This window comes from Gimesia fumaroli, assembly GCF_007754425.1.
Classification (GTDB): domain Bacteria; phylum Planctomycetota; class Planctomycetia; order Planctomycetales; family Planctomycetaceae; genus Gimesia; species Gimesia fumaroli.
Genome location: NZ_CP037452.1, coordinates 2,455,164 through 2,512,834, shown reverse-complemented (window position 1 = coordinate 2,512,834; position 57,671 = coordinate 2,455,164). Strand labels below are relative to the sequence as shown.

Genomic DNA, 57,671 nt, shown 5'->3' with positions numbered 1-57,671 from the left:
CGAGTGAGTCCTCCGTTAAACGCTGGTGCGATAAAGGGATTATCCCCACGCAATACACGGCCGGGGGACATCGACGCATCGCGCTCTCTGAGCTCATTGAGTTCCTCAGATCAAGTAAATATGAACTCGTACGCCCTGAAGTCCTGGGGCTCCCGGCGACAACCGGCCAGACGATTCGCGTTATCGACCGGGCGGCTAACCAGATCACGGAAGCCCTCCTGCTGGGTGATGAAGAACAATGCCGTCAAATTGTATTGGACCTGTATCTGGCCGAGCACAGCATCAGTTCAATTTGCGACCTGGTCTTTGCGAAGGCGTTTGCCACGATTGGCAATCGGTGGCAGTGTGGCGATGCCGAGGTTTACCAGGAACGCCGCGGGTGCGAACTGGCCTTGCGCGTCCTGCATGAATTACGCACCCTGATCCCCTCTCCTCCTGCTGAGGCACCACTGGCAATCGGTGGAGCTGCTGAAGGAGATCAATACACTATGGCTACAACGATGGTCGAACTGGTGCTGCGTGATATCAAATGGAACGCCGTCTCACTGGGGGCGAACCTGCCTTTCACAACATTGGCCGCGGCGATTAAACAACACCGCCCCAAATTATTCTGGCTCAGCGTCAGTTATGTCCCCGATGAAACAGAATTCATTCGAGCTTATTCTGAACTCTATGACGAATTCGGATTGGACGTCGCCTTCGTTGTCGGCGGACGCGCGCTGCACGAATCGATTCGGCAAGAGATCCAGTATGCTGCCTTCTGCGATAACATCCGGCATCTGGAAGCATTCGCACAAACACTACTGAGTGCCACAGGAAAACAATCGGCGACTTAGTTGATCACTTCCGCTTCACATAGACATAATACGCGCCGCAGATCTCCTGACCTTGTTCATTTAGCATATTGGTCTTCAATTTCACTGGACCACTTTCTAATGGAACATTGGCAAATGTTATCGCCTGGCCACTCGCACCCGGATGGCCGACTGCTTCAAATGTACCGATCTGAATTTTGGCTTTCGCAATCGGCAGTGCAACGCCTTTTCTGAACTGCCCATCGGTGACTTTGAGTGCCGGCGTCCCTTCATTCAACTTCAAGCCACTTTCGCGCGGCCAACGACGCAGTTCCAGTTCATACGTCCCCGGCTGATCCACATTCAGATACCAGGTTCCGTTCTTCCTTACACCGCGGCGGACCTGTCCCTGCTGATCGACAAAAACATCCAGCCATTCACAGGCAGTCAACATCGCCGGGTTTTCCGATGCATGACCAATCACCACCCGTTGCGGAACAGAGGCAGCCTCTTTCACTCCGTCCCACCACTGATTCAAATGACTCTGCATTTTTTTGACGATATCGGGATGTGCTTCCGCCACGTTTTTCTGCTGCAAAGGATCCTGCTTGAGATTATACAGTTCCCGATTTTCGAGCCAGCGCCAATGCTTCCAGAGTACCGCGGCCCCCTCTTTCCGTGGGACTGACAGATACATGTTCTTTTTGTTACCAGGAATCGGCATGCGACTGTAATTCACCACCAGCATCCGCTCAGGCAGTGCTTCCACCTGACCACGAATTCGGGGCACCAGACTAATGCCGTCCAGATCGAGATTTGACTGCGGTAAACGACAGAGTTCTGTCAGTGTCGGCAATAAATCCTGCACGTGGGTTAAATCATCGAGATCACGGGCTGGGCCAAGTTTTCCTTCTGGCCAGCGAATAAAACAGGGCACGCGATGTCCGCCTTCCCAGAGCGTGACCTTCCTGCCCCGCATTCCCGCATTGAAATAATCGGGGCCCATCGTACTTCCGTTATCAGTCAGGAATATGACGATCGTATTTTGTTCCAGCCCCGACTCTTTGAGGAACTGGTCGAGCTTGCCGATGTTTTCATCAATGTTAGCACACATCGCCAGATAACTGATCAGCGATTTGCGACGAGCCGGCTTCAAGTGCTGCACCACGTTCTCATTTTTTCGCATCGCCTCTTCTATGGGTCCACGATACTGATTCGGCACAAAGTGCGGGCCATGCGGTGCGTTCAAAGGGAGATAGGCAAAGAAAGGCTTTCCCTGTTTCTGTGACTGAATCCACTTTTTGGTTTCGCGAAAAAAGACATCGGTGCAATAGCCCTGACATTTTTCCCGCTGTCCGTTGTGCGTGTAGGTATCCTCGAAATAATCGTTGTTCCAAAAATCGGGAACCGCATTGATGTGCGAAGAAGGAAACCAGAGCGTCTCTTCGAAACCACGGTCTTCGGGCCGAAATGGATAATTATCGCCCAGATGCCATTTCCCGAAAATCCCGGTGCGATAGCCGCCCGACTGAAACAGATCTGCCATCGTCTTTAATTCAGGCCTTAGCAAGGTTCGACCACTGCTGACGTTCATCGCGCCATTGCGAAACGAATCCAGGCCCGTCATCAATTGTCCCCGCGTCGGCGTACACATGGGCGCGACATGAAAGTCGGTCAGTCGAATGCTTTGCGCTGCCAGTTGATCCAGGTTCGGCGTTTTCAGAATCGGATTACCGTGCCGAGACAATTCGCCGTAACCCTGGTCATCACTCATGATTAAGATCACGTTAGGCTGTTCGACGGCATAAACCAGATTGATCCATGAAAACAGAATAAAAGCACTGAGCGCGAATCTCATCAGACGATTCCTTCTGAATGTGTAGTCCAGACTTAGTTGCCTGGCTGTGAGAATATTTTTTTTAGATGTCGTTCAAATCTGAGATAACCCATTGTACAATTGCTAACCACTGGCCTCAATCACCATATTCTTAAGGATGGTCTCTTACAACGAAAGAACTCCCCCATGTCCCTACACCATATTCCGAAAGGTTATCACACGGTCACTCCTTATTTGCTGGTCGAAGGAGCCGCTGAAATGATTGAATTTCTGAAGACCGTATTTGATGCGACACCTGAAATCATCTCATATCATGGAGATATCATCGGCCATGCCTGCTTGAAAATCGGAGATTCGATGATCGAACTGGCGGATGCCTGTGAAGAATGGGGCAAGACGACCTCTTTCATTCACCTTTACGTCTCCGACGTAGATGCGACTTATCAGAAAGCAATTGCAGCAGGGGGAGTCAGCGTCACCGAGCCAGCTGATCAGTTTTATGGAGAAGGCAGCTGTTCCGTCAAAGATCCCTTCGGGATTCAATGGCTCATCGCAGCACAGATCGAAGAACTCTCAAATAAAGAACTGCTGCGTCGGGCTGAAGAATTCAAGCAACAACAAAAACAACAGCAGCAATAAGCGTTTTCCCAGCCTGATTACGATTCCGCATCAGTCGTCGGAATGTATTTGTTATACAGTTCCGCGTAGTCTTCACGGACGGGGCTGAATACATCCAGGACCACGGCCGGTCCGTCGACGGCGATCGCCTGATGGGGTGTGTTGGGAGGAATAATAAACATCGCGCCCGCTTCTACTACTCGCACCTCATCCCCCATGGTCAGTTCCAGCTTGCCTTTGAGCAGCATGCCCCCCTGCTCGTGCGGATGATAGTGCATGGGAACGATGGCTCCTTCGTCCATTTCCAGATAAGATAACATCAGATTCTCGCCGTAAGGCGTGCGCATTTTACAGCCAGGTAGAACTTCCAATGGTTCGACCGCATGAATATCGATGAATGGCATAACCAGCGTCCCTTTCGCATGACGGATTGTATCTATCACTGAACTGAGAGCCTGAGGTTCTCAGACCGAACCTCAAACTCTCTTTACAGAATACAAAGGGTTGCAGCATTATTCCATTTTAAAGACGTATTGATTTCCCCCCTCTTTGACATCCGCGCGCAAGTCACTGGTTTCAATAGCACGATATTTCTGAGGGATATTTTCATATTGGGGAGTCGGCTTAGACGCAGGCGGGGCTCCGGCAACCTCTTCGACAAATGGAGGCGCAACAGTGACAGTATAAGTTCCGATCTCAATTCCGTCGGGAATGGTAAATAGACCGTTACCGTCAAGGTCTGCGGGAGCCGCGATGCCAGTCTGCTCTGAATAAAACGTCACGACACCTTCGGTAACCGGTTTCTGCTGAAACAGCACCTCGCCGGTCACGTCTCCTCTAGGAATCCCTCGAGGGTTGTTGCCTCCACATCCTGCAATAACAAGTAAATTGAACATCACACACAGCGCACAAAGGGGGCTCCACTTTTTATCAAATAACTTCACGTCTCACATTCCTATCAAGGTTAACTGGCGAAAAAATAATTGCCGTGTAAATCAGGTGTTAAAACTCCCCGAGAACAACACCGTCATCTTTGGAGCCAAGTGCCCGGAACGTGCCGTTATCTAGATTTTCACTGAGGAACCGCACTGCACCATCCCCCAAAAGGACGTGAATCCCCCCCGTATGATAAGAATTCAAAACCGTATTATAGCTGTAAGTGGTTGTCGTGCCGTTCGGCTTGGAATTCAGGTTGATCGCATAACGAATGGTTGAGACGCCTGCGACAAATAGACTGGCAGAAGTAATCTGAGCGGGGCGCTGCGTATTATTGTAAAAGCCACTCCAGCCCCCCTGATAATTGGATCGTAAATCTTCCGTACCGATCGCTCCAGACTGCTCACTGATGACGATGGTATTGGAAGTACCATCGGTGATATCACGCATCTTTGTGTGACCGTTAAAGAACAATACGCCGTTCTCACACGCCGAACCACGGCCACCAAAATCGGGAGAACAGACATTCGTACGGCCCGCAGGATCGGGGTAAGAGCCCATGACACCCACATAGTCATGGGTCTGACCAAGTTGCGCATTATTCAGAGTCGGAGAGGTCGCATTATTCGTTGAAGACAGTGCACTGGAGGGACATTTGAAAACCGGGATGGTCAAGCCAGCCAGAATACCAAAATTGGTCCCGTATGTTCCTAGCGCAATCGAATCATTACGTTTTCCTGCAAAACCATCTAAATTCGTCGGTTGCACCTTCGTGACCTGGTTATAAAGCGCAGTCTGATCCAGATTGGGAAGCAGGCTGAAGCGCCAGTTTCCTTTGTGATACGGCGACTGGGCACCGATGGGAAAGCATGAATACACATCATGATAATTGTGCATCGCGATTCCCAATTGTTTCATATTATTCTTGCAGGTCGACCTGCGCGCCGCTTCTCGTGCCTGCTGAACGGCTGGTAATAACAGGGCAATCAGAATCGCGATAATTGCAATGACAACTAATAACTCAATCAAAGTAAAACCAGAACGATGCTTCTTCACAATCACATACTCCCTCTACCGCACTCGTAATTAATATGAATACTGAGAAATAAAACATATCGACATGAACAAAAGGTACCACAATGTCCCATCCCTCTGAATTCGCGCACCGAGCCTGTGCACTTTGATTTTTGCAGAGGGATCAAGACATTACAATATATTTACTTACCTTTATTAAAATTTGATCAGTCAAAATATTCCCCTTCCATTTTGATCTACTGTATGAATTTCTGATCGACTGAATGAAAACACCTCATCTTAAAGCATTGAAATAACTAGATTTCTCACATTTTTCTGATGCACGATTCTGAAAAGCTGCGTTTCGGCGGTTCAGGTTTGCCCAATTTAGCGACTGCATACGTTACCCCAATCTCCCCTCTGTTGAACCTGTCTCTCGAAAAAGTTGTCCTGTAACCATTGCCGATCAAACCAGATACAATCTACAAATTTGCGAGTGATTCCCGGATTCTTGATTCAGAAAATATTCTAACGGAGCGCTATCGATGTATGTGCCTGCTTCTTTTGCCGAAACAGACCTTAACGTACTGCATCAATTTCTAGAGCAACATAGTTTTGCGACACTGGTCACTCAACAGAATCATGGGCCACTCGCCAGTCACCTGCCGCTCCTGCTGGATCGCAATACGGGAAAACAGGGGCAACTTCTGGGACATTTTGCCAAGGTCAATCCTCAAAACAAAACAACACAACAAGAGCAGGTACTGGCCATTTTTCATGGTCCCCACGCCTACATCTCTCCCACCTGGTATGAAGCGGCCAACACGGTACCTACCTGGAATTATCAGGCCGTGCATGTTTATGGCCGATATTCTGCGATTGATGATCCTGATGAATTAAAAGCCGTCATCGAAAAAACAGTGACATTCTATGAAGCGTCTGAGAAAACTCCGTGGTCGATGCAGAATGCAGACCCGGATTTCATCGATCAACTCCTGCAAGGCATCGTCGGCTTTAAAGTTGAGATTGAACGTATCGAAGGCAAATTCAAACTGAGCCAGAACCATCCCGTGGAGCGGCGGGAAAAAGTCATCAAGGCCTTAAAAGAGCAACGCCACGATGACTCGCAAGCCATCGCGGCGCTGATGCAATCTCAGTTACCCCGCTGACGGGGAACTCTGTCTTTTTGATTAACGGGCATACTCGACCGTACGTGATTCCCGCATCACGGTGACGCGAATCTCACCCGGATAGGTCAACGTATCTTCAATGGCTTTGGCGATATCCTTGCACATCTTTGCTGCTTCGCGGTCGTTCACCTGGTCGGCATCCACAATCACGCGGACTTCGCGGCCTGCCTGAATCGCATAGGTATGATCCACTCCCGGAAAACCACATACGAGTGTTTCCAGCTCTTCCAGACGACGCACGTATTTTTCCAAAGTATCGCGACGAGCCCCGGGACGCGATGCCGAACAGGCGTCGGCAGCAGCGACCAGCACGGTATAGATATAGTCGGGCCGGATATCATCATGATGTCCGGCGGCGGCATGCACGACTTCCTGCGACTCGCCATAACGTTTTAATAACTGCGCCCCGACAGCAGGGTGACCGCCTTCCATTTCATGGTCGGCCGCTTTTCCAATGTCATGAAACAAGCCACAGCGACGGGCAATCGTTCCATCCAGGCCCAGTTGCTCTGCCATAATCCCGGTCAAAGCAGACACCTCAATCGAATGCCGTAATACATTTTGACTGTAGCTGGTTCGGAAATGCAATCGCCCCAGCAAGTCGACAATTTTTGGATTCACACCAGAAATATTCACTTCCTGGCAGGCACTCTGCCCCATAGTCTGAATGTATTCTTCCAGTTCTTTCTGAGTTTCCTCGACGACTTCTTCAATGCGTGCCGGGTGAATTCGCCCATCGTTGACCAGTTTCTGTAGCGACATTTTTCCGATCTGTCGCCGGACATTGTCAAAGGCAGAGACCACAACCACTCCGGGCGTATCATCGACGATCACATCCACGCCGGTCGCTTTTTCAAACGCACGAATATTGCGCCCCTCGCGACCGATAATCCGGCCTTTCATCTCTTCTTCAGGTAAATCGACAGTGGAAACGGTGGTTTCTGCAACATGTCCTGAAGCAAACCGCTGCACTGCCATGCCGATGGTCTCGCGGGCAATTTTGTCACAACTTTGTTTCAGTTCATTCTGATGCTTCAGAATGAGTGCACCCGTCTCATTTTTGAGGTCTTTATCCAGACGGTCCAGCAGCATTTGCGATGCGGTTTCCCGATCGAGACCACTGATTTTAAATAACTCTTCCTGCTGTTTTTTCAGAGCCCGTTCCAACTCCTGCTCTCGGGCTTCGACCGCTTTGGAACGGGATGCCAGCTTGGACTGGGTTGTCTGTATCATCGCTTCTTTTTTGAGGAAGTCTGCCTGTTGATCCTCTAACGCGTTCTCTCGCTTGCTAAGCTTCTTTTCAACGGCCCACAGCTCTTCACGCTGCTTATTGACTTCTTCCTCAAGCGATTCCCGACGCTTCAATAATTCTTCTTTGGCTTCCAATTTCTGGCTTTTGAGCAGATTTTCCGAATCGAGTTCCGCCTGTTTCAAAATCTGAGCATAAGACTGGTAAGCAGATCCGCGGCGAATGCGGTCTATGAAATAACCAATGACGGCCCCGACAATGAAGGCCAGAGCAGACCCAATAGCGACTTGAGTAAACATATTCCAGGTGCTTCCTATGCGCCTATGGTGAAAAGCCCCCTTCCTGTCAAATACCATTTGGCGTTGGTAATACAACAGAGACAAAATCGCACCTCCCTGCCCTCACCTGTTTCAGGATCAGACCAGCTAAGTACGAATCATGTTGTCAGGAATTTCTTTAGAATGACAGGAGCGTCAGAGAGTTCCCAAATCGAATATGTCCGAAAGAAGAAATGAAATCTATTGACATACTTTAATTTTAAGCAATCCAGATCAAGGTGATACACTTACAACAAACTATGGCCCGTGCTTATTTCAGCTTAACGACGTTTAAAGCACCGTCGGTCAGAGCGCACCTTGACTGGCACGCGCAACCGTAACTCGACTCCCAAATAAGACAACAGACGACGCACAATCTCGCTTTTCTGAGCCAGCTGAGTCAATGACTCAGCATCCAGAATGTGAGCTCTCGTCAATTGAGAAGGCTCCCGTGAACGAAGCAGCGTCGGCAATACCCTCACCCATTTGGTGAGAAGAACATAAATTGCAAGAATTGTCTCATTGAGAATACCAAACATTGTTGATTCTCCAATTCAACCGAACCTGGGACTACTTTAGAAACTCGTAAATCACAGCCACTGATTGTTCAAATCAAAACCAGTCTCTGCGACAATGCTCCCCATCAAGCATAAGAAATGCCCAAAGGAAACTTAAAAGTAAAAAAACAATGAAACTATTATGAAAAGCAAACTCCGCGACATCCAGCAAAAAACGATCAACATCTTCTCATTCTTGAGTATTGAATGCCCCTGGAAGGATGAGATGAAAATACGCGTAACTGGAATGACAGTGGAAACTTCTCGTAAAAATCCTTTTTTATGGTAACAAGACATTTCTGGTTTCGATAGTATATAGTTGGAAATATTGGCCGAAAGTCCAATCTCAAACTGAAGCCTTCCACACTGCACTTTTCAAAATCTTACTCACTTTTCAGAATTCCCGTTTTCCGATGCATCAGTTTGTCCAAGCAGTGAAACAGGGTTTGCTCGAATGCCAGCGGCGAATTGATGCGGAACTCTCAGCAGAAAAAAACATTAGTCCACCCCTCAATTCAAACGAGAATTGTACGCTGATTGCGGTCTCAGGTGGGGCAGACAGTGTCGCTTTGATGCGGGCGTTAGCCCAGCTCACCAAGCCCAATGCCGTTACTACGCCTCCGGAATCTCTGGTAGTCGCCCATCTGAATCATGGCTTACGGGAAGAGATTTCCGATGCGGATGCCGCCTGGCTGGGTCAGGAATGCGAACGGCTCTCTCTTCCTTTTGTGACTGAAAAGCAGGAACTGCATCTGACACGACAGGAATCAAATGAAGGTTTGGAAGAAGTCAGCCGCAAAGCACGCTATGAGTTTTTAGCCCGTGTGGCCTTCGAACAGGGATGCACACAAATTGCCGTCGCGCACACGCGAGACGATCAGGCCGAGACGGTATTACATCACCTGATCAGGGGAACGGGAATTGCCGGCCTGAGAGGAATTCCCCGTATTCGCTCGCTCCCAAAAGGCCTGTTTCTGATCCGTCCGATGCTGGAACTCAGTCGCGATGACGTACTGCAATATTTAAAAGACTGCGGTCAAGACTTTCGCACGGATGCGTCCAACAGCGACCTGAGCTTCACCCGTAACCGGATTCGGCATCAATTAATTCCCTTATTAAAAAAAGAGTTTAACCCCAATGTCGCACAAGCCGTCCATCGGCTCGCGCATCAGGCAGAAGAAGTCACTGCAGTCCTCGCAGAACAAGTCGATCAGATTCTGTCAGAAGCGACGTTAGATCAAAACCAGGAAACCTGGCGCTTAAACTGCGACGTCTTCCAGGATGTTCCAGACTATCTGATTCGTCAATGCTTTCTGCAGATCTGGCAACGGATGAGCTGGTCCAGAAAACGCATGGGCTTTGATCACTGGCAGCGGCTACTCATGCTGACTCGCTCCGATCAGAAATTGAGCCTGCCTGATGGGGTGGAAGCAGAGCGGCGGGAACGATTACTTATTTTACGCAAGTTAAAAAACACCTCTTCTGTGTAAGTTGGTCGATTCTCACAAACATTCGCATTCCGACATATGTATTGTGGAAATCCTGATCACGGTTGGTTAGAATCTGGCGTTGCTGATAAAAACATAACACGGTTTTCACGAAATCATTATTGTTTAGACGAAAGCCTGTTGTACGTTATTGTCGTGTGATCAAGACCATTCGAAGCATCCATTCCTGATCTGCATTCGATCTTTTCGCTTCTGAATACGCAATTCTTGTAATACACATTGCACTTACTTACTCGCCCTGTTCAATCAAAGAAGTCGCAGCTATGAATAACAACAAACCACTGTTTATTGCGAGCTTTATGACGCTCATCGCCGCCGGCGTGGGATTCGCAATTCGAGGAGGCATCCTGGCAGACTGGGGAGCCCAGTACGGGTTTACCAAATTCGACCTGGGTACGATTACCGGTGGGGGACTCGTCGGTTTTGGTATTGTAATTCTGTTAGCCAGTCTGATCACGGATAATGTTGGTTATAAACCGATTCTGCTGCTGGCGTTTATTCTGCATGTTCTTTCCGCGTTGATTACGTTCGCAGCCACTCCCATTTTTCACGCGATGGGTAAAGATGCGACATACTGGTGCCTGTATATCGGAATGTTTATGTTCGCAGTTGCCAACGGTCTCTGTGAAGCCGTGATCAACCCGCTGGTCGCCACGCTCTATCCTAAAAAGAAAACCCACTACCTGAATATCCTGCATGCTGGCTGGCCTGGCGGATTGATTGTCGGCGGGATCGTGGCAGCCGTCTATGTCAAACTAAAAGGTAGTGTTCCTGGTCTTCGCTGGGAATATCCCATGGCGGTCTTTCTGATTCCAACTCTGATCTACGGTTTCATTGTGATTAAGCAGAAATTCCCACTTTCGGAAGCCAAATCAGCTGGTGTCAGCTTTGGACAGATGCTGATGACATTCGCCAGTCCTTTGCTACTCTTCTTACTCTTATTACAAGCCTGTGTCGGTTATGTCGAACTGGGAACCGACAGCTGGATCGCCAGCATTACTGAATCCATCCTGAAGAAACAAGGAGAAGGTCAGGGACTGTATCTGTTTATCTATGCGTCATTGATCATGTTTATCCTGCGTTTCTTTGCTGGTCCAATTGTGGAAAAAATTAACCCACTGGGCCTGCTTTGCATGAGTGCCTGCTTCGGGGCATTGGGATTATACATGATTGGAAGCTCTACCCAGGCTGCTATGGTCTGGCTCGCAGTCACCGTGTATGGTCTGGGAAAAACCTTCCTCTGGCCAACGATGCTGGGTGTGGTTGGTGAGCGGTTCCCTAAAGGGGGCGCGATTACCATGGGTGCGATGGGCGGCATCGGGATGCTCTCAGCCGGCCTGCTTGGTGGACCGGGAATCGGGTATAACCAGGATTACTACGCAACCCAAAAACTGGAACAGCTCTCCCCGGAAGCGTATGAGCGTTATTCCGCTGAAGACAAAAACGGCTTCCTGTTTTTCCCGGCGATCAAAGGTCTGAATGGTTCGAAGGTGAGCATCCTAAATAACGACGGTAAAGATCTGGAAGCAAAGGTGGAGCAACTCAAGAAAGAGAAAAAAACAGACGATTATATTTCGAGCCTGAATCAATGGTGGCAGGGTGCCGAGCAATTTGCCGCTGAAGACAAAGAGCCCGTTGATCAAGCTGGTATTTTTGGAGGTCGCATGGCGCTGAAGTGCACTGCTCTGGTACCTCTCTTCATGGCCTTTGGATATTTTATCCTGGTCCTGTACTTCCGCTCCAAGGGTGGTTATCAGGTTGAAGTTCTGCATGGCGAAGAGCCGGTTGGTGAACACTATACCGGTGGTGTCGAAGGACCGATCGAATAACCGTTGGAAATTTGAATCGAATGAATTTTCAAACGGCCACCTGAATCCGGGTGGCCGTTTTTTCTTGCACAAAAATAACTTCTGAACATCATGATTCAGGCAGACTCACTTCAAGGGTAAATCGGTGAACATCGTTTTCGTCACCTTAAAACCGCATGTGTCTCGCCCCAGAAACATTCAACAACGTCGATGGGTTGACATTTTGATCAATAGCTGGATAACAGAATTATGTTTTCATAATGAATTACCATCTGATTGTTTTTGATATTTAGTTGGATAACAGGTTTCTCCCCATGCTCGATTCATTTCCGGAGTCTCAAACTTTTGTCACCCATCTCGAATGTGGGATGGAACATGACCACTATGCAGCAGATCAATTACACGGCCTTTCCAAGGCTGGCAAACCGCTGCTGGTCAAATATGATTTAAATGCGCTCGCCCAGTCAGTCTCGAAAGAAGATCTGGCAACCCGCCCGGCAACGCTCTGGCGGTACCGTGAATTTCTCCCCGTTCGCAAATCAGAAAATATTGTAAGCCTGGGTGAAATTCACACACCTTTGATTCCGGTCCCCCGCCTGCAGGGCGGCAACGGCTCGGTCTGGATCAAAGACGAAGGACGGCTGCCAACAGGTTCCTTCAAAGCCCGCGGCTTGTGTATGGCCGTTTCGATGGCTAAAGAACTGGGCGTCACCAAAGTCGCCATGCCGACCAATGGGAATGCTGGTGCGGCGCTGGCCGCTTATGGCACCCGGGCCGGCATGAAGTCGTTTATCTTTTGTCCTGACGATACTCCTGAAATCAATGTACGTGAAATTGCCGCTCAGGGAGCACATGTCTGGCGGGTCAACGGCCTGATCAATGACTGTGGCAAGATTGTCGCACAAGGCAAAGAACCGGTCGGCTGGTTTGATTTCTCGACCCTCAAAGAACCCTACCGCATCGAAGGAAAAAAAACGATGGGATTGGAACTGGCCGACCAGATGGGCTGGCAGGTACCCGACGTCATCTTTTATCCGACCGGCGGTGGAACCGGCCTGATCGGGATGTGGAAAGCCTTCAACGAACTCAAAGAAATCGGCTGGCTCAAAGGCAAACTACCCCGGATGGTCGCCGTCCAGGCAACCGGTTGTGCGCCGATGGTCAAAGCCTATGAAGCAGGCAAAGAACACGCCGAACTTTGGGAAAATGCACATACGGTCGCAGCAGGAATTCGGGTTCCCGTCGCCGTGGGTGATTTCCTGATTTTACGTGCGGTCAGAGAAAGCGAAGGCTTTGCCACCGCCGTCAACGATGAGCAAATCACGGCTGCACTGGATGAAGCTTCTCAAAAAGAAGGCTTCCTGATGTGTCCGGAAGGTGCCGCCACCTATGCTGCTTATAAGCAGGAACTGGAATCAGGGCGAGTCAGTCCGGATGAAAGTGCCGTCCTGTTTAATTGCGCATCTGGATTAAAATATGAACTCCCCCCGGCTGATCAGGCAATCAACATCAATCAGCCCGTTGACTACTCTCTTTTTGTCTGAACAACAAAACCAAGGTAATCGCATACAGCGGGAAGTAGAAATATGAGTGATATTCTGGTAACAGAGAACATTCAGGGCGCATCCATGGTTCGTCTCATCGATGATCTCGATGTCGAATTTGACGCGTATCTGTGGCAGAACCGAGACTTGCTAAAGCAGAAGCTCCAGAATGCCAAAGCACTGATTGTCCGAAACCAGACGCAAGTCAATCAGGAACTCATTGACGCCGCCCCGCAGTTAAAAATCATTGCCCGGTCTGGCGTGGGCCTGGATAATGTCGACACAGAATATGCCCAGGAAAAGGGAATCACCGTCTGCTTCACTCCTGATGCGAATTCACTGTCCGTAGCAGAATTAACCATCGGCTTGATGCTGGCCTTGTTGAGAAAAATTCCTGAAGCACGGCAGGATACTCTGACAGGTGGCTGGAATCGACTCAAGTTCACCGGCTCTGAACTCTACGGGAAAACATTTGGCCTGATCGGCATGGGCCGCATCGGCTCTCTGACAGCGACTCGCGCTCGCGCCTTTGGTATGAACATCATCGCGGTAGATCCTTTCCTGGCCGCTGATGCCCCCGCGCTCAATAGAGTTGGCGGGAAACTCGTCTCACTGGATGAGTTGCTGGCCGAAGCTGATGTCGTCTCCTGTCACAGTCCGTTAACGCCCAATACACGAAAGATGTTAACCTATTCGCACTTCTCTCAGATGAAACCGGATGCCTGTTTTATCAACACCTCACGGGGGGAAGTCGTTGATGAAAAAGGTCTGATTCAGGCACTCCTGGAACACAAACTGGCGGGGGCGGCACTGGACGTCAGAGAAACAGAACCTCCGCAGCAAAGCCCGCTGAACCAGATGGAAAATGTCATCCTAACGCCCCACATCGCCGCCTTCACTGTAGAAGCCCAGGAGCGCGTGGTCGATTCCGTGTGCGAAGACGTGCGACTCGTACTAAGCGGAAAAGCGCCGATCAATGTTTTTAAACCTTAACGATAAAGTGCCAGCCTGATGCCAAATGAACTGAAAGAAGATAAGTGGTACCACGGGATTTCCCGTTACCAGTGGCTTGTCCTGACAATTGCCTCCCTGGGCTGGGTGTTTGATGTCTTCGAAGGGCAGATCTTCGTTGCCAGTATGAACGAAGCAATGCCTTCTCTTGTCGCCCCTGAGACAACCAAGGGGCAACAGGCACTTTATAATAATATTGCTCTCGGCGCCTTCCTGATCGGTGGTGCCTTGGGCGGAATTGGCTTTGGTGCTTTAAGCGATCGGATTGGTCGTAAAAAAACGATGTCACTGACAATTCTGTTCTACTCGTTTTTCACCTGCCTCTCTGCCTTTTCACAGGACTGGTGGCAACTGGCCGGCTTCCGCTTTCTGGTGGCACTCGGCGTCGGTGGCGAATGGGCGGTCGCCAGTACCCTGGTGGCGGAATCCTTTCCCCCGAAAGCGCGTGCCCGCGTCGGCAGTATTTTCCATGCATCCAGTGTTTTGGGAACTTACCTCGCAATTCTGGCGGGGGCATTTATCATCGGCAATGAAAGCATCCAGGAATATGCCAGAGAAGCAGGACACCCCAGTCTTCCCTGGCGAATTGGATTTGCATTAGGGGTCGTGCCCTCATTTCTGATCATCTGGATCCGCCGTTCCATGAAGGAACCAGAGTCCTGGCAACACGCCCAGGAAGCTGCGAAAGAGGACAGCAGCCAGAAGATGGGAACCATCTCTGATTTGCTCCTGCCAGAATTTATCAAGAGTACCTGTATCGGCGTACTTCTGGCCGCGATTGGCCTGGCAACTTTCTGGGGCGTTCACATTTACGGCAAGAATGTATTTTTAAATGCGGTCAAAGCAGATTATGCCGTCGAGCACTTTCAAGATCAGCCTGACGTTCCTGCAGAAGAAACAAAAGCCTATTTTGAAACGATCAATCCGACTTTGAAAAAATGGGAGATGCTGGGCATGTTTCTCGCCACGACGGGCGGCGGTCTCGGTCTGTTGGCATTTGGGCCGATCTGTGAATGGTTCGGGCGGCGTGGTGCCTTTTTCCTGTTTCATGTTGGCGGGCTCATCAGTTCGATCATCCTGTTCCAGGTACTGAGCAATACTGTGGTCATTGGTTGTTTCTTGCCCGTGTTTGGGTTTCTGACACTCGGGATGCATGCCGGCTATGCGATCTATTTCCCGGAATTATACCCCACACGCCTGCGCGGAACCGGAACGGGCTTCTGTTTTAATGCAGGCCGTATTCTGGCAGCCCCCATTCTGTTTATTGGTGGCTGGATGCAGAAAGACTGGGGCTATACAATGGCGCAAACAGCAACGATCCTAAGCATGCTGTATATCATCGGTGCCATCCTGCCTTACTTTGCAAAAGAAACCAAAGGCAGCGCCCTGATGGAATAATACCTTCCCCACCGCGTTCACTCCGCTTTACCGAGTCATGACACTGGATGACTCAATTTGACTTGTATAAAATAATGATGTTTTCTGACCCACAGTTGTGGTTATTCGTACTTTCCGTTGTGTTCATTTCCGCGTTTATTCAGGGAATCATCGGCTTTGGCTATGCCATCGTCGCAATGGCGGTCCTGCCGCTGGTGCTCAATTTTCGCGAAGCGAATTTACTGGTCGCGTTCAGCATCGTACTCCCTGTGATCTGGATTTTCTGGGGCTATCGCAAGCAGTCTGATCTCAAACTTCTGTCGGGCGCCATTCTGGGATCTCTGGTCGGCCTGCCTTTAGGCCTGCTGACATTCACTCTGATTGACCTCGACTATCTTGTACGTGGCACAGGCCTGGTGATTCTTTTGATCGTTATCGACGGCTTTTTCCAGAAACCACCCCAATTGGTGGAAGGCCCCCCGAAAGCCTCTTCCATCTGGAGCACCTTTGCCGGCTTTTGCAGCGGCTTCCTGGCTGGTTCCACCAGTATCGCCGGCCCCCCGATTGTCATCTACGCGATTCGTCAGCCTTGGACGCAGGACCAATACAAAGGATTCATTTTCGGATTCTTCATTCTAATCTCTGTCACACGCATCATCGGATTGGCGTTAATGGGCTTTGCCCAAACGCCGGAACTATTAACCTCCGTGATCATTGTCCCGTTTGTCTTTCTGGGAATGAAGCTGGGCACACTGGTCGGGCCACGCATTAATCCGGTTGTGTTTAAACGCTGCCTGCTCTCGCTGCTCGCGATCAGCTCGCTGTATATGTTGATCCAGGGAAGCTCTGAAGAATTACCGGCCCCCGAACTGGAGAAAACGATCGAACAAGATCGGAACGCTCTCTAATACTCTAGGAAATTTTGCTGCCGAATCCAATCCAGCACCTGTCGTTGTTCCGGTTCTAAGCTCGTTTCGTCGCCTGCTTCCTGAATGATCGTCTGTAACTCTTGCACAGTATCAACGTCAGTCAGAACAGGAAGCCGATAAACGTTCCCCTGCCCCTCCAGCTGCGCGAGCAACATCTCTCCTGTGTTCGCAGCGCTATAAGGCACATTAAGCCACGTTTCCCGAGACAGACAAATGGGAGTACCAAATAAATAAAAACCGCCATCGTCGGCAGGGCCCATCACAAACTGCGGATGTTCTGCAACGTTTGCCAGCCGATCGACGGCGTCTGCCAGATAGTCCACCGGAAGCTGCGGAGCATCTGCTCCCAGAAAAATGACAAATTCGTGTGTCTCAGAGAGAACCTGATTTACGTGCGCCAGACGCGTTCCCAGATTTCCTGTTCCTTGAAAGATAGTTGAAAACTGATTCCATAACGGATCTGGGAGCGCTGCTTCTTCCGCGACTGCCCAGTAGGGAGTCACCTGTTTCTGTTGTGCCACTTCCTTTACGACCGCCGCGACCGCAGCTGCGGAAAGACGATGAAACTGCTCCGCCTGCGCTTGACCAATTGTTTGTGCCAATCTGGTTTTCAAAGGTGAAAACCCGGGAGTCTTCACGAAGATGACGATGGCGCCTTGCCTTGAAACCATGAACCAATACGTTCTTTTATTAAAAGTAAAAACTGGGGGACTGCCTGGCGAATCGTCAGCCAAAGATGTTTGACGGTCATTTTGAACCAGCCCTGCTGCTGGTATTTTCGGGCGCTGGTTGAAATCGCAGCCCCCGTACATTGTAAAGCAATTCCTTTTCGTCTGGCGTTCCAGACCAGCAGATGGTCTTCTCCGTACGAAGCTTTTTCATCGAAACAGCCTAGCTCCTGAAACAGAGCACGACTCAAACAGAGACCTTGATCTCCAAAAGGAATTCCTAACACATGCGAACGAAAATATACGCCCCACGTATTCAGCTGCATTAAGCAAAAACTCTGATCCTGAAATTTCAAATTGAAATAATGTAATGCGTTGGGATGCGATTTCAAAGATTGGATCAGCCTTTGAATCCCGGTTTCACGCAGACCTGAATCCGCATGCAAAAACAACAGGTGAGGCCGAGTCGCCTGAGCCGCACCATAATTCATCTGATGTGCTCTGCCAACCAAAGTCTGATACCAGTGGCTGCGTTCCTCAAGCTGAAATTGATGTATCAACTCCGAAAACTCGGCTGGCTGTTCACCATTTGAGACGAAAAGAAACTCTGACGAATCTGGAAACGAGGTCAAATCGGCAATGAGCGTCTTCCAGCAATCGTCCCCGTACAGCACTGGAATGATGACGGAAATCTGATGTTCTGAATCCATTTTCCGTTATTAACCTCATTTTTTTGATACGAATCTGTAAAATGTGATTTGCTTCACAGTTTTCGCGTCCATATTAACCCATAATCCGACCATCAAAAAGTCGTCCCCTCTCTGGAACAACAATGTTTCTCGAATTCTCTGACATGATTATACTATCATCTCTTTTAGATTATTCAGACAATCAGCTTTCACACAAAAGCATTGATCAGGTTCTTACGAGAATTCAACAGACGGAAATTGGAATTGAAAGGAACTCGAAACATCATGAATTCAGCAAACACGCAGGCTCGTTCAACTGAAGAAGAATCTGTTTACTCGCGTTACGCCAATGCTGCCAATCAGAAAGAGCAGGCTCTCTGCTGTCCCGTTGAATACAACCCGGAATATTTATCAATCATCCCCGATGAAATTCTGGAACGCGACTACGGCTGTGGCGACCCGACACCTTACCTGTCTGCCGGTGATACGGTGGTCGACCTGGGATCGGGGGGCGGTAAAATTTGTTATATCGCCTCACAGATTGTTGGTCCCGAAGGAACCGTAATCGGCGTTGACTGCAATGCCGAGATGCTGGCACTTGCCCGAAAATATCAACAGCAGGTGGCCGATCAACTGGGATATTCAAATATCGAATTCCGCTGTGGCCTAATACAGGATTTAAAGCTGGACCTGGATCAACTCAATCAGGAACTGTCTGCCAATCCGATCGACAATCACGACCGCTGGCTGGAAATGCGCAACCTGGAAGAACACCTGCGTCGTGAAACCCCGATGATCGAAAACAACAGTGTCGACTGTGTGATCTCGAACTGTGTTTTAAACCTGGTGCGTGAAGCAGATCGGAGCCAGCTTCTGCAGGAAGTCTTTCGCGTGTTAAAACGTGGTGGTAAAGCCGTGATCAGTGATATTGTCTGCGATGAAGATGTTCCCCAGCAAATGCGAGAGGATCCGACACTCTGGTCAGGTTGCCTCTCTGGGGCATTTCGTGAAGATGCCTTCTTGAAAGCATTCGAGGAGGCCGGCTTCCATGGCATTCAAATTCTCAAACGGGAAGAAACACCCTGGCAAACAATCCAAGGTATTGAATTTCGTTCAGTGACGGTATCCGCCTATAAAGGCAAACAAGGCCCCTGCCTGGAACGTAATCAGGCGATGATCTATCAAGGACCCTTCAAGAAAGTCGAAGATGACGATGGTCATGTTTATGCGCGTGGAGAGCGCATTGCTGTCTGCGATAAAACGTTCCAACTTCTGCAAGCCGCACCTTACCAGGGGCAGTTTTTTCCCATTGAAGCGTATCAGAACATTCCACTCGAAGAGGCGCAAGAGATGGATTGTCGGCGGAATGCCGTGCGACACCCTCAGGAAACCAAAGGGAAAAACTATGATCTGACCAGCCAGATTATGGACTCCTGCTGTAGCCCTGACAGTGATTGCTGCTAAATAGACTGACGACGCAGCTCCTCGCTTTTTGATTCTCCGTTTTCGGAAAGACTTATGGCTCCACTCACCCTGCTCCGACAACATAGTAAGCTGGCCGATCCCCGGGAGCAGCTGCGCATTCTCAATAAAGAAACACAACAGCCTGCATTCAACCAGCAACTGGAGCAGTATCAACTTCCGAAACTGCAGGCCAGCACAATCACGACGCTGCAGGTCAATCTGGGAAAACTTTGTAACATGACCTGCGATCATTGTCATGTCGATGCGGGACCTGATCGTAGAGAAATTATGGACCGTGAAACGGTAGGACAGTGCCTGACCGCGCTGGAGCATCCCGGTTTTCAGACACTGGATCTGACCGGAGGGGCTCCTGAAATGAACCCCCACTTCCGGGAAATGGTAAAACAGGCGGCCAGACTCAATAAACAGGTCATAGATCGATGCAACCTGACGATCCTGCTCGCCCCCGGTTTTCAGGATCTGCCCGAATTTCTCGCCGAACATCAAGTCGACATCGTCGCTTCGCTCCCCTGTTACCTGGAAGAGAATACTGATGCACAACGAGGAAACGGGGCGTTTCAAAAGTCCATCCAGGCTTTGAACGCATTGAATTCACTCGGATACGGAAAGTCCGATTCCCCCCGCAAACTGACATTAGTTTATAACCCTGTAGGATTCTCCCTGCCTCCAGATCAATCACAATTGGAACAAGCCTACCGGCGCGAGCTGAAAGAACGATTTGATATCGAATTTACCAACCTGATCACAATCACCAACATGCCGATCAGCCGCTTTCTCAGCGAACTGGTCAGCCAGGGTCGGACAGAAGAATATATGGAGCGTCTGGTTAACGCATTCAACCCGGTAACGATTTCTGGTCTGATGTGCCGCTCCCTGATTTCAGTCGACTGGAAAGGATACTTCTACGACTGTGATTTTAACCAGATGCTGAACCTGCCCGTTGCCGTCCCTGCCCGAAAGCACATTCGCGATTTTCACTATCAAGATCTGGCAACCAGGGACATCGTAACGAATCAGCACTGCTATGGTTGCACCGCGGGCGCAGGCTCCAGTTGCGGCGGTGCCATCAGCTAGCCTGACTCCCTTTTTGACCGTCTCTCCAGGCGTCCTCACAGAGCTTCTTTACTGCAATAAAACCGGTTTAAAACGGGCCACATACCGCTCCTGAAATCCCAAGTTCCCCCTGCGACACTCCCACATCCTCACGCTCTGGCGGTGGTCCTTCCCTGAGTTAAGTCTCTTTAAATATTTGGTGAAAAACATGTCAGCTTCTGATTCGATAAATAGCGCTAACTCAAGCCTGGCAAACAGACTATTCATTATATCACCACTCAATTTTTCTGGAAAATCCCTTTACATGTAACCTTGTTTTTTCGTGCCACTTCTTCAAAACGGCGTTTTTTTCCTCATGAGATTCGACCGTGCTGACGGAAATAGCTCTATATATTGGCAGTTCATTTTATTCGCACTTGACAAAGCAAATTAAATATAATAATGGAAATATCTGAACAACATATTTCCTTGGAAAAGCCCCTCGATTCTTGCCAGTATCCTACAACTGACTATTGACATCGGGCTTTTATTATCGATAAAAAACCATTAAGAAATTTGGAAAGATTTCACCAGGAAACCACGAGGATCATACTGTGTTATTAGCTGATTCAACTCTAATCGAATCCCCTGAAGAAGAACTTGAAACATTCGCCGATGAACCGGCTGTCATCTTTATGTCACTCGACGATGACGAAGAAAACATTGGCTTCGATGACTTGGAAGACATCGACGATGACGATTTCGACGACGATGATTTCGATGACGATGAAGAAGAAGAAGAGGATGAATTCGACGATGAAGAAGAGGATGAGTTCGATGACGAATTCGACGACGATTTTGATGACGACGACGATGATTTTTAAATAACATCAGTCATACTTGAAATGCGCTCGCCAATAATTTCACGATTTGGCGAGCCACTGTTTTTTCCCCCCCCTGTCTGCACCACACAACTTACTCTTCTATCAGCCATCTGAGTATTGTTGCAACCATCGGCCACCTGAAATTTACAACGGAAGAGTACTCCCCCATGCAGGAATTGGTCGAAAAAATCAATGATGCGATTGAATATCTGAAACCTCAAATACAGCAGATGCCCCGCATTGGTTTAATCCTGGGGACGGGGCTGGGTGACTTCAGCCAGCAAATCAAACGTGATGCTTCAATCGCTTATGAATCGATTCCTCACTTCCCGCATTCCACAGTGGAATCGCATGCAGGACAGCTCGTATTCGGAACGTTGAACGAAACTCCGATTATTGCCATGGAAGGCCGATTTCACTATTACGAAGGTTACTCAATGAAAGAAGTAACTTTCCCTGTCCGCGTCATGCAGGCACTGGGTGTCGAAACTCTGATTATTACCAACGCATCCGGGGGGATGAATCCACAGTATCATCTGGCCGATATCATGATCATTGAAGATCAGATCAATCTGATGGGCGACAACCCGTTACGCGGGATCAACGATGATCACCTGGGCGTTCGCTTCCCTGACATGAGTACTCCATATGACCGGGATTTAATCAATCTGGCAGAGCAAAAAGCACTGGAACTTCAGATTCGTACACAAACGGGGGTCTTTGTCGCTGTCGCCGGTCCCAATCTGGAAACTCGTGCAGAATACCGCATGCTGCGACTGATGGGCGCTGACTGTGTCGGCATGTCGACGGTTCCCGAATGCATCGTAGCCAACCACGCCTCGATGAAAGTGCTCGGCCTTTCAGTAGTCACCGACCTATGCCTGCCCGACGCGCTGGAGCCGGTTGATATCAGCAAAATCTTGAAAGTCGCTGCCGAGGGTGGCCAGAAACTGGCACGACTGATCCCTCAAATTATTGACCAAATCTGAGCACAGGCGATGTCAGTTCACTGAGTTGAGCTGTAGTAAGACAGATACCACTCTACAAATCGATCAATGCCTTCCTCAATCGAAGTGGAGGGAGAGAAACCGACTGCCTGCTGAAGTTCGGAGATATCCGCATACGTTTCCAGCACATCACCGGGCTGCATCGGATAATTATCACGAATCGCCGGTTTGCCAATCCGCTGTTCAATCACATCGATTAGTTGAGAGAGTCCCACTGGCTGGTGGTTCCCAATATTATAAAGCCGGTAAGGCGCTTCGGTCTGTTCATCAGTTTCAGCGGGCGTGCCCGTTGATGCTGCCTCATCCCGAGACGGAATGTCATCCAACACGCTCAATACGCCGTTCACAATATCGTCCACATAAGTAAAATCACGTTTTAAATTTCCGTGATTGAACACTTTAATGGGCGTCCCTTCCAGAATTGCCTTGGTAAACAGAAAGACGGCCATATCAGGCCTCCCCCAGGGACCGTAAACGGTAAAAAAACGTAACCCCGTTGTAGGCAAATCATAAAGATGACTGTAGCTATGGGCGATTAATTCATCGGCCCGTTTCGTCGCAGCGTACAGACTGACCGGATGATCTACACGATCATGCGTGGAATACGGCGTTTTCCGATTTGCACCATAAACTGAACTGGAGGAAGCGTAAACCAGATGTGCCACCTGATGGATTCTGCAGAGCTCTAATATATTGACAAAGCCCAAAACATTACTTTGCACATACTCCAGCGGCTTGAGCAACGAATTACGCACTCCGACTTCTGCAGCCAGATGAACCACTTTTTCAAATGCCGCCTGGTCGAAAACACGCAACATTGAATCGGTATCAGTAATATCGGTCTCAATAAACTGAAACGACGAGTCATGCTGAATCTGATTGATGCGGGCTTGCTTTAACTGCACATCATAGTGACTGTTGAGATTATCAACGCCCGTCACCTGATGACCGAGGGACAACAACTTGGACGTGACGTGAAACCCGATAAAACCGGCTGCACCAGTCACCAGTATCTGGCTCATGCTGTTTCCTGCTTCATAAGGTCCTGATAATAAGCAACCGTCTTCGTCAGCCCTTCTTTCAAAGAAACTTGAGGCTCCCACTGCAAGAGGTTCCGTGCCTTGGTGATATCGGGACAACGCTGCCGGGGGTCATCGGTCGGCAGAGCCTCGTACTCCAGCTGTGAATCAGAATCAACGACCTGCAGAACGGCTTCCGCCAGTTCAAGCATACTGTTTTCAACTGGATTCCCCAGATTAATGGGGCCGGTGGTCTCATCCTGCTCCATCATTTTCAGAAAGCCATCGATCAGATCGTCAACATAACAGAACGAACGCGTCTGCTCGCCGTTACCATAAATGGTCAGGGGTTCTCCCCGAAGTGCCTGATTGATGAAATTGGAAATCACCCGACCGTCGTTCGGGTCCATTCGCGGACCATAAGTATTAAAGATTCGTACAATCCGAATCGGTACCTGATGTGCCTGGTGATAATTCATACACAACGATTCTGCGATGCGTTTCCCTTCATCGTAACAACTTCGGGGACCTAGAGGATTGACGTGCCCCCAATACTCTTCAACCTGCGGATGGACAGCCGGATCGCCATACACTTCAGAAGTCGATGCGTGCAACACCTTGGCTCGACAGCGTTTTGCCAGCCCCAGCACATTCACCATACCTACGGTTGATGTCTTGATGGTTTTGATCGGGTTGTACTGATAAGCCACTGGAGAAGCAGGACAGGCCAGATTATAAATTTCACTGGCTTCCAGGTAGATGGGATGCACAATATCGTGCCGCATCAGTTCGAACCGGGGATGGCCCATCAAATGCGCAATATTCTGCTTACTGCCTGTAAAGAAGTTATCCAGGCAGATGACGTTTTTCCCCAGTTGGATCAGTCGATCACAAAGGTGACTACCCAGAAACCCGGCTCCCCCGGTCACTAAAACAGAATTCATCAGTTATCCTACATCCTTTGTACGTTGATTCAACTTCGACGAATGGAACCCCAATCGTCGGATAACATTTCCCCGATCTCCCTTAGTCTACAGTATGATTCTACAAATAGCGAGAAAACAAATCAGACAGAGAAATCGATTGGAGCGAGCCTGAGGATCAGAATTGAAAATAGAGAAACGGACTTTCAGTGCTGAATCTCAAAACACAAAGGACTAACAGCGAACTGAGAACCAGTGCCATCTGCCATTGAGGTCTGAAGTTCCATTTCCAGGCATTCGGAACAAAAAAGACAACCAGTAATAAAGCGATCAGAAGCGGCAGTGACTCCTGGATCACCGTCCAATGCTCAGCAGGTCCGTAAATTCCATGCATGCCGGCCATGGAGGCAAGCAGATTTCCACACATACTCAGATCAGTAGACCGGAAGATTACCCAGCCGATCAGCACCAGCAAAAATGTGAACATTTGCCCGAGCAAAGCGGGAACATGAATCTGTTTCCAGGAACGGAGTGCAAAATAGATTGCTAACAAGCTGCCATGGTACAGTCCCCAAACCACGAACGTCCAGTTCGCTCCATGCCAGAGTCCCCCCAGAAACATCACAATCACGAGGTTGCGCAATGTGCGAAAGTGCCCTTCGCGACTTCCTCCCAATGGAATGAATAAATAATCGCGCAGCCAGTTCGAAAGCGTGATGTGCCAGCGGCGCCAGAAGTCGGAAATGTTCGTTGCCTGATAGGGAGAATCAAAATTCTGAGGAAATGAGAAACCGAGCATCAGTCCCAGACCGACTGCCATATTACTGTAACCGGCAAAGTCAAAGTAAAGCTGGCAGCTGTAGCCTAACATGCAGAACCAGCTCCCAACGAGCGCCAGCGACTGATAATTCTCCAGCAAGGGTTCAAATGCCGCAGCGATCAGATCGGCAAACAGAACTTTCTGGACCATCCCCACGACAAAGAAATAGATGCCCCGCGAAAACTGACTATGATCGATTTTCTCCGGAATTGATCTCAGCTGACTTTCGATTTCGGTGTAGCGAACGATGGGCCCCGCGATCAACTGGGGGAACATGGAGACATATGCGGCGAAATGCCAGAAGCTTTCCGTCGGCCGCGCCTGCTTCCGGTATACATCAATCGAAAAACTCATCGTCTGGAATGTGTAAAATGAAATCCCGGCAGGCAGGATGATCTCGGGAACGGGTATCGCCCCTCCCCCGGCAATCCAGTCCGTCAGCGCATTCATGGAACGGGCAAAGAAGCCGGAGTACTTAAAGAAACCAAGTATTCCCAGATTGGAAATGAGCGATAGAATCAGCCAGAACAATCGGCGTTTCGGTATCAGATTTTTATGAATTTGCTGGCCGCATTTGAAGTCGATGATCGTCGAGACAAACAGCAGCAGCACAAACCGGTAGTCCCACCATCCATAGAACGTGTAGCTTGCGGCAACCAGACTGATCAGCCTCATTCGCGTTGATAAAAAGGGGCTCCACCAGACCAAAAGTACAATCGGCAGGAAAGCCAGAACAAAGATATAACTGTTAAAAAGCATTCTGAGTCTTATCTGCTATGCGAGGGACCATGCAATTAATGATTCGTCGATTATTCATCACGGTTGCATGCACACCATCATGAAATTCATCTGCGATTCCCTGGAATGAATTGATATCCGAGAACTCATAAAATGGAATCCGGTTCTTAAGACACTGCTCATTCAAATAAGCAACGACATCTTTTTTTCGTTCCGTGAATGTCGTATTCTGCGCCAGGTCAGATGCCAGATCAGGATGCAGGGGCGTCAAAAAGATCACCAGTTTGATCTGCTTCTCTTCGCAGATTTTCAAAAATGTTTCGAAATAATCACAACGTTGCCGGGAGAGAGATTCAAAGCCGGCATACCGTCTGGCATAGTCGTTCTTATGAAAGGCGATCTCTTTCTCCAGATCGAATGTTCCCTCCGCGTTCTGCTGCTTCGTCAGCCGATCGACCATCATCCCATTCTCGAGAAAATCGAAATGCCCCTCTGCTCTGCCGCCGTCCCACAGATCCATTTTCAAAGTACGCAACGAATCTTTCAGCAGCGAATACTTGAAGTTTTCCCGGAATAGCTTCACATTACGCACAATCCCCCGCTTCCACTGCTCTAGAGTGCTTCCCTGTAACTCACTCAGATTGTTAATCAGCTCCGGACAATTCATTAGACGGGAATCCATCGGCAAGGCGTCAGTAAATGAGTAGATATCAATTCCCAGAATCACCATTTCCGGGGGCTTACCACGACTCGCTTCATAGTGCCTGAGAATGGCCAGATAATCTTCGGGCATGGCAGAATTCACACCGAAATTGAAAAAATCATATCCAAAAACAGGTTTTAAATATTCGGGCTCCAATCGCATCACCCGTGAGGACCCGATGACCACCCCTTCCGGCTTGGGGCTCAGTTGTGAGAGCAGATAAACTTTGTCATTGCGCGGGGTTTGAACCAAAGGGCGAAACAGTTTGGTCCCATACTCTCCATACAGATTCACCAGATAATTGAGTAAAGAAATTACCCCGAATGCGGCAATCCAGCAACACAGAAATATGATATTGAAACGTTTGCTTTTTTCCTGATCTGCCTGAGAATCTGATGTTTCAGTCATTTTTTCTCTGTCATTCGTGTCTGGATTAAGTGATCCTGCGAATTGTTCCAACCAGTAATATTAAAATGAGATGAATCTCAGTGTACGAATTACGAAGCGTTTCTCTCAGAGCGATTTCTGAACGCGATGCCATTGATTGCTGAGTACAAGGCCTGTTTGTCCTGTTCAATTTCGAACTGAGACCGACCAAGCAAGGTTTGATAGATTTGATTTACCTTCTGAATTTCTGCATTCAGATCAATGCGAGACTGCAACTCATCCAGGGTCGTCGCCCGTTGATGGAAGGATCGTGATAAAATAACCCATTCCGATCCCAGCCGAGCATGTTCGCTCAATACCATTTTCCCTGAGACCAGCCCCTGATCCATTGTGGAGACGCCCCCAATCCCAAAGGGGATGCCGGCATGCTTACAAATAGTCGCCATCTTCTCGACCATGCCATTCGACATCAGTTCAAACATGAAATTCAATTCCAGGTCGAGATGCAAGTCGTTTAAACCAATATGAATTTGAGAGACACCGGGAACCTGCACGATCTGCTCCAGTTGATTCATGGCCCCCACCGTCTCTACCAGCGGAACAACCTTCGCCCGAGAATCAACACGCTGACAAAACCACTCAACTTCTTCCAGAGAACGGAACATCGGCAGCATTAAACAATCAGCGCCCTGTTCGATGGCAGATTCGATTTCTTCCGTTGACCGGGAGCTCAAAGGATTCAAACGCACCAGGACTTCTGCATTTGTTACCGCCTGCTTGACTTTTTTAACGTTCTCCGGTTTATGGCGGGAAATGACAGTATCTTTGCCACCTTGCCTTTTGACTTTCCCGAGGATTTCCAGGTCGATAAAAATCCGGTCGACCCCACATTGATCAACATAACGTGCGATTTCAGGGCAATCCGTAATAAATAAATACTGCATTATAAAGACAGCTTCCTGTTGAAACGTGGCAAATGGTTCTTCAGGATCACTAAAACGGCCCCAAAACAAAGTAGCCCCAGCATTCCAGAATAAACAATCAATAAAACAGGCTCCGCGACCATCTTAATCATCATCGCCGAAAACAACAGTCCGGTTACCATCAACAGAATCAAGGCAGCGCAATGCTTGAAGGCGACCCCTTCGATCACCGAGACGTTTAATTTCAGATGTAATGCTAAGGTCAAACCTAAAAAATGAATCCAGCTGGTCACGACGAACGCCAGCATGATCCCGGAAATTCCCATCGATGCTCTCAGCACAAGTGAAAGTACAATCAGGCATACCAACGAGAGCAAACTGATTTTAAAGGGAATAATTGTTTCATGTCTCGAATAAAAGATATCCATTGTGAGAATCGAAAGTATCAAGGCTGGCATCGACATAATCGCGATCTGTAACAAGCGGGCCGTATTCGCAGCGTCTTCTGCCGAAAACATGCCTCGTTCAAATAACAGCGCAACAACAGGTTCGGCACAGCCATACACGGCAACCGTCACAGGAATGGTAATCAATAAAATTAAGCCCGCTGCCTGACTGATCAATTTTGAACTATCACCGGCGTTGCCTTCCGAGAACGTACGGCTTAATCTGGGAAAAATCACCATCGTCAATATGGCTCCAAATAATCCGCGAGGCAACTCCACCAGTTTTTGCGCATATTCAAACAGACTGATGCCCCCTTCATAGGCGGAAGCAAAAGACCGCGAGACAACAGGAAAGGCGACAACCAGCCCGATCGCCGTTAAAGCCTGCAGATACTTCATCATCAAGGCCCGATTCAGCGTGGCAAACCGAGACAACGAATCAAATCCCCCCCGAAATGCACCAATGAAATAGCAGCTGATTAACTGTGTCAGCAACCGAAAAGAGACTGCCGCGACAACAGCCCAGGCGAGAACCTCAATCTGATCCGGGGTAACCCATAGAAAAATGGCGGCAATCAGAATCACATTGAAAAATAAATTTCCATATGCGGGAATCGTCGGTTTGTGATGACCTTGTAACACAGCCGACGTCACGGCGGTGACGGCACTGATCGGAAAAGCCAATAAAACAATCATGATCAAGCGACTGGCTTGACTGATTTCAAAAGGCGTAAATCCGGAAGCCAGGATTTGAGTAAACCAGGTAGAGCACATCGCCAGGATCAAAGCCAGCATGCTGGAAACGCCGGCCACTGCAAAAAAAGTCTGCACAATCAATTGATTGGCCTGTTGCTCGGAAACGTCCTGCGCCCGACGATGCATTTCTGGTACCAGAACCGCAGCCATCGCACCGCCGATTAACATCGCATTGAGAATATCTGGGACGGAAATTACCAGGATCGCCAGGTCATTGGCATGCGAAACTCCCAGGACGGTTGCCAGCCCCAGCACGCGGAAGAGTCCTGTCAGTCGTCCCAGGATCATCGCAAGAGCGACGAACATGGCTGCCATGGAAACGGATCGTTTTGACATCAAATCGGGAACCTTCCTGAAATCTTAAAAGGTTCTTCCAAGCATGCTTTCAACCTGACAATCCGTTGCATGGCGAAGTTTAAAATCCTCGAAAATGTCGTTTCCCAGGCGTTTTCCATTAAATGGTATAACGCTCCGCGTTGAAATGTTGAATATTTCGACCGATCCAGTCTGCCGTCTTTGCGAGTCCCTCTTTGAAAGGAACCTGGCTTTTCCAGCCGGTCAAGCGAGCGATCTTGGTAGTGTCGGCCAGAAGACGATTCACTTCGCTTTTCTCCGGACGAATGCGGTCTTCGTCACAGATAATCGGCACTTCACGTCCGACGGCTTCCATCAGAATTTTGGCGGTTTCTTCGATCGACCATTCTTCACCACTGCCAATATTGACAACTTCACCCTCTGCCTCTTTACATAACGCCAGGGAAATCATCCCGGCAGCAGTATCGGTGGCGAAATTGAAATCGCGGGTTGGTGTCAATGCCCCCAGCTTTAATTCGGTACACCCTGCCTGCAGCTGGCTGGCAATCGTGGGAATCACCGCCCGCGCGGTCTGCCGGGGACCGAAGGTATTAAATGGTCTGGCCGTCACGACGGGTAATTCAAAGGAGAGATAAAAGCTCTCGGCCATTTTGTCGGCACCAATTTTACTGGCTGAATAAGGGGACTGACCGACTAGAGGATGATCTTCATCAATCGGTACACGTTGCGCCGTTCCGTAGACTTCAGAAGTGGAAACATGCACCAGCCTGGTGAGAGCATCAGAATTTCGGCTGGCCTGTAAGACATTTAATGCGCCTGTTACATTTGTATCAACATACGAGCGTGCGGCGACATAACTATAGGGAATCGCTATGAGACTGGATAAGTGGAAGACGTACTCACAGCCTTTGACGGCGCCTGCAATGCGTTCGGCATCACGGATATCGCCCTGAATGATTTCGATGGACTGCAGGACTTCCTGCGAAACATCATTCAACCAGCCAATCTGGTTCCAGGAATTATAATATACGAGTGCACGCACTTTGGCACCGCTGCTGACAAGTTGTTCGACCAGATGACTTCCAATAAACCCATCCGCTCCGGTAACCAGTACCTGTTTCCCAGTTAATGACTCAGACATGCTCGCTATTTCTTACTTAAAAAGTGAATTCAAATCAGTTACGCAGCTCTACGATGATTGAGTTCAATATTCACGTCATTTTCATCGTATTCTTCCAAATCGCCGAGTGTCTCTTTCACAATCTTCAATTCAGTTCGTGCTTTATCCAGCTCAGCATGCGTACCGATATCTGACCAATATTCGTGTACCGGAAAGACAGCAACGCCAGCTTCTTCCGCCATACTTTGTTCAATTAAATCCGTCATGTTATATGGTTGATTTTGAGGCACCCGGCTGACCGCTTCGGGAGAAATCGCATAGATACCGGCATTACACAAAAACTGCTGAGAAGGTTTTTCTTCCAGTCGTTTTGCAAATGCTCCCTCAGTTTTAATCACGCCGTAAGGAATTTCGACGTGATAATCGATCGCCGCCACCGTCATTAAAGGCTCATGCATCAGGTGAAAATCGAGTAAATATTGAAAATTGATCGAAGTGAAAACATCACCGTTCATTAATAACAACGGACCATCGAGGGGGTCTTTGATCAGTGAGACGGCACCTGCGGTTCCCAGCTTTTGCTCTTCGCGCAAATATTGAATTTCGACACCGTACTGGTTGCCGTTCCCCAAATGTGATTCGATCATTTCCGCCAGATAATTGACGGCAATATAGATCCGGCTCACTCCAGCATCAGCAACTTTGCGAACCTGACGCTCAATCAGAGGCATTCCGCCGACTTCGACCAGAGGTTTAGGCATATTTTCTGTCAGAGGCAGTAAGCGGCGCCCTTCGCCACCAGCCATAATCAGAGCACTACTGAACCCCGAGGCCTGCCCCGGACTTGATTCCTGTGTTATATCTGTCAACAGGACGACTTCAACGACATAATTATCTGCATCCACCAGCGGAAGCGCTTCCAAGCCACTCTGCTGCAGAAGTTCAATAATTGTGGACTGCGACATGCTGGATACGGCTTTGGTTGGTTTGCGATTCATGATCGCGGTTACAGGATCCTTTAACTTGACTCCGGCCAGTAGACCTCGACGGACGTCTCCATCGGTAGCTACTCCCTGCAGATATCCGTTAGAATCGACGACAACTGCAATGCCTTTTCTACCAGCTTCGATTGCACGAATCGTCTCTTTGACATCAACGGTATTATTGATCAAGCACTGTTTCACTGAGTCCATCCCTGACCTGCGCTTCCTATTCAAGGTGATCCATTACCCTGGCTTTATTCCCTGTTTCAGTTCCATCACTCAAGAATTCTCTGACAGTGATTTTCCACTCACAAGATCATAGAATTCTTTTTGTGTTGACTGATTAAAATGACATTCCCTAAGGTGATTTACAATTTTTTTTGCCGTCTGACCATCCCCGTAAGGATTCGTCACTTTTTTTCGAACCTGCTGGAATTCGGGAGAATACAATGTTTTAAATGCCGTTGCTATACTGATTTCAGTTGCCTCGCAGTCGATCACAGATTCTGCCTTAATTCGCCCTGTTTGCCGATTACCGATATTGATTGTCCCAATCCCAAAGCTGGGGGCCTCAATGATCCCACTGGAAGAATTCCCGATCACAGCGTCAACAAATTGCATCCCTGATAAATACCGCAATTGCCCCAAACTCATAAACGCTTTAAAGCGAGTGGCGTCTTTCTGCACGAATTCATCAATTAACTGGTTTATCACACGACCATCAGTATCCGCATTGGTTTTCGTAAAAATGACATTGGTGTCTTCCAGGGACTCCACAACATTCAGTAAATTCTGAACCTGACCTGCTGCAGTATTCGCTTCCAGCGTGACCGGATGAAATGTGCACAACATGTTATATTTATTTAACTTAAGCCCGACTGAATTTTCATACTCCTCGCGCGACATCAAATTCAGGCGTATTATATTATCTAAGCCGATGGCGCCTACATTAAATACACGATCCGGATTTTCTCCCAGTTGAATGACCCGATTGCGATAAGCGTCTGTGGATGTGAAATGAAAATGACTCATTTTTGTAATAGAATGGCGCAGCGCATCATCAAAAGCGCCTTCGGTGACCTCCCCCCCATGCAGGTGAGCGACCGGAATTCGACTGATATGGGCTGCGGAAACTGCACTGAAGATCTCATAGCGATCCCCGAGCACAATCACCAGATTTGGTAGCAGACGTGCATAAGCTTCGGAAAAGCTGATCAACCCCAACCCCATTGACTTGCAAATGCCGACCGGGGAATCCGAGCTCATAACGACTTCGACTTTCTCGTCAATCGTATACCCGTCTGCTTCAATCTCCTGATAGGTCAAGCCAAACTCTGGTGATAAATGCGATCCGGTCACCAGCAGCTGGAGCGTGAAAGCAGGATCGGACAGAATCTCATCGATCAGAGGTTTCAGCAGCCCATACTCCGCTCGCGAACCGGTTACCAGGCAAACTGTTTTGCTCATAAATCGATTATTTCATCCTCAAAATAATCACGTCGGGCAACCTGGTTAATCACACTATCCCAATTCATCGGGCTAATACCGGTTCCCGGTCGTTTCACACAAAGATTTTCCTCCGTGAATACTTCGCCTTTACGAATAGACTGTGAGGCGATAATACTTTTTCGTACGACTGGCTTATTCTTGGCTTCTGAAAGAGACGGTTTTTTAAGCGGACTTCCCAACGATTTTGATGTATTGCGGATGCCACGTACCAGCATCATCAATTCATCTGGCTCCAGAGAAGCCGAGTGATCTGGTCCTTCCATATTCTTGTCGAGTGTAAAATGCTTCTCAATCACTTTGGCTCCCAGAGCCGTCGCAGCAATCGAAACTTCAATTCCTAAAGTATGATCCGAATAGCCGACATTCACATCAAAGGCAGATTGAATGGTTAACATCGCCCGTAAATTTACATCCTGAATCGGAGTCGGATACTCGGTATTACAATGTAGAACGGTGATATTCTGCCGATCGACGCCGCTATCGATTAAGATATCCAGTGCATCCTCGATCTCGCCTAAATCAGCCATGCCTGTGGAAAGAACAACTTTCTCAAATGTCTGCCCCACTTTTTTCAGGTAGGGATAGTTCGTAATCTCGCCTGAAGGCACCTTGATCATTTCCAGACCGAGCGACTTTAACAGATCGATGCTTTCCAAATCAAAAGGAGTGGAAATAAACACGATCCCCGATTGCCGACAATAATCAAATAGCTCGCGGTGCGTATCCTGATTGATTTCCAGCTTCTTCAATAATGTGAACTGGGTATCTTCCTCCCCATTCGCGGCGTTGTTTTTTTTCTGATATTCCGCCTGGGGAGCAGACTTACAGACGAGTTTTTCCGTTTTGAATGTTTGAAACTTGATGGCATCCGCACCTGCTTCCACGGCTGCATCGATCATTTTTTTGGCAGTCTCCACATCCCCATTATGATTCACGCCTGCTTCGGCAATAATAAAAACACTCATTTCGCTGGAACTCCTTTTACTAACGCCCCGTCTGCTACATCCCGTACAACGACAGCACCGGCTGCAATCACTGCATTGTCTCCAATTTTTACACCCTGTATCACAACAGCGCCTGCACCGACAAACGAATTATCACCCACCGTCACCCCTCCACTGAGCACCACACCCGGTGAAAGAAACACATGATTTCCAATCTGACAATCGTGATCAACTTGTGTTCCCGTATTAATCACTGTATTTGAGCCGATCGATGAATCTGTCTGAATAATCGCTCCTGCCATAACTTGAACACCATCAGACAAGCTCACGTCAGCCGAAAGAATGGCCCGGTGGTGTACCAGAGTCGGCAGATTCAAACCCACTCCCTGACTCTGCTCAAACAATGTTTTTCTCAATGAATTTGTTTTGATACTGCCCACTGCAATCGCCACATTTTGTATGCCCTGCTTCTGCAGTCTGGTCAACTCGGCATCGGTTCCCAGTATGGAAATTCCCTTGATCTGTTGTCCCACCTCCAGGTTCGGATCCAGGATTCCTGTAATCTGATATTTTCCACCCTCTTGAATCAATTCGATCAGAACCCTGGCATGGCCCCCTCCACCAATCAAAAGAATCGAATTCAATAGTTTATTCATGACTGATCAAAATAATTTTTTATACAACGAACAACATATTTTATGTCCTCAGAATTAAGCTGCACACTGGATGGAATCGAGATACAGCGTTCAAAGACAGCTTCTGTCTCTTCCATCCCGTATACCTGGCACTCCTGATACATGGGTAGTGTATGCATCAACTTCCAGGCCGGGCGCACCTGGACGTTATGAGCCAGCAGATACTCCATCAGTGGTTTGCGATCTACTGACGGAACGAGCAAAGTACATAACCAGAAATTACTTTTGGCCCATGGTTCTTCCCAGACCAGGTCGACCTTCGGGATTTCCGCAAGTAACTGACGATAAAGGGCGGCGTTGTTGCGTTTGATTTCAATAAATGCATCAAGCTGTTCCAGCTGAGCCACGCCTAATGCCGCCTGGATATTCGTCAAACGATAGTTATAGCCGACTTCGTCATGTTCATACTCAAACGGCTTTTTGTTTGCCTGCGTGCTTAAATGACGGATATGATTTGCCAGCGATTCCTGACTGGTCGTCGCCATTCCACCACCGCCACAGGTGATGATTTTATTTCCATTGAAAGAAAAACAGGCGACCGTCGATAAAGAACCGGTCTTTTTTTCCCGATACTCAGAGCCAAGGCTTTCCGAAGCATCTTCAATAATCGGCAAACCGTACTCTGTCGCAATCTCATTCAGCGGTGCCATATCGACCGGATGGCCAAAAATATGTACCGGCAATATGGCACTTATTTTTTGTCCGGTCTGTTTGTTATAAAGATCCCCGTCCCGCTTCACACATTCCTCAGAAAGGAATGTGTGAACACGATTCACGTCGAGGCTCAGTGTGTTTGAATCTGAACCAATAAAGACAGGTTTAGCACCACAATAGTGAATGGCGTTGATGGGAGCGATAAATGTAAAGGCAGGAGCGATGACTTCATCGCCAGGCTGAACACCGCACGCCAGCAGACTGAGGTGCAGCGCCGCTGTTCCATTCACTGTCGCGACACCATAATCGGTACCGACGTATTGACTCACTTTTTGCTCAAACTGATCAACATACGATCCGACCGAGGAGACCCACCCCGTATCGAGGCAGTCCTTGATATACTTCCACTCATTCCCGGAAATATGAGGAATCGACAATGGGACCAGATCGTGCATCTTTGGCATAACTCAAAAAAAGTAAAGAACATTCATTTCAGAATCATTCACTAAGCGGCCTTACGGCGGGAAACATCACGTTGCTGATTTTGCATCAACAAATCAGCAACTAAAAATTCCCACTCGGTATCGATTTCCCACGACCGCTCTGTCGGCATTATGTACCCGTAGGTTTCCTGGTAGGGACGAAACGTCAGTTTCTCTTTAAAGGCATCCACACGGAAGACATACAAGGCTCCATTGAATGCATATACATCTTCCAAGGCCTGTCTGCGCAATTGGGACTCATCCCGAACATCGGAGAGTTCCACTAGCAAACCATCCTCATTAATATGACGTAAACAGATCGGATGACTCGGGGCTTCCATCATACCAATGACAGCTTTGGCACTTTTTTCTTTAAGATATCGAATCGCACCATCGATATCTTCGGCAATACGAAAGGGAGATGTTGGTTGAAGCAGTGCGACGTGTTCCATCTCGTACTGTTCATTTTCCGCAAGCCAGTCGATGGTATGCAGAATCACATCGACATGACTCGATGCATCTAAAGCCAGCTTGAGAGGCCGAATAAACGGGACTTCAGCACCATACTGCCGGGAGATAGAAGCGATCTCTTTGTCATCCGTAGAGACAATGACTCGATCCAGTTCCTGGCTCTTTAATGCTTCCTCAATCGTCCAGGCAATCAACGGCTTTCCAGCCAACTCGCGAATATTTTTTCGTGGGACTCCCTTGGAACCACCTCTTGCAGTGATTAATCCAATCACATCGGCCATCCGTGGCCCCCTTTTCCTTTAGCGCTACTCTGATCGTGATAGTAAAAACAGTTGAAAGATCAGAAACTTATGATCAAAAATGCATCCCGCATTCCAGCCGGAGATACTAATTCAATCATTTTTTTGTGTAAAGGGGGAATGAGAGCAAAATATGCAGGACACGAATGGCTTTATTCGGCTTGGTTTGCCTGCCATACAACGCGCGAATTTGGCTTCATTTCAGGCGGCATCCGATATGAAATGCTGGTCTTTGTTGCTGGAAGGAGGCTCTGATGCCAGCTCATCAACGCTTTCGACGATAGAGCCTGATGCAGCAGCCATCGTGAGCCCCATCAGGAATCCAAATAAATTGCCTTCTGTTGTATCCAGCATCAGGGAATTCACCAGACAGACGACCACGTAGACAGCAAGAACAGCCTGCCCAAAATCACGGTCAAGCCCGGCCATTTTACGAGTTGCCCGCCAGGCCACCCAGAAGAAGGAGGCAAACAGACAAACTCCAATCAGTCCGTTTTGAACCAGCAACATCACATATTCATTATGAGGATTCGCTGTGGCAATCTGGCCATTTTGCTGAGCTAACTCTCGATATTTTAAACCGAAACTTCCAGATCCAGAGCCGAAAAGTGGATTTAATTTAGCCAGTTGCAGACTGTTTTCATAAAACTCAAGGCGTAAATCAACACCATTCTGCCGCTCTTCAGAAACACTATATTTATTGATCTCGGTCACAACCTGATCGATGCGCCCCTGAAATGTTTGTGACTGGTAGTACGATAGAAACCCAACTAATACGATACAAATGGTCGCCGGAAAGAGTCCCTTATACCCCATCTTCTGGTACATCAACAGACAGATCAGAATCGCTAAAGCAACATAACCAGACCGCCCGGGCACCATGGCCACTACGTTATATGTCGCGATCAGAGCCAATACCCCATAATACCAGCGCTGCTTGGGGTGCTCCCAGAATTTCCAGGCAGCAAGGTAGACCAGAAACGACATCAGGATATTTTGTGTAATCCGGTTCTTGAAAATAGACCGATTATAGATATCGCCATCCACACTGCCCACTGGAAGAAATGCATAGCAAATAGAACCAATCAGGGTCACAATCAGAGCAAGCTCAAACATTTGAATCCCGCGCCGTCGCGACATGGGATCAAAAAAGAAAGACAGATAAACGGGAATCAGAATGAACTGGCGGTACTTAAACAAATTTCGTGAGGCAACAGAAAGCGATTCTGGCGTGTACAATAATCCTACTGCCAGAAACCCGAATAGTGTCACAGAAACTGCGACAACCCGATTGTTTTTAAGCAGCTCCCATGATACGCGATACTGCCCTGAGATAATCCAACAGACTAAAATCCCGAAACTTAAAATCGATGTCAAACTCGTCGAAATGGGAATCGAAAAGCCTGTCGCTATCGAAAGCAGTACGCCAACTTGACAGATCTGATCTTTAAAAGACGACCTTTTCAAATCTAAGACTACCCCAGAATCGACGCTTTTCAGATTGCGATCAACAATGTACATGGGCCCAGACCAATCAGACAATTTAACGACGCGATCTTACGAATACATAACAGGAACAAGTTGCGTATTACCTATAATTAGTATTGATCGACACTTTTGCAGAGATTCAATAGCAGGAATTGTGTCACAAAGCGATACCAATCCCCTTGAAACCATCAACATCTGACAGTAACAAACACTATTACTGAAACAAGTTGTGATGATTTACACATCGAATATCATACAGGAGATTCTCTCACTCAATTTTTTCTCAACGGAATCAGCCAATCCCAGAACCAGTTGATTCGCGCATATTTTAGTTTCCATTCCGGAATCCAAACAAGACAATCCCCCAGCTATACCTTTACCCAATCACCCTAAACATCCACCCCGAAGCCTGACATCTACCTTTACACAATAAGTCGCTTTATTTAAACTCCCCGCACTTCACGAGGCCAGGTTATTTTCATAGCCCAGACACGACGTTCTTCTTGTCTGCTACCAAGAATTGAAACCTTCTAAACAGCTAAATTTATATCGTAATTACACGTTATCAATTTTCTAGATCTATTTTATTCTGATTTTATTTAGTTCCAATCAATCGATCCAGAGAGGCGTTTGATGACTCCAAGACCAGTCAATAATCTATATAAATCACTTTTCTGGGGAGCTTTGTTAACTTACCTGATCGCAATTCTGTTTAATTTGAAATCCTTTCATCTATGGTCTCAAATTCAGGTATTACACGATGCTGGATTACAAATTAATCTCAAATCGATTTACCTGCACCCACATGGAATGAGATACCTGCTGGTATCGCCAGTCTATCTGATTTCGGATCTTGTTCATGTTGCTCCCGATAAAATCCTTTCGCTTTTTATCGTTTTAATGTGCGTGACGATATCTATTGCACTGACACATGTAGTGGCCCTATTTCAAAAAGTAAAAAACCACTGGCAACTCAACTTTTATTTCTTTCTCTTTTTCACCATCTTATCGCTGTTTATGAATGGTCGATTGATCTATGGACTTTGTGCCTATTCATTGATGGCCTACAGTTTTTTCCTAGTGGTGAAAAAAGAAAAAGAATCAGGTGTCAAGAAATACACTCTACCAGCATGCCTGATTACACTGGGCACCCTGTTTTCCTCAATCAGTAGTGGTGTTGCCATCTCATTTTATGCAATCTGTTTCTCTTCCATCTGTCTTTATCTGCTTTATTCATATAGACTTAAAAACAACATTAACTATCCCATAATCATTTATACGTCTGTACTATTCCTGCTTTACACGCCAATCATTCTCTGCTTACTCAACAAGAATCTATCATTCTTTGGAGAAGGATATGAAGCCGTTCTGTCGATGACACAACATGGCATGCTCAACGGAGTAGGTAATGGAATGCTCAACGGGGTAGGTAATGATCAAGACTCTGGAGTCGGGAACTACTTGATTTTCAGAGCGTTAGGAATTGGATTCATATCGCTGTTAATAGGCTTTGTGTATAACTACAGAAACAAACTCATCAGTGATCCACTTGTGTTCTACCCTGCCTACTGCATGGCAATACTCATTTGCCTAAGCCCATTCGCCTTTTCCATCCTTATGATGGCGTTTGTACCAGCCGTGATCATGTCAACTTTCCTGACGAGTCGGTTCAGCACCATTGGAAAGCATCTTTTTGAAACCTATCAGACCTCCACACATAGTGTGGGCTCAAAATCGTCTTAATTGGTTCCTTCGCATGACAGGACTTTTCTGACTGTTTGCAGAAGGATCTGCCAGTCAAGTTTGAGACTGCATTTTTTGACATAGTCAATGTCATACTCGATCACGGCATCTTGAGTCAGCTGACTTCGTCCAGAGACCTGTGCCAGACCAGAGACCCCGGGACGAACACTGGCCCGTAGCTCTCGCTTGAATTGTAGAGTGTCTGCTAATTCAAACCCAACATAGGGACGAGGACCAATCAAACTCATTTCGCCCCGAAATATATTGATCAACTGGGGCAGCTCATCCAGACTTGTTTTTCGAATCAGCTTCCCAATGCCGGTAATTCTGGAATCATTGGCACTGGTAAATTGAGGTCCTGCTCCTTCTGGATCTGATCGCATTGACCGGAATTTTAAGATCTCAAACGGTGCTTCATTTACCCCCAGCCGTTTCTGTCGAAAAAATACGGGACCAGGCGAGCTGGCCTTGATCAGGAAGGCGATCATAAGAAATACTGGCGAGAGGACAATTAGTGCAAAACCGCTCAGCAAAAGATCAAGCGGGCGTTTCAGAAAATATTCTGAATTTTCAGTCGCATCTGCTGAACCTGAAACAGGTGCCAACAGCCGTGGATCAAAGTGAGGTTGTCCTTGTTTTGCGTCTTGCGCAGAGCCTGATTTCTGTGACAATTGACGATCGTCCATGATACTCACTTTGATTAAATAACGGGATGTGTTTGAAGTTCATTGCCTAAGCAGCATTTCTGGAGCCGGTTCCGAATTCAACAGAACTATTGATGCCCAAATCAGCATAGGTTGGAGCATGGTCAAAGGCCTGATCAATAAATGTTCGTTGCCAAAGTTCCAATGCCAGAAGTGCACGTATTGTACGCGTATGATTGACTTTGTCAGTGCGATGTTCCTGAATGATTTCTCGAACGCGCTCAGGTCGATAAAAGCCTCTTTCCAGCGATCGAGGCGAAAGCAAAACGTCGTTCACAAAGGGATTTAGCTCCTGCTTAAACCACTCTCCGATGGGAACGGTAAACATCTGCTTTTTACGATAGATGATACTGGAAGGAAGAATTTTCTCGCAGGCTTTCTTCAATATGGATTTTGTCACGCCATCGCGTAATTTGAGTGATCCTGGAATCCGAAATGCCAGATCTACCATTCGATAATCTAAATAGGGAGCACGTGGCTCCAACGAAACGGCCATTGCCATTTTATCTGGTTTTACGAGATTGTTCCCAGGTAACAAAAACCGGGTATCCAGAGCCAACGCCTGATTGATCGGATCCAGGTGTCGAAACTCTTCCAAATGTGACTTGGCAAACCGGGACGCATCCTCTGCCACCAGCTGACTCTTTGCATCGGCTGAATACAGTGCCTGCTTTGCAGACGGCTGTAATAAACTGATCGCACTGATATAGGCATCCTCAATCTGCTCGCGCGGGAGGGTACAGTCCTGGTTGGCAAAAAAGTTACGATGAACATCATAACCTGCAAACAGCTCGTCTCCCCCATCGCCAGTCAGGACCACTTTGACTGACTTCCGCGCCAGATGGCTGACCCAGTAGGTCGGCATGAAAGAGACATCGCCGTGTGGCTGATCGTTGTGATAAACAGTCAGCGGCCAGGTTGCCGTCAAATTGGGATTCAACACATCACACGTGTGACGGGTACCAAACTGATCGGCGACTTCTTGGGCGTACTGAGATTCATCAAACCGGGGATCATCAAATCCGATACAAAAAGTCTGCACCGGATGTGGTAATTCCTGACTCATCAGAGACACAACGGACGAACTGTCAATGCCCCCTGAAAGGAATGCCCCTAAAGGCACATCCGCGCGTAATCGAATCTTCACAGCAGCCTGTAAGGTATCAATTATCTCTTCACACCAGGACGCTTCAGACCGGCATTCTACAGGCTTCTCCGCCAGATTCCACCAACGCCGAACCTCGGTCCCTTGAGGACTGATTTTCAGCAAGTGCCCCGGCATGAGATGCGTGATATTTTTGTAGAGCGTAATCGGCGGGGGGACAAAATTGTACGTGAGATAGGCATCGAAGCCTTCCCAGTTCATCTCCGCTTTCACCCCCATCGCAAACAGGGATTTGACCTCGGAAGCAAACAGCAGCCGCTTGCCATCATCATGAAGATAGAGCGGTTTTTGCCCGACTCGATCACGGTAAAGCAACATGGATTGTTTGCGACGATCAATAATCGCGATGGCAAACATACCATTAAGCTGTTTTACAAAATCCTCACCGTCTCGCTCATACAATCTGAGAATGACCTCAGTATCACAGCTGGTTCGGCAGCCGAGTCCTTTGGCGAGTTCTCTGAAGTTATAGATTTCCCCGTTTTGAACGACGATCACCTGTCGATCATCGGAAAACATGGGTTGATGGCCACCGGCCAGATCCAAAATAGACAATCGCTGATTTCCCACCAGCATCCCGTCTACCTCGTGGTAACCTCGATCATCGGGCCCGCGATGAGCCATTCGTTCACAAGCCTGTTCTGCCAGCTCCGTCCCAAAAGGGCGTTTTTCGCGATCGTAGCCCCCGATAATTCCACACATTCCGGTTCCTTCCGTCCCACTGGAACAGCCCTGTTCAGCAAGGGATTCATACACAACCAAAAAGAAAACACTCAGTTTCACTCACAAACGAGGCTGACTGTTTTCGATCTCGTTCTGGTTTCAATTCTATTCAAATTCTGAATCAATCAGACTCTAATCTGCTTGACAACCTTCTGCTTCTCAATTTCCTGAGAAAGCAACTCTTAAATTTATTCTACTCATAAAACGATCCAGCTTCCCCGAAAATGGATGATTCAAAACGAAAGAAAATTCTGAATAATCTGCAATCCAACAGGACCACTTTTTTCGGGGTGAAACTGACATCCAATAATATTTTCGCGCTGAACGGCAGCACAAACCTGCCGGCCATCATAGTCACAATCAGCCAGCCGATGTGCATCATCTGTCGGCACCGCCATAAATGAATGCACGAAATAGACCGATGAATCTTCAGGAATTGAATCCAATACCGTTTGCGCCCAGCTGTCGCGCTGTCCTGAAATTAATTGATTCCAGCCAATATGAGGTATTTTATGCGGCGTTCCATCCACGCCAGTCGCCGGGATACTGACGACTTTTCCGGGAATCAGACCGAGACCATCCCAGATCCCAAATTCTTCGCTGGAATCCAGCAACATCTGCATCCCCAGGCAAATTCCCAGCAACGGCTTCCCCGACTTTGCATAGGCTAAAATCGGCTCGACCATCTCCCGTTTTTCAAGTTCCTGCATACTGTCCGAAAATGCGCCCACACCAGGTAAGATCAGCCGATCCGCCCGCATGATAGTTTCTGCGGAATCAGCGATAGTTACATCAGCCCCACAATGCTCACAAGCACGAACGACATTGAGCAGATTTCCCGCACCATAATCAATGATGACAACTTTCTGGGTCATACTTGCCTCACATGTATCTTTTCAGCCAGCGCAGCATCGCGAATTTCCACAAGCGTCATCCGGTCATAATGTAAAATATCCGCCATCGCCACAGCGTCGGCTTTTCCCTGGTCGACAACAGCAAACAGATCCTGCACCGATCCCATTCCACCACTGGCAATGACGGGGACGGGTACGATTTCTGAAACTGATCGCGTCAGTTCCAAATCAAAGCCTTTGCGCGTCCCTTCCTGATCAATTGATGTCAGAAGAACTTCGCCCGCTCCCAGTCCAACCGCCTGCTGAACCCATTCATGAACATCACGGCCGCTCCGCTCACGACCGTTGTCGGTAAATGCATGCCATTTTCCATCGGGCATCTTTTTCGCTTCGATGGAAAGGACCATACATTGTGAACCGAATCGGTTGGAAACTTCCTTGATTAATTCAGGATTGGCAATAGCAGCCGTATTTATGGCGACTTTATCTGCTCCGGATCGCAACAAACGCTGGACATCTTCGACGGAACGAATGCCTCCCCCGACGGTAATCGGCACAAAGACATTCTGCACGGTGCGACTGATGATTTCAGATAGATTATTGCGGCCATACAAGCTGGCGACAGCATCCATATAAATCAATTCGTCTGCACCGTCCTCATAATACTTAACGGCATACTCCTGTGGATCGCCTATGACGCGCAATCCTTCCAGGTGAACGCCCTTAATTAAATTTTTTCCTTTAATATCCAGCCGTGGTATCAAACGTAGATTACTCATGCCGCCATATTACCCTGCTGCTCTTCTTCATCGTAAACGGCATGTCGGAGCGCCCACTCACCATTTACTTTTTTCCAAAGGTGGTCGGCTCGCCAGCTGTCAATGATCTCATGAAACTCCCCTTCGGTCATATCGCAATATTCCAAAAACAGTTGGAAATACTTCTGAGGGAATTCTCCATCATATCTTCTGATAAGGGCACAACCTTCTTCGCGATCAATTTTTCCATCACGAATTTCATGAGCCGTATCCGATGTTGTACGACCAATTCCAAACTTGATGTAGGCCAGGTAGTAATGATAACCATCAATTTTGTCATCCAGGCTGGCATATTTTGAGTAGGTTCCTTCAGAACGTTCCGGATTGGGTTCCAGTCCCGTATGCTCACGACAGTAATAGTAGTTTTCTTGAGGATCCCAGTTCTTGTAGTAGCCGAAGAAATGAATCTGGGTGTCATTCTTCACAATATCCTGGTACTTAGGAGCCATAAATGGTGCCAGATCCGCACGAGTCAGGCCGTGTTGCTCCCAGAATTCCGGGGGAAGTCCTGAGAAATAATGAGAATCATGATCGGCAATCTCCCGTGTCGGCCGAAAGGCATTTTTCATGTCGCCGCCGTATTCAACCTCACCGTTTTCGCCATACATAATCAACGAAACATTGTGTTGTACTGCCATTTTCATTGGAAAGTTGGTCTGTCCATAAATAAATGGCTGAAACGGATCGCCCATATGCTTGAAAGAAAGATGCGTTAACTTTCTGGTGACAACGCCATTGGGCTTTCCGAAGACATTGTCAAAACCCGCATCAATGAACGAATCCAGATTCTTTCGGCCCAACTCAGTTGAGATCAGAGGAGCCCAGGTGACGGTGAGCGGGTTCATGCCATACTTATATTTCAGCTGATGCGCCACAAAGCTGCCATCTTTTCCTCCACTACAGGGAACAATCACGTCATAGCTGCCATCGTTTTTTCGATAACGATCGCAGAGTTCCAACAGTTCCTGCTCGCGCTGTTCCCAGTCAAATTCATTTCTCTTAACCACCGCAAAATTACAGGCGCTACAGACGCCATGTTCATCAAAGGTAATACGCGGACGTTGATTCGAAATCGTACATTTTCGACAGAACTTCACTTCAGAGGGAAGATTGTATAACTTTTGTACATCGCGTTTTGGAATCATGAATCACTCGCTATGAAAATAAGACAGGCTTTGTGGCAATCATTGATGCTCCTCTGAGAGAGATGCGATCAAAGATTGAACAATAATCATTTCATTATGTGTATGGTTTTTGTTGTGTAGACAAGAGTTATCTACATCGGCGGGGATTGTAGAAAAAACAAACTATCATTGAAATAGGAATTTCCCCAGCAAGTTCATGACTTTCGGCGCATAACTTATACGCAAGAAAACCAGGGGTTAACGCCGTTTTACGTTTGTCGTCGTGATGTTCTAAACAGCGACACAAAAGTGGCTTAGAGCGAATAATCTCATCAAAAACCCCATTTTCTGTGCCGTTAGCCTTCAGCAAAACCACCATCGAGCGTAGGCAAGGGAGCGTGCCCCAATCGCTGCAGTACTTCAACCACACGATCGCAAATTACAGAAAACATCTGCTCGCCCTTCCCTGCTGATGCCAGATCGGGACGGCCGGTAGCCCCCTTTTGTGTTCGCTGATACATGTCATTACAGAGATAGACACCATCAACAAGATCCAAAGCATAGTCGTCAAAGTTTTCGATTTTTGATTCGCGTACCAGTTCCGGCCGAAGATGCATCACCAGAGATGTTTCCGCCTCGCAGGCATGTCCCACTGTTTTGCACTCTCCTTCCATCAAAGCCGCGATTTCTGCTTCTGCAATCGACCAGTAAGAAGCTGCCATTAATTGACAGTTGCGATATTGCACCTGCAGCCGCCGTAACGAAATCTGCATCGGGGCGATATTTCCGCCATGCCCGTTCAAAATCAGCACCCGGCGGAAACCGTCATTCAGTATCGTTTCGCAAATCTCACACAACAGCGTCTCATAATTTTCCACGCGCGTCGTCAATGTGGCGCCCCAGCGAAGATGGTGCTGGCTGGCCCCCAACCAGAGCGTCGGCAACAATAAAAGTGATTCCTTGAGCCGCTGCTCGACCTGTTCGGCAACCGCCGTACAGATAATCTCATCCGTCGCGGTTGGCATATGCGGGCCATGCTGCTCGACTGCAGCAATCGGCAAAATAACGAGTGTTTCATCACGCGATACGTTTTTCAGTTCTACTGCCGTCATTTCTGCATATTTCATAGGAGAATTACTCGCTTAAATCAGTATCATTCTTATTTTGACTTTGTACCACATTCCAATAGGTTAAGGGGTGATCAGCAGAAGTCTTACCAGAAGAAACCGTCAACAGACTGACAAGCACACCGATCACCATAGTCAGTCCAAAGCCAATCGGCCAGAACCAGACGGAAAACCAGTCTGAGGAAATATACATCAGCGCTATTGTAATCACGGCGCCTGAAAGGGTTCCCACCAGAACCCCCGCTGTCGTTGAGTTTTTGAAAAACAGAGCCAGAATAAACACGGCCAGTAATGGCCCGCCAAAACCGGCGGTCACTTTTTTCCCGATCGCGAACACATCACCCATCTCACCCACATTGCATGCCAGCACAATCGAGAGCACACCGATCAAGACCACCAGCGCACGGTCCTGTAGCACTTCCATTTTATTATCATCCGGCTTTAAATGGAGGAAATGCCGATCGCGAAAATCGACCATCAGTGCAGTCGTCACCGAGTGAATCCCGGAATCAATGCTGGACATCACCGCCGCCATTAATGCAACCAGGAATAACCCCACCACGCCCGGCGGAAAATGCAGACGAACGTACTGCGGCAATGCCTGATCTTGAAGCTTCAACGCCTGAATGTCTTCGGCCACATACTCCGGATACGATTCATAAAAATGGGGAACCGTCATCCCATTACCAGCGGCATCGGCTCTCCAGTCAGGCAGTTCTCCATTGAGCTCAGTTGCCAGCACTGAAACCATCTGTTCTGGAAATTGATGATAATGAGAATAGAGGCCGACTCCAATGGCCAACAATCCGGGCACAACGGTCCACATTCCGATCACATTAATCATGAAACCGACTTGCGATGTCTTTTCAGAACGCGCGGCAATATAGCGTTGTACAGCAACCTGATCGGCACCAAAGGCCGACAGTGCTTCCAGAAACAGGCCGATCAAAACTGCCCAACTGCCATACTCCAGCGTCAGGGAGGGAGAAAAATCGACCAGCAAATTGCTCCGCCCTTCAAAATAAGTCGAAATGACTCCCGACACTCCGTCATCGGTTTGTGCAAGGATTAAGCCAAGCGTCAATATAATCGTGAGAGTGAAGATAAAAAATTGAATCACGTCAGTCCACATCACCGCCCGCAGACCACCGAGCATTGTGTAGAAAATAGAAACAACGCCCAGCACAATAATCACCGTGAGTTGTGGAACCTGCATCACATTCGCCAGCACAATCGACGCCGCATACGTCGCAGACGCCATCCACCCAATCCTCAGGAAAATGAACAGCCCGCTGGCTAGAGAACGAACCGAGACATGATAACGGCGTTCCAGATACTCATACGCAGTCTGACAATTCAACCGTGCATAAACGGGAATGAACACCCACAGTACCAGCGGCGCCATCAGAGATACGGCAATCAAAAACAGGCTGATCCGTAAACCACTTCCATAGGCGATCGACGGATACATCACAAAACTGTTCGCAGAAAACAGCGTTGCCATCACACTCAATCCGACAGGTAACCAACCCATGGAATTCCCGGCGGCGAAAAATTCCTTCCGTGATTGATTTCGGCCAAAATAAATACCGAGTCCAATCGAAACCAGAAGATAGGCTAGAATAACACCATAGTCTAACAAATGCATCTTGCAGTCAGTTCTTAAATCATGTGAAGGAAATCACGGTCGTTCGGTTCTTAATCAGATGAAACACACGTTCTCCAGTTTAATGCGTCGCATTTTCATCAAACCGGAATTCGGATTTACCTGTAAAAGTCGTCGATGGAATCGTAGGACAGATTCGTTTTTCGATATGTTCCACAACCAGTTCTGTTCCCCGAAAATGGCTGATCGGCGGATCATTCTGCTGGAACAGGGAATCGGTCAGATCCCGACACAGAACCGCGTTTTTCCCCTGATAGACCATCTGGCGTAAGCCGAACGGACGACCACAAACGCATAAATTCGTATGCACGCCCATCAAGACCACATTTTGAATGCCCCGCGCTTCCAGCATGTTATAGACTTCCTGTCCGTTGTCACTGATGGCATCTTCGTCGGCAATTTCAATGGTTTTGATCTGGCGGGTCCAGGGAATCTTCTCTCCCTTCCAGTGGCGCAAACCCGTTTCATCCGGCACCCAGCCTTTGCAGGGTACTTTACAGCCACAGCCCCCTGCTCTGACAAAGTCCAGCGGCTGACCTTCCTTATCGTCGTTCCAGTATTTCCATTTGAAATCAAGGGGCGCTTTCGCGAAAGGTGCGTCAATGGCTCGCTTTCGTTGGGCTGTGCCTTCATAAAAGCTCATGCGGCCACTGGGAGCATGGATAATGAAAACCCCTTGATCGCGTGCCGCTTTCAGAGTCTCATTCATCGCTGGTGCCATCTCGGCAACGCGCTTCGCAGCTTGCTTGCAGGTATGATCGTCCCACATGTCACATACAATAATGGCGGTCTCTGCCGGCTTCCAATACACGGCTTCCTTTACAGGCAGATACTTTCCGGACTCCTGTTTGACCCGTTTCTGTAAAGTGACGGGGATCAGTTGATTCTCTGTCTTTTTTTCCGCTAAAACCAGTTCCGACATCCCGATGGCGAAAATAAATAGACAAAAAACAGCAACGGTCCGGTTGATCTTTTGAGTGAACCAGCAGAGTTTCATGGCAGGCAGCTCCTACAATTTTTTCAAGTTCCGCAATGCTTTGGGTAATTCTAAAAAGCGAGCTCTCTCCATAATATCAAAACCCTGACATATAAAAAGGAAAGCTAAGAAATGTCCGGGCATTTTGTCACCAAAGTTTGATATACTCTAGGGGAGAGATCGTGTAAGAATGAAAGTGCACCCGGCAAAGCACGAAGACACGGAAATGAATAGAAAACGCGTAAATCCAAAGGATCTGAGATGACTAAGGCAGTCTGCTTTCAATGCGGCCACTTAAAATTCGGCTCATTCCTCGCCTGCGATGAATGTCAGGCAAAACCCAAAACCGATGATGAACTGATCGTTTCACTGGCAATGAGCGACCATTATTTCGATCAGGAGACGATGGAATCGATGGGGGAATACATCCGAGAACACGGACACCCCCCACACCTCGATCCCGAATCGGAAAAAACGTTTCGCAGAAACTTTGAAGAAGTGAAAGCATCCGGCGCATTGGATCAACTGTTTCAAGACAATGAAGGCGTTTAAGCTCAGCAGGTCACTTTGGTTCTGAACACAAGGGATTGAAAACATGTGCTCTCCCCCCAATCCAACCAAAAGTAAGGTCTCTGTTTATGCCAGTGGCGAGCAGGCGATGATGGATGCCTCGCAGTCCCGCCGCCATCTGCTGCTGTTGCCGTTGTTAAAACGGTTTGTGCAATGGGGTATTACCGCCAATCACCTTACCGGCCTGTCTCTGCTTTGCGGAATCGGCTTCTGCTTTAGCTATGGAATGCCTTGGGATCAGGCAAAACTACTGGCGTTCAGCTTGCTTCTGCTGCATGTGCTACTGGATGGAATCGATGGTCCCCTGGCTCGCTTTCAGAAAATCGCCGGCAATCGCGGTTCCTTTACCGATACAATCTCAGACCAGCTTGTTGTGACATTTACGACGATCACTCTGATTCACTATGGGGAAGCAACGATCATCGCGGGGAGCCTGTATCTGTTTTTCTACACACTCGTCGTTGCATTTGCCATGATCCGCAGTTCGCTGGCAATCCCCTACAGTTGGCTCGTTCGTCCCAGATTCATCGTTTATGCCTGGCTGCCCGTCGAAACGTATTTCCTTCCCGGAACATTAAACTACCTGCTCTGGATCTTTACTTTTCTCCTGGGATGGAAGTCCCTGACCGGTTTTTACAAGATCCGGAAAAAGCTATGATGGGATTACTACAACGCAATTGCAAAATCCTCTCAGACTGAGTTCTGACAGAAAACAGTGAATCCACAACCATGACGCGTTCTCAATGGTCTCTGATTATCGTTCTCTTTTTTTCGGTCACACTTGTGACGGCTGGTCTGTATTTACGCACCGACCCCAAAGAGAACACGCCCCATTCTGCTCCGCCATCAGAGAATCCGCAGGAAGAGAAATTCAGCCTGGTTCACACCATCCCGCCCGCGCCCTCGACGGAAGGCTATGTGGGAAGCCAGGCCTGCCAGGAATGCCATGCAGAAATTTGCAAGACCTATCAATCACATCCGATGTCGTTTTCCTCGCAGCCAGTCCTTGGAGACTTAGTCTTTGAAGATTACGAACACAAAACCAGTTTCCAGTCTCCCCTGACACACGTGTATGAAGTCGAGAAAAAAGAGGGCAAAGTCTATCATCATGAAAAACGCATGACGCCGGAAGAGGAGCTGGTCTATGACAAATCCGAGCCGATTGACTTTGCCATCGGCTCAGGCAAACGGGGGCGATCCTATGTCATCAACCATGCAGGGCTGCTGTTCATGTCGCCCATTTCCTGGTATACCGGCAAGCAACGCTGGGATCTCTCTCCCGGCTATCAACCCGGGCATCACAAGCAATTTGAGCGACGGCTGATTGATGGCTGCATCCAGTGCCATATTGGCTCGGTTTCCAAAACAAAAGGAATCAAAGACCACTTTGATCCCACCCCATTCAAAGAAACCGCCATCGGTTGTGAGCGCTGTCATGGTCCCGGAGAACCACATATTCAATGGCACTTAGCCAGTGAAAAGCAACAGAAGCCCGATCCGATTGTAAATCCGATCAACTTATCCCCGGCTGCCCGGGACGCGGTCTGTTATCAATGTCACCTGACAGGTGAAGGCCGCATTCTTCGCTACGGTCGCGGTGAGTTCGATTTTCGCCCTGGCAATCTGATTGAAGATTTATGGATTGTATTTCAGGAAGGAGATCGCATCACCGACACGGGAGATACCCAGGCTGTCAGTCAGGTCGAACAAATGCATCGTAGCCAATGCTATCTAAAGAGCGCAGGTCAGATGGGGTGCATTTCATGCCACGATCCTCATCAATTCCCCAGCAAGTCAGAGCGCATCTCGTATTTTGAATCGCGCTGCCTTAAATGCCATGGCGAGTCAACAACCGAATGTACGCGGCCCGAAGATTCTCCTGAACAGGCGAAAGAGTCTTGTATCTCCTGCCATATGCCCAAGCGATCTGCCTTTTCAGTCCCGCATACTTCTTTAACGGACCATCGCATCATTAGACATAAAAATCAGCCGCCTCAAACATCTGCTCAAACAGAACGATTTTCTGACTTTCGAAAACCCGAAGATGAAAATGCCGCTTATGACATCCAGCGTGCACGAGGCTTCTTTTACGTCTCACTGGCTGAAACCAGAAATGACTTAAAATATGCACAGCAGGCCCTGCAACTCCTGCTGCCTTTATTACACAAAGATAGTACAGATGAAGATTTAATCACACAAGTTGGCCTGGCTTATAACCTGCTTGGCGAGAAAGCAAAAGCAAAAGCGATATTAGAACGCGCCCTGAAAGTGAATCCGAATTCAGAAACCGCATTACGGAAACTGACGGAGATTTGTCATGACACGGGGGATTACAAATCAGGAATTGAATACGGAAAACGCTTTATCGAAATCAATCCCTGGCGCAGCCTGATTTATGGACGACTGGTACACATGCTGGGGCTGACACAGCAATTCGATGAAGGCATCGAGTACGCAAACCGCGGACTCAAGATTAACCCTTCGATCTGGCAATTACACGGCTGGCTGGCCCAGGTATACGAACAACGGGGACAAACGGAACTCAGCCAGCAACACCAGAAAAAACTACAACCGTTTCTTCCTCAACGTTAAATCGGATGCCGCCGGTTCGATCAACTTCAGAACCTGATCAACGGGAACCTGCTCCAGCACCTGCGTTTCTCCACTGGGCCAGGTAATTTTGACCTGACAGTCAGCATCCATCTTTCCCAGACCAAAAAAGAGTGCATATTGGCTGCTGGAAGCGTAACTGCTGCCTCCCACGACTTCCTGATAAAACCGTTCGCCGTTCTGCCTGACCTCCACCTTGGTGCCAATGGCGGACCGATTACTGATCGTCCCGGTGAGCATCACTTTTAACCAGTGATTGCCTTGGGAATCATTCCGCAAAAGTGCCGCGGGCTCGGTCTGATTTACAATAAACAGATCCTGATCACCATCATTATCATAATCGCCGGCTGCGATCCCACGACCAATAAACTGCCGTTGGAAATAAGGACCCGCGTCTGCACTGCAGTCGACCCACTGGCCTCCCTGATAAGAAAATAAAAATGGTGACATCTTCCAGGCATAGCCCAGGTCTTCCATGCGATCGATATGTCCATTCGCCACAACCAGATTCATGTGACGGTCATGATTGAAGTCGCCCATAATGGTCCCAAAGGCAAGAAATGGAATCGTCGGCTGGTGTAACCCAGTCGTTTTTGTGGCATCATAAAATCCTGCTTCGCCCAGATTTGCATAGAGTGTGTTGAAGTCATCAGTATAATGAGTGACATACAAATCCAGAAATCCATTGCGATCATAATCACCGATGGCAATCCCCATGCTGGCCTGATTATTGCCGTCTCCACTCATGGCGCAGCCTTTTTCGATCGCTGCATCTCGAAAAGACTGCCCTTCGTGATTCAGAAACAAAAAATTGGGAGTCACATCATTGGCAACATAAATATCGGAATACTGGTCCTGATCCAGATCAGCAATGACAACCCCTAGCGATTTCCCGTCCTCGCCACGTAACCCCCACTCATCCCCGGCTACCTTGAAGTGACCATTTCCCAGACTGAAATAAATCTCATTGTACTCGGCTTCCATTTCGTTCGGATGACAGATCCGCTTAATGCCCTTCTTGTCAGTACAAAACTTGGGGTTCCGCACATCAAATTTGACATAATTGCAGACATATAAATCGAGATTTCCGTCCCGGTTCAAATCACCCCAGGCAGCACTGGAACTCCAAATCAATGAATTGGTTGTCCCCGAAGCCTCCGAGATATCTTCAAAGGTCCCATCTCCCATATTCTGGTAGAATGCATTTTTTCCGACATTCGAAACATAGATGTCATCAAAACCATCGTTATTAAAATCTGCGATGGTGACCCCTTGACCATATCCCCCATTTGCAGCACCGATTTCTGCAGGAAGTTTCTCAAAGATACCATTGCCCCGATTTCGAAATACCTGGTTCTGCCCCAGCTCCGCTGAATGGGAAACCGGGTCGCCTCCCTGGACACAATAGACGTCGATCAGGGAATCCCGATCATAATCAAGCCAACCAGCGCCCCCACCAATTGCTTCTACCATGAGCTGATCCCCTTTGGCACCATTCTCATAGACAAATTCAATTCCTGCCTGCGCATGCACATCACGGAATTGCGGAACCTCTATGTGAGACCGGTCAATCGTTTCCTCTCTAAAGACATCCGAGGTGAGTCCCTGGGAGAATTTTGATTTACTCGGGGGAGAATTCACAGTTTTTTCGTGCGACGCCGTTTTGTCTGGAGACGAATTGTCATCGATCAAATCACAGGAGACAAGAAGCGGAAACAAAAGAAATGTGAAAAATAAACGCCCCGTTCGATCCAGATTCGGGCACATGATCACGATTCAGGCTCTAAAAAGAATACAGACTGTGTAGTCGCTTCAGTACAATAAATGAATCGGTAAAAAAATCCTCCCCACCAGATCTGGAGGGGAGGTTGTGATTCATTCTGCACTAAACATGAAGTGAACAGTGAATTAGAACTCACCTAATGTTTCACCACCTGCTTTGGTAACTAATGCTTTATTAATCCCAAGATCCAGATTTTCACTGACAAAGCGAACGGATCCGTCTGTCAACAAACAGTGCGCTCCACCGACGTGGGTACTGCTCCAGTTGGTGCAGCGCGTATCGTCTGCCCCATTGCCTGCTGCGACTTCTTCAGGATCAGCATTGATAGCCGAGGTGTGGGTATCAATGGCTCCTAAAGGACTAATCCAGGCAGCACATTTATTAATTTCCGATGGAAATTTCTTGCTGAAGTTCCAGTGATGATTTTCATAAATGGCAACCGTGTTTGAGGCACCATCAACAATATCGCGAATGCGAGCGGAACCACGCCACCAGAAAAGACCACCAACACGACTGAGATCGTTATGGGTGATGTCTCTGCCTGGGTCGATCCATGGTGCACCATTCTGCCCCGTATCACCACAGTCTTTCCAACCAGTCCAGATAAAGCCCATACTGCCTACGTAATCGGTTCTAGCTGCCTGGAGAGCGCGTGAATTCCCATTATTCCCTCCGTAGTCGTAGTGCATCGCAAGGCTGGCCAATTTGGGTTGCGGGTTACTGGGACAGAGTAATATCGGAATAGGAGTCGTCCTGGCCGAATCATTGGAAACACTGTCCATACCTGGATTATTAGAGGCAGAGCCTGACGTATTGGTAATGTCATCAAAGTTCATTTGATTATACAGAGGTGCCTGATCCATAAACGGCAGTGTCATGGAAATCCAGGAAACCGAACACCCGATCTGACCCGGACTACGGGTAGCATCGTAGTTCAGAGGAAACGTCCCATGTGTTTCATGGTAGTTGTGAATGGCAACCCCTAACTGCTTCATATTATTTTTACAGGTAGAACGACGTGCCGCTTCACGTGCCTGCTGAACGGCAGGTAATAGCAAGGCGATCAAAATTGCGATGATCGCAATGACAACCAGCAATTCAATTAATGTGAATGCTCGCTGTCGCATTCGAAATAAGGATGAAACTCTTCTCATAAAATGGCGCTCCTGAAAGAAAAGAAAAGAAAGGACAAAAGTGACATGAAATCACAATTAAATTCAGAAATATACTTTATAGAAGAACACTTCTCATCGTGGTGCGATTGATTCACCAGATCATGTTCAGAATTCAATATCGACGACGTTTTCACCTTCTTTCACTTCAGCAATTTTAGGAGTTGTAGTTTTTGAAGTGTAAGATTTTGGAAATGGTAATTTTGCTTTACTGGGATCACCGCCACCAGAGTAACTGGATTCATCTGCGGTCACCGAGAGAACGACTTTATAAGTGCCGGGCTGGGCTCCTTTGCCTCCCTTAGGATTACTTAATTCGTAGCTGCCATCTTCACCAGAGACGCCGACAGCAGGAATCCCATCTTCGGCAGGTACAAAAGAGACCCGGACATCTTTGATCCCTGTCCCATCTTTTTTGATGGTCCCTTTTACCGGATACAAAGTGGGAGCATCGTCTACACCACCACCGCAACCTGTTAAAGCAAAGCTAAAACAAATTAGAAGTGAAAATGATCCGCATAGCCTTACAATACGATTCTTGTTCAATTTAATGGCCCTTCAAACAGTAATCACAAATAATAAAAGGTATTTACATTAACTATCAATAAGGTTTTTTTCTCCAAGATCAAGCGTAATATTCATGCATTTGTCATAAATCGTACCAGAAATCACAGCAAAAGTACACAAAACAACATGCATACAGTCACTTTCTGCTAATTATTTAGTAGTTATATCGAGCCGCTTCTGAATAGAAAACAGGACTTGTTTGTCTCCACAATCCTGCGCATATTCTCCTATCTCCTGCAATAACGGGAGGTTGATTGCTTTGGGATTTTCAAGTTGCATCAACTCTTTTGAAAACGCTTTCCCTTTGGCACCAAGCCGGGCCATTTCCTGTGCTTCACTGGTATTTCCTTTCCGCCTTAAGATTTCCGCCAGACCAAGTCGGGACAACCAGTCATAGGGATTCCGTTTCAGCGCCTGTCGATAGGATTCTTCTGCCAGATCAATCTGATTTTTTAGCGCGAGAAAGCGACCTTTGAATCTCCAGAATCGATTATCATCCTCTGCATCCGCGGGTACCGCTTCCAGTAATTCCGCAACGCGTTCCAGGTCTCCCTGTTCCAGATTTTTTTCCAGATAAAAAGCGAGTACTTCTTTATTACTGGGGAATTTTTCCAAACAATTCGCAATCAGCGACTGATCTCCCCCTTTGATGACTTTTGAATCATTCAAGACCATCGATCGATGACTCCCACTCCGGGCAACGTAGATCGCCATCGCGACTTGCAGATCCTCATTCTTGGGATCACTTTTGAGCCAGCTGGAAACAAGAGGTGCCCCATTACCGAAATTCAGTGAATCGGAAAGCAACAAATAGATGTAGGCCTCGGGTGGTTCGCAATGCAGTTCCATCGCCTGCCTGATTTCTTTGACCATCTCCAGCCGGCGCAGCATCATGGCATCAATATAAATCAAACGCTGCCTTGCCCGATCAGCCCGGGGGTCAATTTTCAAGATCCGTTGGCAGGTTTCGATTGCCTTAATCGGATTCTGCAATTCAGAAAGCAGCAGGTCGGTTCGAATGGCCAGTGATTTTAAAACACGAGGGTCTGTATCACTGATCTGCCCTAACGCGTCTGCGGTCTCCACAAATTTATTCTGCTGCCGACAGGCTTCTGCCAAATCGAGCCAGGCGTCTGAATTTTCCGGTTCGCGCCTGGTCCATTTTCTGGCAGCTTGCTCCGCGGCGGGCCAGTCTTCTGCTTTTAAAGACTGACTGACGAGTTCCCGAAGAACATGGGCCTGACGCTGATTCCACCAGGAAGCCAGCGGAAATAGAATGACCGCAACGAACACACAAACCAGTACCAGCTGAAGCAGTTTGTCTGGAGTCTTTGCTTCTTGAGAGGGCATATCGACAACCTGTTTCAGCTCAAGGAGAAAGGAATTTCAGTGCCAGCAGACAGACACCGGTCATTTCTATCCTAACGCCCTACTCAGGCAGGGGAAAGCTTTTTTGAAGTGAGAGCGAATCACAGATATGAAATAGTGTTGATTCGATCCTCTATCCCACTGATCGGATCAGGGAGTCTTCAACTCAAGCTGAATCGTATTCTCCCCCGCTTTCAACTCGTTTTGCAGTTCAGTTTGCTGGTTATAGCGGTCAGGTACGAATACCTTCTAGCCAGGGGGCTTCGATTTTCCCATCGCCATCCTTCAACAGGTTGAAAATAACGTTTACATTTTTCAAGGGTTCACCATCCCGAGTGACTTGTTCTGAGACGTTCCCCCAATCCAGCTGATCTTCCGCACATTTACCCAGCGCTATAGAGAAACCATCAAATCTCTGCTTTTTGTAAACCCTGTCGACGAAAAAAACCTTACCCGCTGAGGGTAAGGTTTGCTGGTAGCGGTCAATTTTCTATTGAAACTTACTTGCTGGTTAAGTCAAACTGGAAGTCGTTTTCCTCTCCGGATTTGACATCCGCCTTCAATGTCGTGTT

General features: G+C 48.0%; 51 protein-coding genes (2 of these 51 cut by a window edge). 17 read left to right on the top strand and 34 right to left on the bottom strand.

Annotated features, from left to right (window positions below; all coding sequences use genetic code 11):
- A protein-coding gene (locus Enr17x_RS09655) for a MerR family transcriptional regulator (RefSeq protein ID WP_145308176.1) crosses the window boundary here: on the top strand, positions 1-836 show its 3' portion. The gene continues 46 nt to the left of window position 1, outside the view; only the last 836 of its 882 coding nucleotides appear in the window; its start codon lies off the left edge, out of view; it ends in the stop codon at positions 834-836.
- A gap of 4 nt (positions 837-840) precedes the next feature.
- Here Enr17x_RS09655 and Enr17x_RS09650 read toward each other — a convergent pair whose 3' ends face one another.
- Entirely contained in the window at positions 841-2,652 is a 1,812-nt protein-coding gene (locus Enr17x_RS09650) for an arylsulfatase (RefSeq protein ID WP_145308174.1), read from the bottom strand.
- 165 nt (positions 2,653-2,817) lie between these two features.
- Here Enr17x_RS09650 and Enr17x_RS09645 point away from each other — a divergent pair, with 165 nt between their 5' ends.
- A complete protein-coding gene (locus Enr17x_RS09645) occupies positions 2,818-3,270 on the top strand; it encodes a VOC family protein (protein WP_145308172.1) in 453 nt (150 codons plus the stop codon).
- Positions 3,271-3,287: 17 nt separating this feature from the next.
- Here the strand turns inward: Enr17x_RS09645 and Enr17x_RS09640 are convergent, their stop codons facing one another.
- The 3 genes from Enr17x_RS09640 to Enr17x_RS09630 all read right to left on the bottom strand — a co-directional run bounded on the left by Enr17x_RS09640 (position 3,288) and on the right by Enr17x_RS09630 (position 5,244).
- Positions 3,288-3,653 carry a cupin domain-containing protein gene (locus tag Enr17x_RS09640; protein ID WP_145308170.1) on the bottom strand — a complete coding sequence of 122 codons (366 nt, stop codon included), beginning with the start codon at positions 3,651-3,653 and terminating at the stop codon, positions 3,288-3,290.
- Between the two features lie 108 nt (positions 3,654-3,761).
- Positions 3,762-4,193, bottom strand: coding sequence for a hypothetical protein (locus tag Enr17x_RS09635; RefSeq protein ID WP_145308168.1), 432 nt, complete (start codon positions 4,191-4,193; stop codon positions 3,762-3,764).
- A 58-nt stretch (positions 4,194-4,251) separates the two neighbouring features.
- Positions 4,252-5,244, bottom strand: coding sequence for a DUF1559 domain-containing protein (locus tag Enr17x_RS09630; protein WP_145313967.1), 993 nt, complete (start codon positions 5,242-5,244; stop codon positions 4,252-4,254).
- Positions 5,245-5,744: 500 nt separating this feature from the next.
- On the opposite strand from Enr17x_RS09630, the gene Enr17x_RS09625 reads away from it, so the two are divergent.
- Positions 5,745-6,368, top strand: coding sequence for an FMN-binding negative transcriptional regulator (locus Enr17x_RS09625; RefSeq protein ID WP_145308166.1), 624 nt, complete (start codon positions 5,745-5,747; stop codon positions 6,366-6,368).
- 21 nt (positions 6,369-6,389) lie between these two features.
- Here the strand turns inward: Enr17x_RS09625 and rny are convergent, their stop codons facing one another.
- Positions 6,390-7,937: a ribonuclease Y gene (gene rny, locus Enr17x_RS09620; RefSeq protein WP_145308164.1), complete on the bottom strand. Its 1,548-nt coding sequence runs from the start codon at positions 7,935-7,937 to the stop codon at positions 6,390-6,392.
- A 988-nt stretch (positions 7,938-8,925) separates the two neighbouring features.
- Here rny and tilS point away from each other — a divergent pair.
- From tilS to Enr17x_RS09590, 6 genes are all read left to right on the top strand, one after another.
- Positions 8,926-10,002, top strand: coding sequence for a tRNA lysidine(34) synthetase TilS (tilS, locus tag Enr17x_RS09615; RefSeq protein ID WP_145308163.1), 1,077 nt, complete (start codon positions 8,926-8,928; stop codon positions 10,000-10,002).
- A gap of 281 nt (positions 10,003-10,283) precedes the next feature.
- Positions 10,284-11,849 carry an MFS transporter gene (locus Enr17x_RS09610; protein WP_145308161.1) on the top strand — a complete coding sequence of 522 codons (1,566 nt, stop codon included), beginning with the start codon at positions 10,284-10,286 and terminating at the stop codon, positions 11,847-11,849.
- A gap of 293 nt (positions 11,850-12,142) precedes the next feature.
- A complete protein-coding gene (locus Enr17x_RS09605; protein WP_145308159.1) occupies positions 12,143-13,372 on the top strand; it encodes a threonine synthase in 1,230 nt (409 codons plus the stop codon).
- Positions 13,373-13,414: 42 nt separating this feature from the next.
- Positions 13,415-14,365: a hydroxyacid dehydrogenase gene (locus Enr17x_RS09600; RefSeq protein WP_145308157.1), complete on the top strand. Its 951-nt coding sequence runs from the start codon at positions 13,415-13,417 to the stop codon at positions 14,363-14,365.
- Between the two features lie 18 nt (positions 14,366-14,383).
- Positions 14,384-15,781: an MFS transporter gene (locus Enr17x_RS09595; protein WP_145308155.1), complete on the top strand. Its 1,398-nt coding sequence runs from the start codon at positions 14,384-14,386 to the stop codon at positions 15,779-15,781.
- Positions 15,782-15,855: 74 nt separating this feature from the next.
- Complete coding sequence (locus Enr17x_RS09590) at positions 15,856-16,668, top strand: sulfite exporter TauE/SafE family protein (protein WP_198001070.1); 813 nt, start codon at positions 15,856-15,858, stop codon at positions 16,666-16,668.
- Here the strand turns inward: Enr17x_RS09590 and Enr17x_RS09585 are convergent.
- Both Enr17x_RS09585 and Enr17x_RS09580 read right to left on the bottom strand, forming a co-directional pair.
- Entirely contained in the window at positions 16,665-17,360 is a 696-nt protein-coding gene (locus Enr17x_RS09585; protein ID WP_198001069.1) for a TIGR04282 family arsenosugar biosynthesis glycosyltransferase, read from the bottom strand. The two genes, Enr17x_RS09590 and Enr17x_RS09585, sit on opposite strands and share 4 nt — an antisense overlap.
- Positions 17,324-18,067, bottom strand: a complete 744-nt coding sequence (locus Enr17x_RS09580) for a TIGR04283 family arsenosugar biosynthesis glycosyltransferase (RefSeq protein ID WP_145308150.1) — start codon at positions 18,065-18,067, stop codon at positions 17,324-17,326. Before Enr17x_RS09580 ends, Enr17x_RS09585 begins: the two co-directional genes overlap by 37 nt.
- A 264-nt stretch (positions 18,068-18,331) precedes the next feature.
- On the opposite strand from Enr17x_RS09580, the gene Enr17x_RS09575 reads away from it, so the two are divergent.
- From Enr17x_RS09575 to Enr17x_RS09560, 4 genes are all read left to right on the top strand, one after another.
- Positions 18,332-19,510 carry a methyltransferase domain-containing protein gene (locus tag Enr17x_RS09575; RefSeq protein WP_145308148.1) on the top strand — a complete coding sequence of 393 codons (1,179 nt, stop codon included), beginning with the start codon at positions 18,332-18,334 and terminating at the stop codon, positions 19,508-19,510.
- Positions 19,511-19,564: 54 nt separating this feature from the next.
- Positions 19,565-20,605, top strand: a complete 1,041-nt coding sequence (gene arsS, locus Enr17x_RS09570) for an arsenosugar biosynthesis radical SAM (seleno)protein ArsS (protein ID WP_145308146.1) — start codon at positions 19,565-19,567, stop codon at positions 20,603-20,605.
- A gap of 572 nt (positions 20,606-21,177) precedes the next feature.
- On the top strand, positions 21,178-21,447 hold the full coding sequence (locus Enr17x_RS29550) for a hypothetical protein (protein ID WP_198001068.1): 270 nt from the start codon (positions 21,178-21,180) through the stop codon (positions 21,445-21,447).
- Positions 21,448-21,614: 167 nt separating this feature from the next.
- Complete coding sequence (locus Enr17x_RS09560; protein WP_145308144.1) at positions 21,615-22,436, top strand: purine-nucleoside phosphorylase; 822 nt, start codon at positions 21,615-21,617, stop codon at positions 22,434-22,436.
- 17 nt (positions 22,437-22,453) lie between these two features.
- Here the strand turns inward: Enr17x_RS09560 and Enr17x_RS09555 are convergent, their stop codons facing one another.
- From Enr17x_RS09555 to Enr17x_RS09490, 14 genes are all read right to left on the bottom strand, one after another.
- Entirely contained in the window at positions 22,454-23,476 is a 1,023-nt protein-coding gene (locus Enr17x_RS09555; protein WP_145308142.1) for an NAD-dependent epimerase/dehydratase family protein, read from the bottom strand.
- Positions 23,473-24,417, bottom strand: a complete 945-nt coding sequence (locus Enr17x_RS09550; RefSeq protein ID WP_145308140.1) for a UDP-glucuronic acid decarboxylase family protein — start codon at positions 24,415-24,417, stop codon at positions 23,473-23,475. Before Enr17x_RS09550 ends, Enr17x_RS09555 begins: the two co-directional genes overlap by 4 nt.
- A gap of 157 nt (positions 24,418-24,574) precedes the next feature.
- Positions 24,575-25,975: an MBOAT family O-acyltransferase gene (locus tag Enr17x_RS09545; protein WP_145308138.1), complete on the bottom strand. Its 1,401-nt coding sequence runs from the start codon at positions 25,973-25,975 to the stop codon at positions 24,575-24,577.
- Positions 25,965-27,065 carry a DUF1574 family protein gene (locus Enr17x_RS09540; RefSeq protein ID WP_145308136.1) on the bottom strand — a complete coding sequence of 367 codons (1,101 nt, stop codon included), beginning with the start codon at positions 27,063-27,065 and terminating at the stop codon, positions 25,965-25,967. The genes Enr17x_RS09545 and Enr17x_RS09540 overlap by 11 nt, the downstream gene beginning before the upstream one ends.
- Positions 27,066-27,154: 89 nt before the next feature.
- On the bottom strand, positions 27,155-27,988 hold the full coding sequence (locus Enr17x_RS09535) for an aldolase/citrate lyase family protein (RefSeq protein WP_145308134.1): 834 nt from the start codon (positions 27,986-27,988) through the stop codon (positions 27,155-27,157).
- Positions 27,988-29,505, bottom strand: coding sequence for a murein biosynthesis integral membrane protein MurJ (gene murJ / locus Enr17x_RS09530; protein WP_145308132.1), 1,518 nt, complete (start codon positions 29,503-29,505; stop codon positions 27,988-27,990). The genes Enr17x_RS09535 and murJ overlap by 1 nt, the downstream gene beginning before the upstream one ends.
- 118 nt (positions 29,506-29,623) lie before the next feature.
- Positions 29,624-30,625, bottom strand: a complete 1,002-nt coding sequence (locus Enr17x_RS09525) for an SDR family NAD(P)-dependent oxidoreductase (protein WP_145308131.1) — start codon at positions 30,623-30,625, stop codon at positions 29,624-29,626.
- 38 nt (positions 30,626-30,663) lie between these two features.
- Positions 30,664-31,788 carry a nucleotidyltransferase family protein gene (locus Enr17x_RS09520; protein ID WP_198001067.1) on the bottom strand — a complete coding sequence of 375 codons (1,125 nt, stop codon included), beginning with the start codon at positions 31,786-31,788 and terminating at the stop codon, positions 30,664-30,666.
- 78 nt (positions 31,789-31,866) lie between these two features.
- The gene (gene neuC, locus Enr17x_RS09515; protein WP_145308127.1) at positions 31,867-33,054 is read right to left on the bottom strand and encodes a UDP-N-acetylglucosamine 2-epimerase; all 1,188 of its coding nucleotides are present in this window, start codon (positions 33,052-33,054) and stop codon (positions 31,867-31,869) included.
- A complete protein-coding gene (gene neuB / locus Enr17x_RS09510; RefSeq protein WP_145308125.1) occupies positions 33,051-34,061 on the bottom strand; it encodes an N-acetylneuraminate synthase in 1,011 nt (336 codons plus the stop codon). Before neuB ends, neuC begins: the two co-directional genes overlap by 4 nt.
- Positions 34,058-34,696, bottom strand: a complete 639-nt coding sequence (locus tag Enr17x_RS09505; RefSeq protein WP_145308123.1) for an acetyltransferase — start codon at positions 34,694-34,696, stop codon at positions 34,058-34,060. The genes neuB and Enr17x_RS09505 overlap by 4 nt, the downstream gene beginning before the upstream one ends.
- Complete coding sequence (locus Enr17x_RS09500) at positions 34,693-35,844, bottom strand: LegC family aminotransferase (protein ID WP_198001066.1); 1,152 nt, start codon at positions 35,842-35,844, stop codon at positions 34,693-34,695. The genes Enr17x_RS09505 and Enr17x_RS09500 overlap by 4 nt, the downstream gene beginning before the upstream one ends.
- A gap of 50 nt (positions 35,845-35,894) precedes the next feature.
- Entirely contained in the window at positions 35,895-36,623 is a 729-nt protein-coding gene (locus Enr17x_RS09495) for an acylneuraminate cytidylyltransferase family protein (RefSeq protein ID WP_145308119.1), read from the bottom strand.
- 219 nt (positions 36,624-36,842) lie between these two features.
- Entirely contained in the window at positions 36,843-37,757 is a 915-nt protein-coding gene (locus tag Enr17x_RS09490; protein ID WP_198001065.1) for an O-antigen ligase family protein, read from the bottom strand.
- A gap of 1,005 nt (positions 37,758-38,762) precedes the next feature.
- Here Enr17x_RS09490 and Enr17x_RS09485 point away from each other — a divergent pair.
- Positions 38,763-39,872, top strand: coding sequence for a hypothetical protein (locus Enr17x_RS09485; RefSeq protein ID WP_145308115.1), 1,110 nt, complete (start codon positions 38,763-38,765; stop codon positions 39,870-39,872).
- Here the strand turns inward: Enr17x_RS09485 and Enr17x_RS09480 are convergent.
- The 8 genes from Enr17x_RS09480 to Enr17x_RS09445 all read right to left on the bottom strand — a co-directional run bounded on the left by Enr17x_RS09480 (position 39,869) and on the right by Enr17x_RS09445 (position 49,050).
- Positions 39,869-40,558 carry a sugar transferase gene (locus tag Enr17x_RS09480; RefSeq protein ID WP_145308113.1) on the bottom strand — a complete coding sequence of 230 codons (690 nt, stop codon included), beginning with the start codon at positions 40,556-40,558 and terminating at the stop codon, positions 39,869-39,871. The two genes, Enr17x_RS09485 and Enr17x_RS09480, sit on opposite strands and share 4 nt — an antisense overlap.
- A 46-nt stretch (positions 40,559-40,604) precedes the next feature.
- Positions 40,605-42,443: an asparagine synthase (glutamine-hydrolyzing) gene (gene asnB / locus Enr17x_RS09475; protein WP_145308111.1), complete on the bottom strand. Its 1,839-nt coding sequence runs from the start codon at positions 42,441-42,443 to the stop codon at positions 40,605-40,607.
- A 254-nt stretch (positions 42,444-42,697) separates the two neighbouring features.
- A complete protein-coding gene (gene hisH, locus Enr17x_RS09470) occupies positions 42,698-43,339 on the bottom strand; it encodes an imidazole glycerol phosphate synthase subunit HisH (RefSeq protein ID WP_145308109.1) in 642 nt (213 codons plus the stop codon).
- Positions 43,336-44,097: an imidazole glycerol phosphate synthase subunit HisF gene (hisF, locus tag Enr17x_RS09465; protein WP_145308107.1), complete on the bottom strand. Its 762-nt coding sequence runs from the start codon at positions 44,095-44,097 to the stop codon at positions 43,336-43,338. The genes hisH and hisF overlap by 4 nt, the downstream gene beginning before the upstream one ends.
- A complete protein-coding gene (locus Enr17x_RS09460) occupies positions 44,094-45,281 on the bottom strand; it encodes an N-acetyl sugar amidotransferase (protein ID WP_198001064.1) in 1,188 nt (395 codons plus the stop codon). Before Enr17x_RS09460 ends, hisF begins: the two co-directional genes overlap by 4 nt.
- A 335-nt stretch (positions 45,282-45,616) precedes the next feature.
- A complete protein-coding gene (locus Enr17x_RS09455; RefSeq protein WP_145308105.1) occupies positions 45,617-46,387 on the bottom strand; it encodes a creatininase family protein in 771 nt (256 codons plus the stop codon).
- A gap of 7 nt (positions 46,388-46,394) precedes the next feature.
- Positions 46,395-48,035, bottom strand: a complete 1,641-nt coding sequence (locus Enr17x_RS09450) for a sodium:solute symporter family transporter (protein ID WP_145308103.1) — start codon at positions 48,033-48,035, stop codon at positions 46,395-46,397.
- Between the two features lie 79 nt (positions 48,036-48,114).
- Entirely contained in the window at positions 48,115-49,050 is a 936-nt protein-coding gene (locus Enr17x_RS09445; protein WP_232100999.1) for a hypothetical protein, read from the bottom strand.
- Positions 49,051-49,290: 240 nt separating this feature from the next.
- Here Enr17x_RS09445 and Enr17x_RS09440 point away from each other — a divergent pair, with 240 nt between their 5' ends.
- From Enr17x_RS09440 to Enr17x_RS09430, 3 genes are all read left to right on the top strand, one after another.
- Complete coding sequence (locus Enr17x_RS09440; protein WP_145308101.1) at positions 49,291-49,581, top strand: hypothetical protein; 291 nt, start codon at positions 49,291-49,293, stop codon at positions 49,579-49,581.
- 43 nt (positions 49,582-49,624) lie between these two features.
- Positions 49,625-50,257 (top strand): CDP-alcohol phosphatidyltransferase family protein, encoded by a 633-nt coding sequence (locus Enr17x_RS09435; protein ID WP_145308099.1) that lies wholly within the window; start codon positions 49,625-49,627, stop codon positions 50,255-50,257.
- A 71-nt stretch (positions 50,258-50,328) separates the two neighbouring features.
- The gene (locus Enr17x_RS09430) at positions 50,329-52,191 is read left to right on the top strand and encodes a tetratricopeptide repeat protein (protein ID WP_145308096.1); all 1,863 of its coding nucleotides are present in this window, start codon (positions 50,329-50,331) and stop codon (positions 52,189-52,191) included.
- On the opposite strand, the gene Enr17x_RS09425 is transcribed toward Enr17x_RS09430, so the two are convergent.
- The 5 genes from Enr17x_RS09425 to Enr17x_RS09405 form a co-directional block, all read right to left on the bottom strand.
- Complete coding sequence (locus Enr17x_RS09425) at positions 52,165-53,976, bottom strand: CRTAC1 family protein (RefSeq protein WP_145308094.1); 1,812 nt, start codon at positions 53,974-53,976, stop codon at positions 52,165-52,167. The genes Enr17x_RS09430 and Enr17x_RS09425 overlap by 27 nt on opposite strands.
- Positions 53,977-54,117: 141 nt before the next feature.
- Positions 54,118-55,146, bottom strand: coding sequence for a DUF1559 domain-containing protein (locus Enr17x_RS09420; protein WP_145308092.1), 1,029 nt, complete (start codon positions 55,144-55,146; stop codon positions 54,118-54,120).
- A gap of 126 nt (positions 55,147-55,272) precedes the next feature.
- Positions 55,273-55,710 (bottom strand): carboxypeptidase regulatory-like domain-containing protein, encoded by a 438-nt coding sequence (locus Enr17x_RS09415; RefSeq protein ID WP_145308090.1) that lies wholly within the window; start codon positions 55,708-55,710, stop codon positions 55,273-55,275.
- Between the two features lie 171 nt (positions 55,711-55,881).
- On the bottom strand, positions 55,882-57,081 hold the full coding sequence (locus tag Enr17x_RS09410) for a tetratricopeptide repeat protein (protein WP_145308089.1): 1,200 nt from the start codon (positions 57,079-57,081) through the stop codon (positions 55,882-55,884).
- Positions 57,082-57,599: 518 nt separating this feature from the next.
- Positions 57,600-57,671, bottom strand: partial view of a carboxypeptidase-like regulatory domain-containing protein gene (locus Enr17x_RS09405; protein WP_145308087.1) — the 3' end only. The gene runs 339 nt beyond the window's last position; only the last 72 of its 411 coding nucleotides appear in the window; its start codon lies beyond the right edge, outside the window — the gene reads right to left on this strand; it ends in the stop codon at positions 57,600-57,602.

What these genes read in the sequence shown, in the direction of transcription:
- Enr17x_RS09650 (WP_145308174.1), bottom strand. Translation starts at nt 2,652, where the DNA reads ATGAGATTCGCGCTCAGTGCTTTTATTCTGTTTTCATGGATCAATCTG.
- Enr17x_RS09645 (WP_145308172.1), top strand. Translation starts at nt 2,818, where the DNA reads ATGTCCCTACACCATATTCCGAAAGGTTATCACACGGTCACTCCTTAT.
- Enr17x_RS09640 (WP_145308170.1), bottom strand. Translation starts at nt 3,653, where the DNA reads ATGCCATTCATCGATATTCATGCGGTCGAACCATTGGAAGTTCTACCT.
- Enr17x_RS09625 (WP_145308166.1), top strand. Translation starts at nt 5,745, where the DNA reads ATGTATGTGCCTGCTTCTTTTGCCGAAACAGACCTTAACGTACTGCAT.
- rny (WP_145308164.1), bottom strand. Translation starts at nt 7,937, where the DNA reads ATGTTTACTCAAGTCGCTATTGGGTCTGCTCTGGCCTTCATTGTCGGG.
- tilS (WP_145308163.1), top strand. Translation starts at nt 8,926, where the DNA reads ATGCATCAGTTTGTCCAAGCAGTGAAACAGGGTTTGCTCGAATGCCAG.
- Enr17x_RS09610 (WP_145308161.1), top strand. Translation starts at nt 10,284, where the DNA reads ATGAATAACAACAAACCACTGTTTATTGCGAGCTTTATGACGCTCATC.
- Enr17x_RS09605 (WP_145308159.1), top strand. Translation starts at nt 12,143, where the DNA reads ATGCTCGATTCATTTCCGGAGTCTCAAACTTTTGTCACCCATCTCGAA.
- Enr17x_RS09600 (WP_145308157.1), top strand. Translation starts at nt 13,415, where the DNA reads ATGAGTGATATTCTGGTAACAGAGAACATTCAGGGCGCATCCATGGTT.
- Enr17x_RS09595 (WP_145308155.1), top strand. Translation starts at nt 14,384, where the DNA reads ATGCCAAATGAACTGAAAGAAGATAAGTGGTACCACGGGATTTCCCGT.
- Enr17x_RS09590 (WP_198001070.1), top strand. Translation starts at nt 15,856, where the DNA reads ATGATGTTTTCTGACCCACAGTTGTGGTTATTCGTACTTTCCGTTGTG.
- Enr17x_RS09585 (WP_198001069.1), bottom strand. Translation starts at nt 17,360, where the DNA reads ATGGTTTCAAGGCAAGGCGCCATCGTCATCTTCGTGAAGACTCCCGGG.
- Enr17x_RS09580 (WP_145308150.1), bottom strand. Translation starts at nt 18,067, where the DNA reads ATGGATTCAGAACATCAGATTTCCGTCATCATTCCAGTGCTGTACGGG.
- Enr17x_RS09575 (WP_145308148.1), top strand. Translation starts at nt 18,332, where the DNA reads ATGAATTCAGCAAACACGCAGGCTCGTTCAACTGAAGAAGAATCTGTT.
- arsS (WP_145308146.1), top strand. Translation starts at nt 19,565, where the DNA reads ATGGCTCCACTCACCCTGCTCCGACAACATAGTAAGCTGGCCGATCCC.
- Enr17x_RS09560 (WP_145308144.1), top strand. Translation starts at nt 21,615, where the DNA reads ATGCAGGAATTGGTCGAAAAAATCAATGATGCGATTGAATATCTGAAA.
- Enr17x_RS09555 (WP_145308142.1), bottom strand. Translation starts at nt 23,476, where the DNA reads ATGAGCCAGATACTGGTGACTGGTGCAGCCGGTTTTATCGGGTTTCAC.
- Enr17x_RS09550 (WP_145308140.1), bottom strand. Translation starts at nt 24,417, where the DNA reads ATGAATTCTGTTTTAGTGACCGGGGGAGCCGGGTTTCTGGGTAGTCAC.
- Enr17x_RS09545 (WP_145308138.1), bottom strand. Translation starts at nt 25,975, where the DNA reads ATGCTTTTTAACAGTTATATCTTTGTTCTGGCTTTCCTGCCGATTGTA.
- Enr17x_RS09540 (WP_145308136.1), bottom strand. Translation starts at nt 27,065, where the DNA reads ATGACTGAAACATCAGATTCTCAGGCAGATCAGGAAAAAAGCAAACGT.
- Enr17x_RS09535 (WP_145308134.1), bottom strand. Translation starts at nt 27,988, where the DNA reads ATGCAGTATTTATTTATTACGGATTGCCCTGAAATCGCACGTTATGTT.
- murJ (WP_145308132.1), bottom strand. Translation starts at nt 29,505, where the DNA reads ATGTCAAAACGATCCGTTTCCATGGCAGCCATGTTCGTCGCTCTTGCG.
- Enr17x_RS09525 (WP_145308131.1), bottom strand. Translation starts at nt 30,625, where the DNA reads ATGTCTGAGTCATTAACTGGGAAACAGGTACTGGTTACCGGAGCGGAT.
- neuC (WP_145308127.1), bottom strand. Translation starts at nt 33,054, where the DNA reads ATGAGCAAAACAGTTTGCCTGGTAACCGGTTCGCGAGCGGAGTATGGG.
- neuB (WP_145308125.1), bottom strand. Translation starts at nt 34,061, where the DNA reads ATGAGTGTTTTTATTATTGCCGAAGCAGGCGTGAATCATAATGGGGAT.
- Enr17x_RS09505 (WP_145308123.1), bottom strand. Translation starts at nt 34,696, where the DNA reads ATGAATAAACTATTGAATTCGATTCTTTTGATTGGTGGAGGGGGCCAT.
- Enr17x_RS09500 (WP_198001066.1), bottom strand. Translation starts at nt 35,844, where the DNA reads ATGCACGATCTGGTCCCATTGTCGATTCCTCATATTTCCGGGAATGAG.
- Enr17x_RS09495 (WP_145308119.1), bottom strand. Translation starts at nt 36,623, where the DNA reads ATGGCCGATGTGATTGGATTAATCACTGCAAGAGGTGGTTCCAAGGGA.
- Enr17x_RS09490 (WP_198001065.1), bottom strand. Translation starts at nt 37,757, where the DNA reads ATGTTTGAGCTTGCTCTGATTGTGACCCTGATTGGTTCTATTTGCTAT.
- Enr17x_RS09485 (WP_145308115.1), top strand. Translation starts at nt 38,763, where the DNA reads ATGACTCCAAGACCAGTCAATAATCTATATAAATCACTTTTCTGGGGA.
- Enr17x_RS09480 (WP_145308113.1), bottom strand. Translation starts at nt 40,558, where the DNA reads ATGGACGATCGTCAATTGTCACAGAAATCAGGCTCTGCGCAAGACGCA.
- asnB (WP_145308111.1), bottom strand. Translation starts at nt 42,443, where the DNA reads ATGTGTGGAATTATCGGGGGCTACGATCGCGAAAAACGCCCTTTTGGG.
- hisH (WP_145308109.1), bottom strand. Translation starts at nt 43,339, where the DNA reads ATGACCCAGAAAGTTGTCATCATTGATTATGGTGCGGGAAATCTGCTC.
- hisF (WP_145308107.1), bottom strand. Translation starts at nt 44,097, where the DNA reads ATGAGTAATCTACGTTTGATACCACGGCTGGATATTAAAGGAAAAAAT.
- Enr17x_RS09460 (WP_198001064.1), bottom strand. Translation starts at nt 45,281, where the DNA reads ATGATTCCAAAACGCGATGTACAAAAGTTATACAATCTTCCCTCTGAA.
- Enr17x_RS09455 (WP_145308105.1), bottom strand. Translation starts at nt 46,387, where the DNA reads ATGAAATATGCAGAAATGACGGCAGTAGAACTGAAAAACGTATCGCGT.
- Enr17x_RS09450 (WP_145308103.1), bottom strand. Translation starts at nt 48,035, where the DNA reads ATGCATTTGTTAGACTATGGTGTTATTCTAGCCTATCTTCTGGTTTCG.
- Enr17x_RS09445 (WP_232100999.1), bottom strand. Translation starts at nt 49,050, where the DNA reads ATGAAACTCTGCTGGTTCACTCAAAAGATCAACCGGACCGTTGCTGTT.
- Enr17x_RS09440 (WP_145308101.1), top strand. Translation starts at nt 49,291, where the DNA reads ATGACTAAGGCAGTCTGCTTTCAATGCGGCCACTTAAAATTCGGCTCA.
- Enr17x_RS09435 (WP_145308099.1), top strand. Translation starts at nt 49,625, where the DNA reads ATGTGCTCTCCCCCCAATCCAACCAAAAGTAAGGTCTCTGTTTATGCC.
- Enr17x_RS09430 (WP_145308096.1), top strand. Translation starts at nt 50,329, where the DNA reads ATGACGCGTTCTCAATGGTCTCTGATTATCGTTCTCTTTTTTTCGGTC.
- Enr17x_RS09425 (WP_145308094.1), bottom strand. Translation starts at nt 53,976, where the DNA reads ATGTGCCCGAATCTGGATCGAACGGGGCGTTTATTTTTCACATTTCTT.
- Enr17x_RS09420 (WP_145308092.1), bottom strand. Translation starts at nt 55,146, where the DNA reads ATGAGAAGAGTTTCATCCTTATTTCGAATGCGACAGCGAGCATTCACA.
- Enr17x_RS09410 (WP_145308089.1), bottom strand. Translation starts at nt 57,081, where the DNA reads ATGCCCTCTCAAGAAGCAAAGACTCCAGACAAACTGCTTCAGCTGGTA.